General features: G+C 41.8%; 50 protein-coding genes and 1 pseudogene (2 of these 51 running past the window's edge). 31 read left to right on the top strand and 20 right to left on the bottom strand.

The window, feature by feature from the left end; genetic code table 11:
* Nucleotides 1–286 carry the 5' end (the start) of a helix-turn-helix domain-containing protein gene (locus J8M00_RS11335; RefSeq protein WP_211010345.1) on the bottom strand. The gene continues 383 nt to the left of window position 1, outside the view, so only the first 286 of its 669 coding nucleotides appear in the window; it begins with the start codon at nucleotides 284–286; its stop codon lies beyond the left edge, outside the window.
* A 513-nt stretch (nucleotides 287–799) separates the two neighbouring features.
* Between J8M00_RS11335 and J8M00_RS11330 the strand changes: the two genes are divergently transcribed.
* The 4 genes from J8M00_RS11330 (at nucleotide 800) to J8M00_RS11315 (ending at nucleotide 6900) form a co-directional block, all read left to right on the top strand.
* Nucleotides 800–1699: a sulfite exporter TauE/SafE family protein gene (locus J8M00_RS11330; RefSeq protein WP_211010344.1), complete on the top strand. Its 900-nt coding sequence runs from the start codon at nucleotides 800–802 to the stop codon at nucleotides 1697–1699.
* An 80-nt stretch (nucleotides 1700–1779) separates the two neighbouring features.
* A complete protein-coding gene (locus J8M00_RS11325; protein ID WP_211010343.1) occupies nucleotides 1780–2436 on the top strand; it encodes a TetR/AcrR family transcriptional regulator in 657 nt (218 codons plus the stop codon).
* Entirely contained in the window at nucleotides 2420–3772 is a 1353-nt protein-coding gene (locus tag J8M00_RS11320; RefSeq protein ID WP_211010342.1) for an efflux RND transporter periplasmic adaptor subunit, read from the top strand. Before J8M00_RS11325 ends, J8M00_RS11320 begins: the two co-directional genes overlap by 17 nt.
* Nucleotides 3769–6900, top strand: a complete 3132-nt coding sequence (locus J8M00_RS11315; RefSeq protein WP_211010341.1) for an efflux RND transporter permease subunit — start codon at nucleotides 3769–3771, stop codon at nucleotides 6898–6900. Before J8M00_RS11320 ends, J8M00_RS11315 begins: the two co-directional genes overlap by 4 nt.
* 307 nt (nucleotides 6901–7207) lie before the next feature.
* Here J8M00_RS11315 and J8M00_RS11310 read toward each other — a convergent pair whose 3' ends face one another.
* The 3 genes from J8M00_RS11310 to bmp8 are packed head-to-tail and all read right to left on the bottom strand — an operon-like array spanning nucleotide 7208 to nucleotide 9388.
* On the bottom strand, nucleotides 7208–8455 hold the full coding sequence (locus tag J8M00_RS11310) for an NAD(P)/FAD-dependent oxidoreductase (RefSeq protein WP_211010340.1): 1248 nt from the start codon (nucleotides 8453–8455) through the stop codon (nucleotides 7208–7210).
* An 11-nt stretch (nucleotides 8456–8466) separates the two neighbouring features.
* Nucleotides 8467–8787: a 2Fe-2S iron-sulfur cluster-binding protein gene (locus J8M00_RS11305; protein ID WP_211010339.1), complete on the bottom strand. Its 321-nt coding sequence runs from the start codon at nucleotides 8785–8787 to the stop codon at nucleotides 8467–8469.
* A gap of 10 nt (nucleotides 8788–8797) precedes the next feature.
* The gene (gene bmp8, locus J8M00_RS11300) at nucleotides 8798–9388 is read right to left on the bottom strand and encodes a carboxymuconolactone decarboxylase family protein (protein ID WP_211010338.1); all 591 of its coding nucleotides are present in this window, start codon (nucleotides 9386–9388) and stop codon (nucleotides 8798–8800) included.
* Nucleotides 9389–9673: 285 nt separating this feature from the next.
* On the opposite strand from bmp8, the gene J8M00_RS11295 reads away from it, so the two are divergent.
* The 8 genes from J8M00_RS11295 (at nucleotide 9674) to J8M00_RS11260 (ending at nucleotide 18953) form a co-directional block, all read left to right on the top strand.
* The gene (locus J8M00_RS11295) at nucleotides 9674–10750 is read left to right on the top strand and encodes an alpha/beta fold hydrolase (RefSeq protein ID WP_211010337.1); all 1077 of its coding nucleotides are present in this window, start codon (nucleotides 9674–9676) and stop codon (nucleotides 10748–10750) included.
* On the top strand, nucleotides 10747–11967 hold the full coding sequence (locus tag J8M00_RS11290) for an NAD(P)/FAD-dependent oxidoreductase (protein ID WP_211010336.1): 1221 nt from the start codon (nucleotides 10747–10749) through the stop codon (nucleotides 11965–11967). Before J8M00_RS11295 ends, J8M00_RS11290 begins: the two co-directional genes overlap by 4 nt.
* A 41-nt stretch (nucleotides 11968–12008) precedes the next feature.
* A complete protein-coding gene (locus J8M00_RS11285) occupies nucleotides 12009–13151 on the top strand; it encodes an acyl-CoA dehydrogenase family protein (RefSeq protein ID WP_211010335.1) in 1143 nt (380 codons plus the stop codon).
* Complete coding sequence (locus J8M00_RS11280; protein WP_211010334.1) at nucleotides 13148–14704, top strand: amino acid adenylation domain-containing protein; 1557 nt, start codon at nucleotides 13148–13150, stop codon at nucleotides 14702–14704. The genes J8M00_RS11285 and J8M00_RS11280 overlap by 4 nt, the downstream gene beginning before the upstream one ends.
* 111 nt (nucleotides 14705–14815) lie before the next feature.
* Nucleotides 14816–16363, top strand: coding sequence for an NAD(P)-binding domain-containing protein (locus J8M00_RS11275; protein WP_211010333.1), 1548 nt, complete (start codon nucleotides 14816–14818; stop codon nucleotides 16361–16363).
* Between the two features lie 18 nt (nucleotides 16364–16381).
* Complete coding sequence (locus tag J8M00_RS11270; protein WP_211010332.1) at nucleotides 16382–16990, top strand: chorismate--pyruvate lyase family protein; 609 nt, start codon at nucleotides 16382–16384, stop codon at nucleotides 16988–16990.
* 3 nt (nucleotides 16991–16993) lie between these two features.
* A complete protein-coding gene (locus tag J8M00_RS11265; RefSeq protein WP_211010331.1) occupies nucleotides 16994–18469 on the top strand; it encodes a cytochrome P450 in 1476 nt (491 codons plus the stop codon).
* Nucleotides 18470–18575: 106 nt separating this feature from the next.
* Nucleotides 18576–18953 (top strand): hypothetical protein, encoded by a 378-nt coding sequence (locus J8M00_RS11260; RefSeq protein ID WP_211010330.1) that lies wholly within the window; start codon nucleotides 18576–18578, stop codon nucleotides 18951–18953.
* A 553-nt stretch (nucleotides 18954–19506) separates the two neighbouring features.
* Here J8M00_RS11260 and J8M00_RS28450 read toward each other — a convergent pair.
* Nucleotides 19507–20631, bottom strand: a pseudogene (locus tag J8M00_RS28450) (methyl-accepting chemotaxis protein); the annotation flags it as partial.
* Between the two features lie 592 nt (nucleotides 20632–21223).
* Here J8M00_RS28450 and J8M00_RS11250 point away from each other — a divergent pair.
* Nucleotides 21224–23149 (top strand): alpha/beta hydrolase family protein, encoded by a 1926-nt coding sequence (locus tag J8M00_RS11250; protein WP_211010328.1) that lies wholly within the window; start codon nucleotides 21224–21226, stop codon nucleotides 23147–23149.
* 84 nt (nucleotides 23150–23233) lie between these two features.
* On the opposite strand, the gene J8M00_RS11245 is transcribed toward J8M00_RS11250, so the two are convergent.
* From J8M00_RS11245 to J8M00_RS28275, 5 genes are all read right to left on the bottom strand, one after another.
* Nucleotides 23234–23443: a hypothetical protein gene (locus tag J8M00_RS11245; RefSeq protein WP_211010327.1), complete on the bottom strand. Its 210-nt coding sequence runs from the start codon at nucleotides 23441–23443 to the stop codon at nucleotides 23234–23236.
* Nucleotides 23444–23454: 11 nt separating this feature from the next.
* Nucleotides 23455–24120: a DUF2589 domain-containing protein gene (locus J8M00_RS11240; RefSeq protein WP_211010326.1), complete on the bottom strand. Its 666-nt coding sequence runs from the start codon at nucleotides 24118–24120 to the stop codon at nucleotides 23455–23457.
* A 23-nt stretch (nucleotides 24121–24143) separates the two neighbouring features.
* Nucleotides 24144–24638: a DUF2589 domain-containing protein gene (locus tag J8M00_RS11235; protein ID WP_211010325.1), complete on the bottom strand. Its 495-nt coding sequence runs from the start codon at nucleotides 24636–24638 to the stop codon at nucleotides 24144–24146.
* Nucleotides 24639–24709: 71 nt separating this feature from the next.
* A complete protein-coding gene (locus J8M00_RS11230) occupies nucleotides 24710–25357 on the bottom strand; it encodes a DUF2589 domain-containing protein (RefSeq protein ID WP_211010324.1) in 648 nt (215 codons plus the stop codon).
* A 242-nt stretch (nucleotides 25358–25599) separates the two neighbouring features.
* Nucleotides 25600–26496, bottom strand: coding sequence for a LysR substrate-binding domain-containing protein (locus tag J8M00_RS28275; RefSeq protein ID WP_211010323.1), 897 nt, complete (start codon nucleotides 26494–26496; stop codon nucleotides 25600–25602).
* A 156-nt stretch (nucleotides 26497–26652) separates the two neighbouring features.
* Between J8M00_RS28275 and J8M00_RS11220 the strand changes: the two genes are divergently transcribed.
* Entirely contained in the window at nucleotides 26653–27414 is a 762-nt protein-coding gene (locus tag J8M00_RS11220) for an isocitrate lyase/PEP mutase family protein (protein WP_211010322.1), read from the top strand.
* Between the two features lie 164 nt (nucleotides 27415–27578).
* Nucleotides 27579–28079: a hypothetical protein gene (locus J8M00_RS11215; protein WP_211010321.1), complete on the top strand. Its 501-nt coding sequence runs from the start codon at nucleotides 27579–27581 to the stop codon at nucleotides 28077–28079.
* Nucleotides 28080–28403: 324 nt separating this feature from the next.
* Here the strand turns inward: J8M00_RS11215 and J8M00_RS11210 are convergent, their stop codons facing one another.
* Nucleotides 28404–28823 (bottom strand): hypothetical protein, encoded by a 420-nt coding sequence (locus tag J8M00_RS11210; RefSeq protein ID WP_211010320.1) that lies wholly within the window; start codon nucleotides 28821–28823, stop codon nucleotides 28404–28406.
* Between the two features lie 637 nt (nucleotides 28824–29460).
* Between J8M00_RS11210 and J8M00_RS11205 the strand changes: the two genes are divergently transcribed.
* Nucleotides 29461–31092: a DUF342 domain-containing protein gene (locus tag J8M00_RS11205; RefSeq protein WP_211010319.1), complete on the top strand. Its 1632-nt coding sequence runs from the start codon at nucleotides 29461–29463 to the stop codon at nucleotides 31090–31092.
* A 50-nt stretch (nucleotides 31093–31142) separates the two neighbouring features.
* On the opposite strand, the gene rnt is transcribed toward J8M00_RS11205, so the two are convergent.
* Nucleotides 31143–31808, bottom strand: a complete 666-nt coding sequence (rnt, locus tag J8M00_RS11200; protein WP_211010318.1) for a ribonuclease T — start codon at nucleotides 31806–31808, stop codon at nucleotides 31143–31145.
* A 243-nt stretch (nucleotides 31809–32051) separates the two neighbouring features.
* Between rnt and J8M00_RS11195 the strand changes: the two genes are divergently transcribed.
* Entirely contained in the window at nucleotides 32052–32894 is an 843-nt protein-coding gene (locus J8M00_RS11195) for a flagellar protein MotY (RefSeq protein ID WP_211010380.1), read from the top strand.
* Between the two features lie 27 nt (nucleotides 32895–32921).
* On the opposite strand, the gene mnmC is transcribed toward J8M00_RS11195, so the two are convergent.
* Nucleotides 32922–34907, bottom strand: a complete 1986-nt coding sequence (gene mnmC / locus J8M00_RS11190) for a bifunctional tRNA (5-methylaminomethyl-2-thiouridine)(34)-methyltransferase MnmD/FAD-dependent 5-carboxymethylaminomethyl-2-thiouridine(34) oxidoreductase MnmC (protein ID WP_211010317.1) — start codon at nucleotides 34905–34907, stop codon at nucleotides 32922–32924.
* Nucleotides 34908–35088: 181 nt separating this feature from the next.
* On the opposite strand from mnmC, the gene fabB reads away from it, so the two are divergent.
* The 3 genes from fabB (at nucleotide 35089) to J8M00_RS11175 (ending at nucleotide 37461) form a co-directional block, all read left to right on the top strand.
* Nucleotides 35089–36303: a beta-ketoacyl-ACP synthase I gene (fabB, locus tag J8M00_RS11185; protein WP_023401517.1), complete on the top strand. Its 1215-nt coding sequence runs from the start codon at nucleotides 35089–35091 to the stop codon at nucleotides 36301–36303.
* Between the two features lie 197 nt (nucleotides 36304–36500).
* On the top strand, nucleotides 36501–36938 hold the full coding sequence (locus tag J8M00_RS11180; RefSeq protein ID WP_211010316.1) for a hypothetical protein: 438 nt from the start codon (nucleotides 36501–36503) through the stop codon (nucleotides 36936–36938).
* 16 nt (nucleotides 36939–36954) lie between these two features.
* Nucleotides 36955–37461, top strand: a complete 507-nt coding sequence (locus J8M00_RS11175) for a hypothetical protein (RefSeq protein ID WP_211010315.1) — start codon at nucleotides 36955–36957, stop codon at nucleotides 37459–37461.
* 61 nt (nucleotides 37462–37522) lie between these two features.
* On the opposite strand, the gene smpB is transcribed toward J8M00_RS11175, so the two are convergent.
* On the bottom strand, nucleotides 37523–38002 hold the full coding sequence (gene smpB, locus J8M00_RS11170) for an SsrA-binding protein SmpB (protein WP_023401520.1): 480 nt from the start codon (nucleotides 38000–38002) through the stop codon (nucleotides 37523–37525).
* A gap of 141 nt (nucleotides 38003–38143) precedes the next feature.
* On the opposite strand from smpB, the gene J8M00_RS11165 reads away from it, so the two are divergent.
* On the top strand, nucleotides 38144–38578 hold the full coding sequence (locus J8M00_RS11165) for a type II toxin-antitoxin system RatA family toxin (protein ID WP_023401521.1): 435 nt from the start codon (nucleotides 38144–38146) through the stop codon (nucleotides 38576–38578).
* Nucleotides 38579–38893 carry an RnfH family protein gene (locus J8M00_RS11160; RefSeq protein ID WP_211010314.1) on the top strand — a complete coding sequence of 105 codons (315 nt, stop codon included), beginning with the start codon at nucleotides 38579–38581 and terminating at the stop codon, nucleotides 38891–38893.
* Between the two features lie 70 nt (nucleotides 38894–38963).
* On the opposite strand, the gene J8M00_RS11155 is transcribed toward J8M00_RS11160, so the two are convergent.
* The 5 genes from J8M00_RS11155 to J8M00_RS11135 all read right to left on the bottom strand — a co-directional run bounded on the left by J8M00_RS11155 (nucleotide 38964) and on the right by J8M00_RS11135 (nucleotide 42542).
* Nucleotides 38964–39401 (bottom strand): DUF2069 domain-containing protein, encoded by a 438-nt coding sequence (locus J8M00_RS11155; protein ID WP_211010313.1) that lies wholly within the window; start codon nucleotides 39399–39401, stop codon nucleotides 38964–38966.
* The gene (gene wrbA / locus J8M00_RS11150) at nucleotides 39398–39949 is read right to left on the bottom strand and encodes an NAD(P)H:quinone oxidoreductase (RefSeq protein ID WP_211010312.1); all 552 of its coding nucleotides are present in this window, start codon (nucleotides 39947–39949) and stop codon (nucleotides 39398–39400) included. The genes J8M00_RS11155 and wrbA overlap by 4 nt, the downstream gene beginning before the upstream one ends.
* A gap of 2 nt (nucleotides 39950–39951) precedes the next feature.
* Nucleotides 39952–40299, bottom strand: coding sequence for an arsenate reductase (glutaredoxin) (gene arsC, locus J8M00_RS11145; RefSeq protein WP_211010311.1), 348 nt, complete (start codon nucleotides 40297–40299; stop codon nucleotides 39952–39954).
* 127 nt (nucleotides 40300–40426) lie between these two features.
* Nucleotides 40427–41875, bottom strand: a complete 1449-nt coding sequence (locus tag J8M00_RS11140; protein ID WP_211010310.1) for a beta-barrel assembly-enhancing protease — start codon at nucleotides 41873–41875, stop codon at nucleotides 40427–40429.
* Nucleotide 41876: 1 nt separating this feature from the next.
* Nucleotides 41877–42542, bottom strand: a complete 666-nt coding sequence (locus tag J8M00_RS11135; RefSeq protein WP_023401527.1) for a hypothetical protein — start codon at nucleotides 42540–42542, stop codon at nucleotides 41877–41879.
* Nucleotides 42543–42809: 267 nt separating this feature from the next.
* On the opposite strand from J8M00_RS11135, the gene J8M00_RS28690 reads away from it, so the two are divergent.
* From J8M00_RS28690 to J8M00_RS11125, 3 genes are all read left to right on the top strand, one after another.
* Nucleotides 42810–43043: a sulfurtransferase TusA family protein gene (locus J8M00_RS28690; RefSeq protein WP_432652265.1), complete on the top strand. Its 234-nt coding sequence runs from the start codon at nucleotides 42810–42812 to the stop codon at nucleotides 43041–43043.
* Entirely contained in the window at nucleotides 43036–44103 is a 1068-nt protein-coding gene (locus J8M00_RS11130; protein WP_211010309.1) for an AI-2E family transporter, read from the top strand. The genes J8M00_RS28690 and J8M00_RS11130 overlap by 8 nt, the downstream gene beginning before the upstream one ends.
* A gap of 154 nt (nucleotides 44104–44257) precedes the next feature.
* Entirely contained in the window at nucleotides 44258–46309 is a 2052-nt protein-coding gene (locus J8M00_RS11125; protein ID WP_211010308.1) for an aminotransferase class V-fold PLP-dependent enzyme, read from the top strand.
* 20 nt (nucleotides 46310–46329) lie between these two features.
* On the opposite strand, the gene J8M00_RS11120 is transcribed toward J8M00_RS11125, so the two are convergent.
* A complete protein-coding gene (locus tag J8M00_RS11120) occupies nucleotides 46330–47391 on the bottom strand; it encodes a LacI family DNA-binding transcriptional regulator (protein ID WP_211010307.1) in 1062 nt (353 codons plus the stop codon).
* Between the two features lie 371 nt (nucleotides 47392–47762).
* Here J8M00_RS11120 and pgi point away from each other — a divergent pair, with 371 nt between their 5' ends.
* The 6 genes from pgi to J8M00_RS11090 all read left to right on the top strand — a co-directional run.
* On the top strand, nucleotides 47763–49409 hold the full coding sequence (pgi, locus tag J8M00_RS11115; RefSeq protein ID WP_211010306.1) for a glucose-6-phosphate isomerase: 1647 nt from the start codon (nucleotides 47763–47765) through the stop codon (nucleotides 49407–49409).
* A 321-nt stretch (nucleotides 49410–49730) separates the two neighbouring features.
* On the top strand, nucleotides 49731–51203 hold the full coding sequence (gene zwf / locus J8M00_RS11110; protein ID WP_211010305.1) for a glucose-6-phosphate dehydrogenase: 1473 nt from the start codon (nucleotides 49731–49733) through the stop codon (nucleotides 51201–51203).
* Entirely contained in the window at nucleotides 51203–51913 is a 711-nt protein-coding gene (pgl, locus tag J8M00_RS11105) for a 6-phosphogluconolactonase (RefSeq protein ID WP_211010304.1), read from the top strand. Before zwf ends, pgl begins: the two co-directional genes overlap by 1 nt.
* Before the next feature lie 896 nt (nucleotides 51914–52809).
* Nucleotides 52810–55482, top strand: coding sequence for a TonB-dependent receptor (locus tag J8M00_RS11100; protein ID WP_211010303.1), 2673 nt, complete (start codon nucleotides 52810–52812; stop codon nucleotides 55480–55482).
* A gap of 54 nt (nucleotides 55483–55536) precedes the next feature.
* On the top strand, nucleotides 55537–57057 hold the full coding sequence (locus J8M00_RS11095; protein WP_211010302.1) for a tryptophan halogenase family protein: 1521 nt from the start codon (nucleotides 55537–55539) through the stop codon (nucleotides 57055–57057).
* A gap of 338 nt (nucleotides 57058–57395) precedes the next feature.
* Nucleotides 57396–57671 carry the 5' end (the start) of a SapC family protein gene (locus J8M00_RS11090; protein ID WP_211010301.1) on the top strand. 435 nt of this gene lie beyond the right edge of the window, so 276 of the gene's 711 nt are visible here — the first part of the coding sequence; it begins with the start codon at nucleotides 57396–57398; its stop codon lies beyond the right edge, outside the window.

Below are 57671 nucleotides of genomic sequence, written 5' to 3'. Positions count from 1 at the left end.
TTCTATCCTTACATAAGCTCTTTAATAGATTAATATTTTTGAATTTTTTTACCTTAGCAACAGTGAGTAAATCCTCTTTAAAATCCAGTGGAAATGAGCGTAAAAACTCTGTTTTGACCTCTAAGCTGGATTTATCAATTAAAGCTAAATACAGCTCATCCGATTCGGCAAACGACATCGCTTCTTGAAATACTATTCCATCTAGTGAGCGTTCAACAATTGACGTTTTAAGCAACTCTATTGCTTTAAGTACGCTAGAAAGCTCTTTTGTGCAGCCCAAAAACATATGCATTCTCCTTTACAAATACGATTTCGATAGGCGTATCGACTTTTCTGATGTTCAGTAAGTACGATTGGTGACGGTACCTATTTAATTAATCGTGTGATTAATTAAACATGAACGGCTAATTGATATCAACGAAAAGTGAACGAATTGTGTGGTAAATGAGTGTTAAAGTTTAAAAAAGTGTCATTTTATGTATTTGTGACGGTTATTAATTTTTTTATATGGCTTATTTTTAAACAAAATAGCAAAGCGGTTTTATTCTTTAACTTTATGTTTTTTAAGTAAATATAGTCTTGGTACCTATTGTTGAGTGAGTTTTTAATTTGTCAAGTTGATCTATGTCAAATGTAAGTAGGTACAAAATAAGTTAATCCTCAGTGCAAGCGCAATGCTGTTTAAAACTTCCACAAACGACAAATTAGGCTCTTTCCCTAATGGTCCAATCAGACTATTCGCAGGGCTATTTTTCGTTTGTTAAACTGCGAGTCATGATTGCAGAGACATAAAAATACCATGATAGAAAAATTGAGACAGCCGGCAACCTGGCCGCTTTACTTCACTTTGCTGATTTATGCGACCTTAATTTGGATGCAAGGGTTTTCAAGCGCAATGCTACAGGTGTTGCAAGAATTCGAAATTGCGTTGACTATGGCGCTGGGTTCTTTTGTTGCGGGAGGGACTGCGCTTGGAGGTGGAGCGGTAGCTTTTCCTGTCATGACCAAGGTATTGGCTATTGAACCGAGTACTGCCAAAGTATTTTCTTTGGCCATTCAAAGTTTTGGTATGACAGCAGCGACAATTACAATTTTGTGTCGTCGCATACCGATCTATACCAATTTAGTTCTACTGGCATTGCCAATGTCAGCCTTTGGTGTTGTTTTAAGCTTAATGTTTGTGGCACCTATTGCACCTCGATTACTTGTAAAGTCAATTTTCAGCTTTTTACTGTTATGCTTCGCGGTCACTATGTTACTGCGTTGGTGGCGAAAAGCGCACCATCAGCACAGCGCACAGCGGATTGAACCAAATACTTTGCGATTCATGGTGGTGGCGTTTGTTGGCGGAATTGCCAGCGGGTTAGTTGGATCTGGCTCCGATATTGCGTTATTTGCCCTACTAGTCATTGCCTACAATGCGGATATTAAAAAAGCGACCGCAACGTCTGTCGTTGTGATGGCGTTTACATCTTTGATTGGCAGCGCCATGAATGCTTGGTATTTAGGTGCCATTACACCTCAAATAGAAAGCTATTTATTGGCCGCTATTCCTATTGTGGTCGTCGGTGCACCGCTAGGAGCATATGTCTGCTCGAAAGTTAAAGTTGGCCAACTTGTGAGTTTCTTATTGCTGCTTATCGTTTTAGAAGTGTCTTTTACAAGTTATGAATTGTGGTCTGGAAGTGTCTTGTCCTGAACAAAGTTTAAACATTTGTTTGACTGTAGAAGCGACTTTCTATTTAATTAACCATGCGATTAAAAAAATAAGAATACATAATGGAATCAAAGACCACAAAAAAAGTCACACGGGGCCGTCCTGTATGCGAAATTAAGCAAGCTGAGCAAAAAGCTAAGCTAATCTTCTCTGCTAAGCAATTACTAAATATTAAGTCTTACAGCCAAATTACGATTCGAGATATAGCCTCTGAAGCCAGCATCAACTCGGCAATGATTAAATATTATTTTGGTGGTAAAGAGAACTTATTTGTTGAATTAATACAGTCTATCGCAGATGAGCAGTTTTCCCAGTTTGAAGATTTGGGGGAGCATAAAAAGCCTGTGTATTTATTTATTCGCCGCTTTGGTGAAATTTTACAGTCTCACCCTGGTATTGTGCATTTATTAAGTGAAGAAGTTCTAAATAAAACGACTCCGTTAGCTCGAGCTTTTATGGCTGCATTTCCTGCTCGAGTATCTAAATTTTTACCACCACTTATTCAACAAGAAACAGGCATTTCAGATACCAAAAAAGCGAAGTTAGCCGCTTTTCAGCTCATTACACTTTTAGTGTCTCCCTATATTTTGAAAACCTTGCGCCAGCAAGCTTGGCAAATAGATGATACTGAGATCCAAGGTGAAGCGTGGGCAAAGGATTTATACCGGCATTTCATATATGGACTTAAGGAGAGTAACATCAATGAGGTGGAATCTTAGCGCAAAAAAAAACCTACCTATCGCCGCACTAGCGGGGGTAGTTCTGATGTTGTTAGTTGTAAAGTTAACATCATCGACCAAACATAGTGATATAGAAGAAATTGGTCAACTTGCCCAGTATCAGGTACTTGCTATGCGGGCTATCAGACCTGAAATTGTGGGGTATGGCAAGGTAACACCAAATATTCAGCTAAACAGCCTTGCTCAAGTGTCTGGGGTGGTAACTTATTTGCACCCGGCCTTAAAAAAAGGAGAAATCTTCAAAGCGGGCACTTTGTTGATAGAAATTGATGACAGTGACTATCAATTGCAGTTAGCCAAGTCAGAAGCGGGTTTAGCCAGTGCGGAAGTTGAACTGGCTGTTAAGCGAACGGCGATAAAAAACAATCAACTCGATATCAAGCTGAGCGAGCACAAATTAAGAATTGCGAGCGATGAATATAGGCGTTTAAAACGCTTATTTGACAATTCAAGCGTATCTCAAGCAGAACTGGATAAAGCGCAACAAAATATGCTGGCACAACAGCAAGGATTGCAGCGTGATTTAAACCAAAAGAATGTACTGCCATTGGAAGTTAAAGCACTGCAAGCTCAGGTAAAAAAAGCTCTGGCAGATGTTAACAAAGCGCGTATTGATATAGAGCGCACCAAAATTCATTTACCATTTACTGGCCGTATTCACCAAGTCAACGTTGAAAGGGCGCAGCTGGTCTCCAAGGGGGCGAGCTTGTTTCGTGCCAGTGACATCAAAAAAGTACTGATCAACGCTCAATATACCTATCAGTCGTTTAACCAGTTCTCGGGCTTTTTCAATCGGGCTCCGAGTATGCAAACTATTTCAGAGCAAGGTATGGCAAGTTACCTGAAAGAGCAGGGACTAGAGGCAAAAGTTGAAATACTCGCGCAACCTGGTGTCTATTGGGAGGCATCAATTGAAAGACTCAGTGATGAAATTGATCCTCAGAGCCAGACGGTGGGCGTCGTAGTGTCAATTAGTGACAGTTACAAACAAATAGAGTTAGGTGAAAAACCGCCACTACTTGCAGGGATGAGAGCAAAAGTCACCTTGTCGGCAAGTGAGCAAGATTTTGTTGTGGTACCAAGGTATTTTATTAGAGATGGTCATGCACTTATAGCGAGTGATGAAAACAAATTAACTAAGGTGTCTTTACGTGGGGCAATAAAGCAGTCTGGCAGCTTTTTGATTGATAACCCCGAACTAAGCGGCGCGAAACTCATCACCACGGATTTGTTCCCCGCAATTGAAGGCACTCGATTGAATTTAACTGCTTCCGAACAACTCACCGATGTTGCCAACAGGGAGCGTCATCAATGATCCGTTTTTTTATAGCTCACCCTACGGCGGCAAATATATTAATGATGTTGTTTTTGGCCATTGGTCTATTCAGCTTGCCACAGATTAAGCGCGAAACTTTACCGCAAATTGAGACTTATCAAATCGATATTTTGGTTCCTTACCCCGGTGCGACTGCAGAAAATGTAGAGCAGAAGATTTGTCTGAGCTTGGAAAATGCACTCGATGGTATTAGCTTCATGGAAGAGCGGCACTGTGTAGCTAAGCAAAACCTTGGCCAAATGACGGTTAAAATGTATGAGCAGGGAAACTTTGAACAGTTTACCACCGACGTGAAGAATGCCATTGATACCATTGATGATTTTCCACCTCAAGTTGAACAGTGGACAATCCAAGAGCGCGGTAGAACACAAGAGGTGGTAAGCATAGCGCTTGCGTCAAAACACAACGATCTGTCTCGTGTAGAGTTGAAGACATTGGCGGAAAAAGTCAAACAACACTTACTACGGGACCCAAATATACCCATTGTTGAAATTAATGATTTCTCAAAGCACCAATTGAGAGTTACGGCGTCACAAGAAATGCTTCGCCAACACGGTTTGAGTATGGAGGAACTTGGAAAGCGCATAACTGGGCAAAATGTTGAATTACCTCTTGGGACACTCAATACGGCTTATGCAGATACTCAGATCCGGTTAATGGACGAAAGAAAAGACACCGAAGCGCTCAGTGATATTGTTGTAGCGTCAGGGACACAAGGCAATGATGTGACCATAGCTGATCTTGGCCAAGTGCAAGACATGTTTGAAAGAGATGAAAATCGAATTTATTACAATGGCCGTCAAGCTGCCATTTTAACGATTAAAAAGAATTCTGTAGACGATAGTTTGAGAGTACTACAGGCGACAGAAGTGGCATTGGCTGACATCAGAGTGAACTTACCTGACAGCGTTTTATTGACATTAACAAGCGACAATACCAGCTTAGTTAAAGATAGGATTTCGCTACTAATTAGTAATGCGTGGCAAGGGTTGCTGCTTGTGTTTGGTGTGATGTGGCTATTTTTCTCATTCAAATATGCATTTTGGGTAGTGATGGGCCTCCCTGTATCATTCTTAGCAAGCTTTTTTTTAATGCTGCATTTTGGTATCTCAATCAACATGCTCTCAATGGTGGCTTTACTGCTGGCACTCGGTATTCTGATGGATGATGCCATTGTGATCGCTGAGTCCGTAGGCACCAAAATAGAGCAGGGTTTAGCCGTAAAAGAAGCGGTATTACAAGGCACTATGGTGGTTTTGCCTGGGGTTCTTTCTTCTTTTGTCACAACCTTGTGTATTTTTATTGGTTTAGTGTTTATCGAGGGAAATTTAGGACAAATTTTAAAGGTGATACCAATCGTGCTTATCTCGGTGATCACGGTATCGCTGATAGAGGCGTTTTTAATTTTACCAAACCATTTAACCCATGCATTGCAATCTAAAGCTAAAGACACGGCACTATCGAAAAAAGTGGCGACGATCCGCAGTCGGTTTGAGTGCAAATTTAGGCGCTGGAATGACGCTATCCTCGGCTTAAACAATCGCCTTATTAAGTACAGGTACTTGGTGATTGGAAGCGTGATCGCGGGCTTTTTGTTCTCGTTGAGTATGTTGGTATCGGGTACCTTAAAATTCACGGCGTTTCCCGATATTGATGGCGATGTGTTGCAAGGGCGGCTGTTGATGCCAAATGGAACTCCCTATGAGGTGACACGGCAATCAATGAAAAAGATTGAAGCTGCATTACAACGCACCAATAAAAAGCTGAGTGAGGACGAAGAAGCTCAATTGGTACAGGCCATGACCATCACCTACGGAGAAAATCCCGACTACCAGGATCAAGGGGCGCATTTGGCATACATATCTGTTGATTTACTGAGCGCAGAACAGAGAAATACGAGCATCCAAGCTTTTTCTGATATGTGGCGGGCGGAGTTGGGAGCTTTGCCTGAAGCGCTGGCATTGTCCTTCAAAGAGCCAAAACTTGGTCCGCAAGGCCGTGCGATTGACGTTCGATTGATGGGTGAGGACAGCACTGAACTTGCTCATGCGGCCTATGATCTAAAGATTTGGCTAAAAGGATATGAAGGGGTACAAAATATTACTGATAATTTACGACCAGGTAAGCCTGAATATACTTTAACTTTAAAACCCGGGACGCTGGAATTAGGGATTAATTCAGCTACGATTGCCAATCAACTAAGGCCTGCATTTCAAGGTACCAAATTGTTGGAGACGCATATTGGACTTGAAGACTACGAAGTAACAGTCAAGTTGAGTGAAACCAGTATGGATGAGTACAGCGACTTTGATAATTTTCCCATTATTCATCCGGCCTCTCGGGTGGCTATTCCCCTTTCTGCATTGGTTGATATTGAACAAACGCGCGGCTTTGCGGTGATAAACCGCATTGATAGCCTTAGTAGTGTTTCTGTTTATGCAGATGTTGATAGTGAACTCAATACCGCATCAGCTGTGGTTCAAGATCTGAAGAAGGAGTTTTTATCTGACTTGCAAGCACGTTATCCAAGTTTGATTTATAGCATTGAGGGTGAGGTCAAAAACGCAGGGATAACTCAAAATTCAATGCGTCGAGCAATGCTTTTGGGCATGATTGGCATATTCTTGCTACTCGCACTGCAATTCCATAGCTATGTTGAACCTCTTATTGTGATGGTTTCAATTCCACTTGCAATGATAGGGGTTATTTGGGGACATTTTATTATGGGGATCAACTTCTCTATGCCGTCGCTAATGGGGTTTATTTCACTTGCGGGCATTGTCGTAAACGACTCAATATTATTGGTTCAATTTGTGAAAAGTCGGGTGAAACAAGGTTTGAGTGTGCATGATGCCGCCGCTCAAGCAAGCCATGATAGATTTCGCGCCGTGGTACTCACATCTGTCACAACTATCGCAGGGATGACTCCATTACTGTTTGAAAGTAGTCTACAGGCTCAGATATTGATACCACTGGCGACCAGTATTGTTTTCGGCATTATGGCATCTACATGTTTGGTGCTTTTGGTACTACCTTGTCTTTACAGTATCTTAGAAGATTTTGGTGTCGCAAAGCCACACACATCCCATAAGTCAGTCCACGTCTAAACCTTCCGCGTGCATATACTGCGCACTAAGATATGCACGCAATTAATCTTCACATTAAAACCAGCATCAACGATGGCACAAGAGTGCCGTTGAGATACTCGTTGTGAAGTGAGCCCTCATTGATTTATATGGTGGGTTTTATCTATTAGTTCGTTGTAGTGGGCAAAACTCAGAGCGTATTTCAATATGTTGTGCTTCTGAGCTGGGGTTTTAAATAGTAATAAATGGATCTTTAGGCAAAGAAAGAGTCCTCTGAGGACTCTTTTGGCTTTCACGCTTGGGGTGTGCGTCGTTTTATGTGAGTAGGTTAGCTTGGCTGTGTGAGTTGAGCCAACGCTTGAAATAGGTCAATGTCGGTATTAAGCAATGTTTCTTTGGGTATGGTTAACTTCAGTGCAATGATTTTCTTTGCGGCCATAAACTCCTTAGCGCAATTAATGCAATCTGCGGCAATGACTTTACCTTGTTTGAGGTACCACAGTGACAGTGCTTGCTCGTTGCTCTGACGTAAAATAGTTTCGTCATAACCTTGGTTGAGTCCGGCAATTTGAATTTTACAATCGAATTGATCAGACCAAAACCAAGGCACTGCCGTGACGGGTTTATGTTTGCCACAAATTGTCGCAGCAGCGGTTTTTGCTTGTTCTAGTGCATTGGGCACGGACTCAATTCTAGTGGCTAGTCCACTGTGATGTTCTATCCCTATGGTGCAGTCGCCCGCAGCATAAATATTGTTATCTGTGGTTTGACACAGCTCATTAATGACAATTCCGCCATTTTCAATTAATAATCCCGCACTTTGTGCCAGTTCGACGTTGGTTTGAGCACCGATCCCCACGACCACAATATCAGCAGGGATCACTTTGTCTTCGCATAACACGGTACTAACAGTGTCCTTGCCCTGAAAAGCAACGACGTTTGTATCGGTGTATATTTTTATGCCATTGGCTTTATGTAGATTGTGATAAAAGGTTGAAATACTTTGGGCTGTCACTCTGGCTAATAATCTTGATTCCCGCTCGATAATAGAGACATCATGGCCCATTTTTTTGAGCACCGCAGCAGTCTCTAATCCGATGTAGCCGCCACCGACCATGACAACTCGCCGCTTATTCGGTCGCCCTTTCTCCGAATCTATGGAAGCGGATAGTTTTTCAATGTCTTTAAGGGTTTTTATATAAAAAATATTGTTTAGATTTGCTCCCATGCAGTCCGCTTTCCTTGCGCGGCTACCGGTGCAAATTAACAACTTGTCATAACTTAGGCGCTCACCGTTTTGTAAAACAATACTTTGTATAGCTGGTTCAATACGCTCGACACGCGTATTTAATTTTACCTCGATGTCGTCCTTTCTATACGCATTTAGCGGCCGGATCAGTAACTGCTGGGCACTGACTTGGTTTTGCAGGTAGGTTTTTGATAGTGGTGGGCGATGATAGGGCAGGCTGTCTTCATCGGTTAGCAATATGATCTGACCCGTCCATCCTTCTCTTCGTAAGCTGGTACACGCTTGGGCGCCCGCATGACCCCCACCGATAATGACACACCTTTGCATCTTTAGCTCCTTTAGTATTGCGATTGTGGTAAGTGAACTTGCAAGCCATGATGTTCATCTGACACCGTAACTTGGCAGCTCAACCTACTTAGGTCCTTTGGATCGGAAACCAATTCCAACATATCGCTTTCATTACTGTTAGGTCCGGCAATTTTTCCTTGCCAATCAGTCGTCAAGTAGCAATGACAGGTGGCACAGCTGCCAGAACCTCCACATTCAGCTTCAATGCCCTCGACCATATTTTCCATGGCAGCTTGCATCAATGATGTGCCATTTGGTACATCTACCTTGGTTTCGTTTCCTGCAAAATCTATGAATGTAATCTCAGGCATATTGTTGTCCTTATACGGTAAATTTAGTGATCTGATTTATTTCGTCGAGAATGGCTGCTGGGTCAGCTTCAAGTTGGCTATCCATAGCGGTGTTCCAGCGATTAAGGAAGCCACAAATAGCAATCACAGCCGCAATTTCAATCACAGCTTCTTCTGAGTAATGTTTACCCAATGCTTCGTAGTGTGATTTCTCAAGGTGTGCAGGTGAAGTACTGCATGCAAAAGCAAAGCGCAGTGCAGCTCGTTCCGCTTCGTCAAATAGGACGTTTGTTTCAAATTCAAATGCCGCCAAGACCTTAGCCCTATTGACGTTGACACGGCTGGCTATGTGAGAAAAGTGGCCCTGACAATATTGGCATCCCGCAGCATTACTACTGATGGTCGCGATTGCCCACTTAAGCTCGTTGCTAATGTGCTCGAATCTGCTCAAACAGCCGAATAGTTGTCCAAATGCTTGTGCAAGCATTGGATTTTTAGCCATGGTGAGAATGCCATTTGGGATAAACCCAAGGTTGTTTTCAATGGCTTGATAGATTGGTTCCAAATGTGGTGTCGCAGCTCTTTCTACTGGAGTCACCAAATGGTTATTACCCTGTTTCATATACCCTTGTTTCCTAACTTAGTGATCGTGCCAACAAAGTAAGTTTTTTACTCATAGCTGCCTATAGTCCGTTCGGACCAACGGGATAGTCCACAGGGGCTATGTTGAAAAAAACTAGATGGCGATAGAGTTTTTATAGGCGAACGAATTAAGCATAAGCACACAGTCAAGGCTGCTTGAGTTGAGTGCCAAAAGAAAACCTGCCTGATGATACGTAAAACCAAATTTTGGTTTTGAATGTTTTTTGAGGGTTAACAATATTGCCAGACTAGATAGGAAACTAGGATGATTGAAGAACTTATTGAATTTATAAATCAAGACTTACTAGAAGGGGCAGCACCCGATCTAGATCAACATACCCCATTATTGGAACTTGGAATTTTAAACTCTTTATCCATGGTCAGGCTGCTCGCTCATGTTGACCAGCGTTATGGTGCCAAGATCCCAGAGCACGATATTACGCCAGTACACTTTGAAAATATTGAGACCTTGTGCGCCTTAATAAAAGTATTAAGCACAGAGGAGCAAAATCAGATACAAGAAGCAAGTTCTGAGCTAGACCGCTTAGTTAAACTACAGCAAAGTTATGGTATCAAAAGTGAATTGGTGCAAGCGGGCAGTGGCTTTAAACAGCATACATTGCGTGTAAAAGGAGACGGCCCTTTGTGGATCTTGCTTCCCGCACTAGGCAACCCGTCGACGTCTTGGTCTTCTACACTGCGCTCAGTTCAGGGGCGTCATAATGCTGTTGCACTTGATTTAGCTGGGTTTGGCCTAAGCGAAAGTGAAAACGACTCTCCATCATATGTCGACCACGTAGAATATACTCTGCAATACCTTGAAACACTTGAAGAAAAAGACTGGGTACTGGTTGCGAACTCGGCCGGTAGCATGATTGCAACGGAAATTGCTAGGCGCCACCCTGACAAAGTTAAAGCGTTAGTCTGCACCGGGTTTGGCTTGGTTGAAGATGTAGAGAGCTGGTGGGGCGATTTGAAAAAAATGTCTGCTAACCCTGAGCAATTTTTGGCCGCAGCGTATTACCATCCGCCAAAAATGACGCCAGCATTGGAAGACTTATTAAATGATGTGTTGTCTCGCCCTGCATACCACACCTTTTTAGATGAATATGCTAAAAAGTCGATGGCTACGACATTTGACAATGTGACTGTTCCGACCTTGTTTGTTGCCGGAAATCACGACCAAATTATTCCACCAGAATGGAGCGAAAAAGCCGCCGAAAAACTTGAAAATGCCACCGTCACTCGGCTGTCTCGATGTGGTCACTTTTCGGCATCTGAACGTCCAGAAGAGTTTGTCTGGGTTGTTGAAGACTTCTTAACTAAGGTGGACATGGTATGAGCGCATTTAAGAGTTACGATGTAGTTATTATTGGCAGTGGTCCAGCAGGAAGTCTTTGCGGCATCGAGTGTCGTAAAAAAGGTCTGTCAGTTTTGTGCATTGAAAAAGATGAATTTCCGCGCTTCCATATCGGCGAGTCGCTGACTGGGAACGCAGGCCAGATCATCAGAGACCTTGGTCTGGCAGAAGAAATGGATGCGGCAGGTTTTCCTGATAAACCAGGTGTAAACGTTATTGGCTCATTGTCTAAAAATGAGTTCTTCATCCCAATCTTGGCGCCCACTTGGCAAGTTAGGCGCAGTGACTTTGATAACATGCTAAAGCGCAAGGCTTTAGAGCATGGTGTTGAGTATCAACAAGGTTTAGTTAAGGACGTGATCAAGCATGAGGGCAAAGTCGTTGGCGCGATATATAAAGCTGATGATATGGAGCACCAAGTGCGTTCAAAAGTATTGGTGGATGCCAGTGGACAAAATACCTTCTTATCGAGAAAAGGCGTTGCAGGAAAGCGTGAGATTGAGTTTTTCTCGCAACAAATAGCTTCATTTGCACACTATAAGGGAGTGGAACGTGATTTGCCGCCGTTTTCGACAAACACCACTATCTTGTATTCGAAACAATACCACTGGTCATGGATCATTCCTATATCACCAGATACTGACAGCTTAGGAATAGTGATCCCAAAAGACCTCTACTACAAAGAATGTAAAAACCCAGATGATGCTATCGAATGGGGAATGGAAAATATTAGCCCAGAGATCCGACGTCGCTTCCAAAATGCTGAGCGTCTCGGTGACTCTCAGTCCATGGCTGACTTCTCATATCGCATTGAACCGTTTGTTGGTGACGGCTGGTTGTGTATTGGTGATGCGCACCGATTCTTGGACCCAATCTTCTCTTATGGTGTGTCTTTTGCCATGAAAGAGGGGATCCGTGCTGCGGATGCTATCAAGCAGGCCATTGATGGAAATGATTGGAAAACTCCATTTTATGCATATCGAGATTGGAGTAACGGCGGGCAACAAATTGCAGCAGATTTGATCCGCTACTTCTGGATCTACCCAATTTTCTTTGGCTATCAGATGCAAAACCCTGATCTACGAGACGAAGTAATTCGACTGCTGGGTGGCTGCTGTTTTGATTGTGAGGGCTGGAAAGCACCAACAATCTTCAGAAATGCCATTGAAGAGTACGATCGCAAGCAAATGGTAGGGTAAGGAAAAGCACTGCGCTTTTCCTTCTAAGGGAAGGATTGATTATGAACTTTGAGTGGAATGAGGATCAGCTCGAGTTGTTTGAGCACGCACTGAGCTTTGCAAAGGACTTAGATTTTTCCAAGTTGCCGCAGGGGGAGTTTCCAATGGAAGCGTGGCGTGCACTTGGCGAATTTGGCTACTTTGGACTGCCAATTGACAGCAAGTATTCACCATCTGGGAGCGGCTTTGACATTTTGACAACGGTCAAAGTCTTAGAAGGCTTGGGTCAAGGCTGCGCAGATACAGGAATTTTATTTGCGGGTGCAGCACACACGTTTGCCTGTGCGATGCCGATTTATGAGCATGGCAGTGAACAATTGAAACAACAGTTGCTGCCTTTACTGGCAAGCGGAGAAAAGATTGCTGCCAATGCGATTTCTGAAGCAGAAGCAGGTTCTGACATTGCAAAGTTAACGACTAAGGCATGGCGCGAGGGTGATTATTACATTATTCAAGGCGCGAAGTCGTATGTGACAAACGGCGGTGTGGCTGACTACTTTGTACTGTATGCCACTACGAATGCGAAATTTGGTTATCTTGGCCAAACTGCTTTTGTGGTGCCAGCGGATTTACCAGGCATTGAAGTTGGTAATAGCTATAAAAAACTGGGCTTAAATTCAGCGCAACTTAATCAAGTTTTCTTCGATGAAGTTAAAGTGCACAAAGATTATGTACTTGGCAGTGAGGGACAAGGTGCGAGAATTTTTGCCGCGTCAATGGATTGGGAGCGCTGCTGCTTATTTGCGTTATTTATTGGTGTGATGCAGCGCGATTTAGAGCGCTGTATCGACTATGCAAATACGCGCAAGCAAGGTGATAAAACCATCAGTAAATTTCAAGCAGTATCTCATCGCATTGCCGATATGGAAGTACGTCTACAAAGTGCCCGTTTGCTGCTTTATTTTGCTGCTTGGCAAAAGTCGCAAAATGTTGACAACACCAAAGCCGTTGCGTCAAGCAAGCTTGCGATCAGTGAAGCTTTCGTGCAGTCCGGGATTGACTCGATCCGCGTGCATGGTGCCCTAGGCTATCTGCAAGAAAGCGGCGTGGACTCGAGTATTCGCGACGCATTGGGGTCAGTGCTGTTTTCTGGAACCTCGGACATTCAACGAGAACTTATCTGTAATCGGTTGGGCTTGCTATGAAAATACTCAGTGATGTTTTACACAAGGGCCTCTGTAAAGGAGGTGATAACGCACTGGCGGTTGCCGATAATTATGAGTCATATAGTTATGGTGATTTGTCTCTTACGGTGACGCAAATAGCCGTACTCTTGCAAAGCAAAGGCGTAAAAGCGGGTGATAGGGTTGGTATCTGGGCAGATAAATCTTGTCGCGCTTTGGCAGCGATGTTGGCAGTGAGCAAGATGGGTGGTGTTTATGTGCCCATTGATCCCATGAACCCCATGGCCCGTGTCGATATTATTCGTACCGACTGCACAATGAAGGCAATGTTTACGACGCAGGCAAAATTGGCGCAATATCGCGATAAACGTGCCGATGATTGCCTATTTGTCGTACTTGATGGCGAAGGGGAGCTTAGTGCAGCGGCAACACAAGCCAGTGACCTGAACTCAGTTTGTACTTGGCATGATATAGAAGCTTGTCAGCCTTCGAGGTTTAAAGGCGACTCTGATGTTCGCTCTCACGATTTAGCCTACATGTTGTACACCTCTGGCTCAACGGGAGTACCAAAAGGGGTTCGCATTAGTCACGCCAATGCTTTGGCATTTGTTCAATGGGTGATCGATAAGATCAAACCCATTGCGTCTGACAGGTTTTCAAATCATGCGCCATGGCATTTTGATTTATCTGTACTGGATATTTACGTGGCGCTGGCGACGGGAGCAAGTGTGCACCTTGTTTCTGAGCTGGACAGCTATGTGCCGAAAAAGCTGGTTAATTTTATCGCTGAGCGAGAAATTACTATCTGGTATTCAGTGCCAACCGCATTAACCATGATGATGAATGCAGACCCTCTATTTGGGAAAAAATGCAAGCAGCTTCATACCATTATTTTTGCGGGTGAAGCATTTGACACTAAGTCGCTCACTTTATTGAGAGAACACTTTCCGCTAAGTGATCTGTTCAATTTCTACGGCCCAACTGAAACCAATGTATGCAGCTACTTCAAAGTGCCAGATATTGTCCCTGAAGAATTACCAATTGGTTATGCCGCGAGTGGCGCTCGTATCGCTATTTGTGACCAACAGGGTAATGGCGTTGACATAGGTGAACGAGGGTTTATCACCGTCGTTGGTCCAACAGTTTTTGACGGCTATTGGGGTAAAGAATTACGCCAGCAAGCAGCTTACAACACGGGTGATATTGGTTATATCAATGAACTTGGAGAGCTGATGTATGTTGGTCGTCAAGACCATATGGTTAAGGTGAAAGGCTACCGAGTGCACTTAGGTGAAGTTGAACGAGCCCTGTATCAACATCCTGAAGTAAAGGAGTGTTTGGTAGAACTGGATGAAAAGAAAAACCTTATCGCGCACATCGCATGTGGGTCCCAGCCCCCGTCATTACTGACGTTAAAAATGCATTGTGCCAAACGATTGCCAAAATACATGCTGCCAGAACATGTTGTTTATTGGGATGCATTACCGCGCAATCGTAACGGCAAATTATCGCGTCGAAGCTTATCAGAAACACGTCCACGGCACGGGAGTAAGACTGTGCAAAGTGGTGCGTAACCAGTTTACACAAAGTAAACATTAACCTCGGAATTGTACAAATATCATATGGCTTTATGTGGAGCCGTTATGGCAGTGCTGTGCAGTTCCTTGCTATACACGGAGAGAATTATGAACAAGACCATAGCAGTGATAGGTGCTGGTTTATCTGGTATTGCCGCCGTCAAACAGCTAACAGATGGCGGCCATCAAGTAACTTGTTTTGAAAAAGCAGAAAGTTTTGGGGGAGTGTTCGCAGATAAAAAAATCTATGACGACCTACATCTGACTATTTCAAACTATTTTATGGCTTACTCAGACTATGTGCCCAACCATCAAAAGTTGAAATTTTGGTCAAAAAAAGAGTATATCAACTATTTGGGCGAATATATTGAACGTTTTGATATAGCTAAGCATATTCATTATGACCATGAAGTGTGCTGTGTTCAAAAGCAAGGTGACAAGTGGCTTGTTACCTACAAAAGTGCGGATACCGAGCAAACAAAAGAGTTTGATATGGTTGCAGTTTGCTCAGGTCATTTCCAAAAGCCTAAGTTACCAGACTTACCTGGTTTGGATATGTATCAAGGAAACATTGAGCACTCGAATGATTACCGCGACAAACATAACTATGCTGGCAAGCGAGTATTATGTGTTGGCTTAGGCGAAAGTTCGGCGGACATCACCTCAGAAATTTCGCAGGTGGCGAGAAAGTGTATTTTATCGCTGCGTCGGTACCCAGCAGTGGCGCCTCGATATATGGCTTTCCAAGAAGATCCGTACTTCACCATAGATACATCATGGCTCACATCGCGAATCGTAAATAAATTACCGCACAGATATCACGGTGGGATCACCAAAGGCATTTTCAATAAATATGTGACTAGCCGCAATGATCATGTGCGTATTCGCGGAGAGTGGTTGAAAAAGTCCGGTCCATCTCATCATCAAGCTGTGACTAAAAATGAACGATTATTTCGCCCAATTGCCGATGGTAAGGTTACGCCAAACATCGGTGGCATAGAACGGTTTGAGAAAAACGCAGTGGTATTTAAAGACGGGACGCGTGAAGAGGTTGATGCGGTTGTCTTTTGTACGGGTTACCAGCTGAGCTTCCCGTTTTTGGATGTCAGTATCGCCAACATGCGTGATCTCTATAAACAAATGTTTATACCTGAAATGGGACACTCACTGTCATTTATTGGCTTTGTAAGGCCGCAACAAGGTGGTATTCCCGTGATAGCAGAGATGCAGTGCCGTTATTTGTCCAAGCTCGCAAGTGGCGAGGCGCAGTTACCAACATTATCAGAAATGCATGATGTGATTAAACACGATACGAAACATTGGCAAACTGAGTACAAAATCACACCACATGTCGCTTCTCTTGTGAACTATTGTCATTACATGGATTCAGTGGCGAAGCTGGTTGGTTGTATGCCTCAAATTCCTAGCTTATTTAAAGACCCTTTGCTACGGGTAAAGTTGTTACACAACCCGCAATTTGCAGCCCAGTACCGTCTTGATGGGCCAAATAACATGACTCACACGGCAAGAGAGTTTTTGCTTAGCTTTCCAAACATAAGTTCGTGGCCGCGGATTCTTCATTTTGAAGTGGCACTGGCTGCACAGAAGTTATTGTCTCGTTTGCGTTTAGACGGGTTACGCGAGATCAGCAAGTAAATAGTACGAGGAAAGGACATGATTCAATTGTCAGATGAGAGCCTGTGCAATTTAGACGATAGTTTAAACACACAAGCATATAACCTGAGTAATCTCAGCTATCTACAAAAAATTATTTTAGGCACTGATGGGACTGTAACCCAGCTGCTAGAAAGCATTGTCGGGGAAAAAATTGTCGTCGACAAATTGCTAGAGGCAGAAGTTGGAGTAGCGCGACACGAAGAAGAGATGCATTGCCAGCGGCGAGTGATCACGCTTAATGGTGACCAAACTGGGTTGCCTTATTTGTATGCAGACTCTTTAGTGTACCACGGCAATATGAATGTGAACTTTTCTCGTGCATTAACTGAAACACGTATTCCCATTGGCAAAGCATGGGAAAAATTTCAAATAGAAACATATAAAACATTGCTCGCTTGGGGCTTTGAATATGCAAATGAGCTGTCTCAACATTTTGCCATAGAGCCCAAAGATCTTGTGTTGTACCGCACTTACTTAGTGTATTCACAAGGTAGAAAAATCTTTCGTATTACCGAGAAATTTCCACTTGCTTGGTACATGCGGTCAGAGCAATTCGACAATCAATTTGCAACACCAGAACTATCAACCTTAGTCAGTGGGATTTGACCAATGAAAAACACCGATACAGCAGAAGCTTTACCACAAAGCAAATTAAATTTAGACGAATTAACTCCGACAATTCCGCACATTGCATTTGACAGTGAGGACGGCCAGCAGTTTTTTTGGGGTGAAGATTTTCACCTAATTATCGAATCTCTATCGAAAAAGTATGGAGATATCTACTCTGTAGAAACAGCCAAAGGCCCAATTGTGGCACTGAATGGTTATCAATATGTACGCGAAGCTTTGGTCGCTCAAAACGATGTATTTAATGTTCGAGCGGACTATGAAATTTTGCAAATCGCGCCACAAAAGCACTTTTTAGAGTTAGAAGCCGGAGAGCAGTGGCAGGTCCACCGAAAGGTGTTTGCAAATGCAATGCGCGAGTATTTTTCAACCCGTTGGGATCAAATCGAAACTTGGATGACCACAGAAATCAACGACATTGCGGCGGTGTGGAAAGGCCAAGGAGATGTATCATTTGACCCCAATCGAGAGGTGTCATTAAAGCTCGCCAGTTTTTTACATAAAGTCATGTTTGATGATCGATTTGGTGAGTTTGAAGTGAGTATTTTCGATGAAAAGAGCTTGAGCTGGCTACCGAATGGCTTTATAAACAGCACGCGTCATGAATTAATGCCAACAGATTTACAAGAAAAATATTATCAACAATATGGAGATGCCATTGAGAAGTTTAGTTCTAACCTAAATGGTCTAGATCAATATGTTTCATTCAATGTAAATCGCCGTAAAGAAGACTATGTGCCAGGGGAGTACCGTGATTTATGTGATTATTTATTCGCAGCAAATGACAGTGTCGATGATGCGACCAAAGCTGGCTTAAATATAGGTGAAAAAGAAATAGTCGTAGGGTCTTTAACTCAAGTAGCGGGTGCTGGTGGTGGGGTTGGAGCATTCGCGATGCGCTGGGCTTTATTATATCTTGCAGCTTTCCCTGAGTATCAAGCGCGCGTGCAAAAGGAATTGGATGAAGTTGTTGGGGATGATGAGGTTCCATTGAATAAGCACAAGGGCGACTTGCCTTATACGCAGGCATTTATCGCTGAGGTGCTGCGCCACTGCTCTATTACGTCTATGCCAGCAGCGAATTATGCAACCAGTAAAGATACTTTGCTAGACGGTTATTTTATTCCTGAAGGGACACCACTTGTGATTAATAATTACAGTATTACGCGTGACGAAACATTGTGGGAAAACCCAGACGAATTTATCCCGGAGCGTTTTTTAGATGACAATGGTGAATTGAGTAAAAAGCAACAGGGCAAGGCATTTCCGTTTGGTTTAGGTCAGCGTCGTTGTTTGGGTGAGCTATTTGGTAAGTATATTATTCACACTTTATTTGCTCAGTTGGCACATAAGTTTGAGTTTTCTATACCCGAAGGTAAACAGGCAAATCTGAAAGCAATTTCTGGCGTATTTTTAGTGCCGGAAGAGGTTGAGATTAAAGTGAAAGCGAGGTTTTAGCCCGATATAAAATGCAAAGCCATCATTTTAAAGATGGTTTTGCATGTAAACTGAAAATATTTTAAAATAAAAAATCTTAATTAATATAACTGGTAGTAAAATTTTTATGGTTCGATTTTTTATTTATGCTTTATTATCTCTCTCTTTCATTGCTGCTTCTAACGCATACAGTGCTGATAAGTGGCTGGTAAATGTTAAAGTTGCTGAGTTGAGTGCGGGATATAAAGAGGGTTATTTATTGGTTTCTTTTGAAACTGAGGGGGGAAGCAGCGCTTTCTCTAACCCTAAAAATTGTGGGAGAACCAGTGGTAACTTTTTCATCGTTGACCCAAATAATACGAATGTTGATTATATATACTCGATGCTACTAGCGGCAAAAACTGCGCAGCGGACAGTGAGCGTGGCGGTTGATGCAAATCATTGTGGTACAAGTGGTTATGAGCATGGTCAAAGTCGCCCATCGATAGCCCGCGCTAAGCTGTAAGGACAGTAGGATATCCAGTACTTTCAGTTTTATTCCGATAAATAAACGCTCAATATTTTTAATTATTTTAAAATTAGTTGAATAAGTGTTTCTTGAGGAGATTTCAGAATGTCTGGATATTCTTACAATAATGAAATTAGCAATATAGTTAGTCAAGGGAGTAGATGTTTGTATATTGCTCAACGAGGACTTTGATAAAAAAGGGAAGGTGTTTTTAGCTGCGGGGATGAAGCTAGCTAATAGCCTTTGTTGCTGAATCTATATTTCTTATTTAATGGGATATCAATAGTGAAAGCTAATATCCACAATTAGTAGGTGTAAGTGCAGCAGGCATCAAAGCTGTTCGCATAGATTATACTAAAAACTCGAGATGCGCATATTAGGCAAAAGCGATTCAAAGCGAAGCATATGAGCAAATCATTGAACTGAAATTCTTGTTAGATTAGACAATGAGACTTTTTCACTTAACAGCGCACAAAGAGCACGTCTAATTTAAATTAGCGACCGTATTTACAATACTGTCAACTTGCTGATTAATTTCATTAATTTTTGTGTTGAGCTCTTCAATTAACTCGACGCCTGAAGCCACTTGTATGGCGCTTTTTCGCATCGAAGCGGATGCCTCGGTTGAATGAGTCAGGTTTTCTTTTACGACATCGGCGATTTCTGTCGTTGAACTGCTCGTCCTCGCTGCCAGTTGACGTACTTCATCGGCGACAACCGCAAACCCTCGGCCTTGCTCACCAGCTCGTGCAGCCTCTATCGCTGCATTTAGCGCCAGCAAATTCGTTTGCTCTGCAATTGCACTGATAGTTGATACAATGTTATTGATTTGGTCTGACTGCTTATTCAGCGCCTCAATTTTGGTGAGGGCAGTGCCCATATCGTCGCTAAGTAATTGCATTAGGTCTATCGCGCCTGAAACAGATTTTGAGCCATGTTGAGCGGCCTTATCAGCTAGGCTAGAGGCTTGACCAACTTTTTCTTGTGCTTGGCGAGTACCTACAATACGGTCCGTTATATCGGAGGCAAATTTAGTCACTTTTATCACTTTCCCGCTTTTATCTATGATTGGGTTGTAACTGGCCTCTAACCACAATTCGTGTCCGTGTTTATTCTTACGCTCAACTTGACCACTAAAATAGTGTCCATTAATCAACTGGCTCCACAGGGCGCTATATTCAGAAGACCGCACAATATGCTCGGGACAAAACATGCGGTGATGTTGTCCTTTAATTTCATCTAGGCGGTAGCCTGTCGCTGCCAAAAAGTTATCATTCGCGGATAAGACATTGCCTGAAATATCAAATTCAATAACAGCCATTGAGCGGTATAAGGCATCAATGAGGTTTTGTTGTGATACGGCGGTATATTCACGTTTTGTCACATCCGATGCAAATTTAATGATTTTGAACAGTTGCCCACTAGCATCAAAAACAGGGTTATAACTGGCTTCAAGCCACAGTTGTTTACCCGACTTCGTGAAACGCTCAATTGTACCGGAGAAAAACTCACCTCGGTTTAAGCTATTCCATAGCGCTTTATAATCAGCAGTGTTTGTATATTGCTTATCGCAGAAAATTCGGTGGTGTTTACCTATTAACTCGCTTAAGTCATATTCCATAACTTTGAGAAAGTTATCGTTAGCTGTAATGATCTTGCCGTCAGGAGTGAACTCAATAATAGCAGTAGAGCGGCCGACAGAAAAAAGTGTTTGCTCTAGAGCTTGTCGATTTTGTTTCTCAGTAGCAAGGGCTTGTTGAAGTGCTTTTCTCTCTTTTCCAATACTAAACATTGATGTTCGTAAACCTTTTGATGATTGTTCAGGATTGGCGAATTATTGTGATGTGGCTTTAAAAGTCAATATTTGAGGCTGAATTTCATCATTAAGTACGACTTCTAAATGGTTATTGAGTAGGGAGGTTAGTTAAAATCAATAAAAAACAAAGGTTTGCTATTTTTTGGAAGGAAGGCTGTCACTAATTCAAAGTTATTTTGGTAGTGGCTGCATTCTATATTTTTTAAACTTGCCATTAATAATTCTGTGTTTAATTTATTCTTAATGGTGCGTTTATTTGGTTGTTAGTTAGCGTTTGATGAGGAGGCGGATCCAAACGATATTAGGATTAGTGAAAGCTGGATTGGTTACAAAGATGTTTTATTTTTGTGTTTTTATTGTTGTGTTTGGTGCATTTTAAGAAAAGTTGTAGCAAGCTAATTTAATGTGTTTAATAATTCCTGTTTGAGTATAAAAAAACAATAGGAATATAATGCGTCAGCTGCTCTGGATCTTCATCGCTACAATAATTACAACGCTTCACTTCGGTGTGGTAGCTAGTATACAGCCAACCCTACCTATTGAAGCTCATGCGAGTTTACCGAACGTAAGTCAATTTAACCTTTCTCCAAATGGCTCTAAATATGCCTATGTAGTAAATCGTGGCGGAGAACTAATTTTAGTCATACAAGAAGCGACAACCGGCAAAGTTTATCCTGTGACGAAAACCGACAACCTGAATGCCAAACTTAATTGGTTCGACTGGGTTAATGAGGACATTTTATTATTGGGTGTCTCATACACCGAAAGGCAAGGGCTTATAAGGTATACGCGCACCGAGTTATTAAGCTATGACTTAACGCAAAAGAAAAAGGGCACACAAGCAGTTATTCGACCGAAAAGAGGGCAGAATAATTCTCAATTTAAAGACAATGTGATCAGTATGCTGCCTGATGACCCAGATCACGTGTTGGTTTCTATTGACCTTAAACAGCGAAACCGCCCAGGTGTTTACAAACTGAATGTAAAGAAGCGGCGTTTGAAACGGGTAATGAGCTTTAAAGCGCATGTGGTTGATTGGATAGCTGATCAACAAGGCAATGTAAGGATTTCGTATCATCTGGATGATACTCGTGTATTTTATCGTTTATTAGATACAAAAACGAATAAATGGAAAACAATATTCGATTATGAAGTATTCTCAAAAGACAAGGTCGGTGTGCTTGGGTTTGATATAGATCCAAATACGATTTATATAAAAGCCATTCATAAAGATAAAGAGTCTATTTTTAAGGTCGATATAACCGACCCTACGCTTTCTCGTGAATTGGTGTTTCACGATCCAAACTATGATGCTGACGGTTCTTTAGTTTACTCTCCAAAAACAGGGGCTGTCGCAGGGTACTCTCATTCAAACATAGACAATGTTATTCACTATTGGGATAAAGAATTACAGACGCTACAAACCGCTATTTCGCAGGTGTTACCGGATGCAACCAATATCATCACTGACATGGATAACCAAGGGAATAGTTATATAGTATATAGTGAATCCAGCAAGGATCCTGGCAGTTATTTATTAGGAAATAGAAAAAACAACTCGATTTACTATTTAGCTCAGGTATACCCGAAAATAAATGAGAATACTTATTTGGGTAAGCAGCGGGTAGAGTATGTAGCAAGAGATGGTATCAAAATAGAAGCTTATATAACCGTACCGCAAGGATACGATTCAGGGAAACGCTATCCCGCATTAGTACTACCACATGGTGGCCCAACAGCACGTGATTATCAAAGCTACGACTATTGGTCCGAATTTTTTGCTTCTCACGGCTATATTGTGTTTCAACCCAACTTCAGAGGCTCCTATGGTTATGGCTTCGAGTTTGCGCAAGCTGCGATCGGAGGTTGGGGAAAAGCCATGCAGGACGATTTAGACGACGCAGCCAAGTGGCTGATTGAAGAGGGTTATACTGATAAGAGTCAAATGTGTATTGCCGGAGGTAGCTACGGTGGCTACGCAGCAATCATGGCGCTAATTAAACATCCAGATACATTTAAGTGTGCGGCCAGTTTTGCAGGTGTCACAGATTTAGCATCTATATATTCACAGGCTAGATACTTTACTAGCAAAGAAGTGATCCGTAAGCAATTAGGACAAGACCGCGATAAATTGGAAAACGTATCTCCGATTAATTTTGCTAACTTGGTGTCCAAGCCGATACTTTTGATCCACGGTAGCGAGGATTCAGTTGTACCTGTAAAGCACAGTCAAAAAATGGCAAGGGCACTAAAGAAACACAACCAAGATGTGACTTACATAGAGCTTGAAGATGGCGATCACCATTTGAGTTATCAGCCCCACCGTGTTGCTACACTTAAAGCCATGTTGGCGTTTTTTGATAAACAGCTTAAATAGCCAATGTGTATTTAGCGATAATAGATAGCACTATGCCAAACACGTGAATGTTGTTTGGCATGTGCGCTTTGTGTGGTTGTTATATTACCCGGCTTGAGATGATGCGGTATTTCGAATTTGTTCAAATTTACTGAATGCGTCGGATACCACTTCTTTGTCTGTCGCAGTTAAGGCGATGGAAACATCACAATGACTGTTAGAACATGAAAATGACTGGCCAGTGAGTAGTAGGTTTGACTCAAAGTAAATTGGCGCGCCGCATTCAGGGCAGTCTAATTTTGATTTTATGCTCATTGTTGAATTCCTTACTGTTTGCTTGGTAATGGCATCATGTTTTTTGAGAATATTTCTAATATGGTGGTGATACCGTTTGGTAATGGCAGTTGGCCAGCTTCCAAAGTCACTTCGTAGCTAGCATGGGCTGCGCTGGATTGTTGCTCTCCTTGCGCAGACTTGGCTAGAGAGCCGTGCAATTCGGTCTCAAAGTCATGTGCTTGTTGTGGTTTTGAGCTCGGTTCACTGTTTTGTTTTTTGCCATGAGTGCTTCTTTGCCGTCGCCCCTGCATGGTTGTTCTGCGGCTTTTTGATGGCACGTCTTTTTGCTCACGATCTTCCTTTTTTTTAATTTCGCGTGAGCTTTTAACTTCCATGTTAAAAGAGACCTTTAGCTTTTCGATGGCCAGCGAATTAATCGGGATCAACGTCATTAATGGGATTGAAATGTCCATTTTTATTGGTTGTGTACTAATGCTGCCATCTTTTTCTATTACAGAACGAGACAATGTAAAATTAACCATCTTTGGCACAAGCTGATTGCCACTATCATTACTTTTTTCAAAACACGTTGTTAAAATAAACTGGGTTTGTGCATTGGCTATCATTGCGTTGGCATCAGTTGCTGCTTTTAACGGTGCACCAATGAGCGCTTTCATTGGCAGCCCTGAAAACTGGGAGGCAATGTTGGTGTTCATGCTAAATCCTTCTATGTTTTATTTTAGCCTGGGATTTGAGCTCGAAGAGCACGTTCATAACCTTCAATGAGTTTTTTTAACCCCTCTGGTGGCTCATTTCCTGTGAGTGTGATTTCAAGGTGTGCATTAGCTGTATTTTCTCCACGGCTTTGGCCTATGATTTTATCTCGAAGGCCTGCCTTGGTCGTATTTTTGGCAAATGCCACTAAAAGTTGATCTTGCTCGTTTGTGCTAATTTCCAGATCAGTAGAAAACTTAACTTCAGTTATTCTGGGGGATGAAATTGGTACTAATGCCAGCAGAGGAACCTCTGCATCAACCGTATCAATACCATTTTCGGTTCTGCTCGGAAATTGCATCGTGCAGGTTTTAGGAGAGTAACTTGGTGGCAATCCTTGTTCATTTTGGTGTTCATCAAAAAAGCGCTTTACAAAGTCAATGGTTTCACCTTCAACGGATTTAGCTGCATCCTTTACCCCTTTGTGAATGGCTTTCATCAGCGATTGAAATTCGATCATGGTGGTCTCTTCTTATTAGTATTTGCAGAGGAAGTAATGTGCTTCCTCTGATGAGTGTTTAAAGTCAGACGCTATTGTTCTTTTTCTATAATAGGGTCAATGTTTTTAGTGAACGCGTTGATAATGGTTGTAACCCCCGTAGGCAAAGGGAGCTGTCCGGCGTGCACGTCGACTTCATATTTTGCTTTGTTTGACGCTTCGTAGTGCTCTTTTTGCTTGGAGGTTGATTTACTGCTGTGCGACACTGAGCCGTGCACTTCCACAGAAAACAAGCCTGCATTATATTTTGCGGTAATATCGGCTTTTGCAGCTGTTTCTTGCTCGCTGCTTTTTTCATTGTCTTTGGACGTTGAGCTAGAGACTTCCATCTCAAAGTGAATTTTGACGTCATCCACGGCTAAGGAGTTGAGCGGAATAAGAGTCAGTAATGGCAGTTTTAAGGTGATAGTGGCATCTTTTCCATCAGTTCCATCTGCTTTGATCACCGGGCGACTAAGCGCAAATTCGACCATTATCGGCGTAAGTTTACTATTGCTGCCAGATGCAGGAGGGTTACCACCGCCACCGCCGCCGTTTTCAAAACATGTACTAAGCATAAATTGGGTTTGGGTACGTGCCATCATACCATTTGCATCTGTTGCGGCCTTAAGCGGTCCCCCAATTAAAGATTTCATTGGTAGACCACTAAACTGCTGGGCCATAGAGACGAGTCCTGCCATATATTTTCTCCTGATATTTGAGATCTCAAAACAGTGTCTGCTCAAAACATGTCTAGGACACATTAAATTGAGCTGTGCCTGCAATGCATGTTTGTTTGGCTATGATAAATAAGGCGGACTAATTGCTATTGGGGATTTAACGGGAAAAAGCGGGGGATTTTATGGGGTGTAACATTAAAGGCAAGCGACATTTACAGGTTTTGTCGATAGGAATGGGGCCATTGGCCACAAACCTAAACAGCTTAACCTTTAGTTATTTCATTTTTTACCCAGTCAGTAAAGACCTTCAGCCGCGCAAGTCTTGGGGAGTTTGAATCATAAACAAAGTATCGTTTGACGGTGTTTGGATGTGCAAGTTTATAGGGAATTACCAGCGTACCATTGTCGAGCTGTTGTTGGCATAAATAAGGGACTGCAAGTGTAACACCGTGACCGCTCGCGACAGCACTGATTGCCATATCCGTCGAGTTAACCTTAGTCCACAGCGTATGGGACTCCACGCCCGACACTCCGGCAGCCTTAAACCAAGTAGGCCAGTCGTAAGGCCCTGGGTTTTCTAAAGTCACTATATGTTGTGATAGCAAGTTTTCGGGTGAGTTCAAATTAAGCTGCTGCGCAAATTGGTTTGAACAAATGGGATAGACCGCAGATTCGCCGAAGTAGTCACAAACTAAATTGTTCGGGGTATTTTGCTCCACAGACTGACCAAACCGGATAGCTAAATCTAGGTGGTTTTGCTTTAAGTCAACAAAGCTTGCCGAAGATGAGATAGTGATTTGGATATTCGGATATTGCTCTGTAAAGGATTGAAGCCTTGGCATCAACCATAGGGCGATGAAAGCTTGAGTTGAAGTGATGGTCAATTCACCATCGACCTCTTCATTTTGTAGCTGGTTGACTCCTTGATTCAATATAGCTAACCCCTTTTGCGCGTATTCGAAAAGAGACTGGCCGGATTGGCTGAGCTGCATCTGCTTGCCTTTACGGATAAACAATCGAGTACCGAGAGTAGACTCGAGCTGACGCATTTGTTGGCTGACAGCAGCTTGAGAAATACAGAGCTCTTTTGCCGCTAGACTATAGCTGTTATGTCTGGCTGCACATTCGAAAGTGACTAGAAGATTAATGTTTTTAAACACAAGCACACAATTTATTCTTAATATCTTCTTAGTATTATAAGCAATGCTTATATTAAAAGTCGATTTTCATCGTTGGCCTTTTTACTGCCTGGTTGCAAGAATACATTTATCGCAACAAACCGTAATTACTAAACCAAATAATAAAAAGGAACGATAATGAATGAATTTTATGCGCTGCACCAACAGGCTACGCCACTTCTATTGGCAAACGTTTGGGATGCTCCCAGCGCAAAATGTGCTGAGCAAGCTGGTTATCAAGCAATGGGAACATCGAGTGCAGCATTGGCAGCTGTGCTTGGCTATGAAGATGGTGAGAACATCCCTTTTGAAGAGCTTTTGTTTGTCGTAAAGCGGATCACTGCATCGAGTCTTCTACCGCTAAGCGTAGATATCGAGTCAGGATTTAGTAAAGATCCACGAGTGATCACCGATCATATTCAGCAGCTTGCGGAGCTGGGTGTTGTGGGTATCAATATAGAAGATAGCCGTGTACAGAACACGCGCAGCTTGTGTGACAAAGATGAGTTTGCAGACTTATTAACACAAGTTTGCGCACAATTAGCAGCGCGCGATGTGCATATTTTTATTAATGTTCGCTGTGATGTATTTCTACTAGGTGTTGAAAATGCAGTAGAAGAGGCCTGTATCAGAGCTCACAGCTACCAAATGGCTGGTGCAAATGGATTGTTTTTCCCGTGTATCACTGCTGAACAAGATATAAGCAAAGTTACTCGCTCAACGTCACTGCCCATCAATGTGATGGCGATGCCGGAGTTACCAAGTGTGGCCAAACTGACAGAGTTGGGAGTTAAGCGGATCAGCACTGGTAACTTTGCACATATGGCTGTTTACGAGCGGCTAACTGCAACATTGACACAGATTAAAGCACAAGGCAGTTGCACGTCACTTTTTGAGTAAATATCAACGCTGATGTATTGTTGTCGACTTCTATATAGGGAAGGAGTCGATACCAGCTGATGTTTTAGGATGTTGAAAAGCTCGCATCATCAATGGTAAATATAGATGAACTAGGTCTAGCAATAGATCAAGTTTAAAAAACAACTATAACAAAGGAGTACGTCATGCGGTTTATGTTTATGATTTCTTTAGTCTGTTTAGCGTTTGGCAGTGTTGCGAGCAATACACCCCAGAGCGTGGTGAATTCACTATTTCAAGCCATGTCACATGAGCCACAGAAAAAACCGGATATAGACATACTGAAACAGCTCTTTCATCCCGAGGCAAAAGTATTTGGCGTGCATTTAAAAAAGGGAATGCCTAGCCTGATGAGCCTGTCAGGGCAAGAATTTATAAAGCTACTTGATAAAGCGTCTGAAAAGGGGTTTTACGAATGTGAAATTGTGCGTAAGGTTCAAACCTATGATAGGTTTTCTCATGTTTACAGTGTTGCTGAATCTCGTTTTAACAAAGGCCAGAAGCATCCTGACTTTACAGGCGTAAATAGCATTCAACTCTATAAAGCGGATCAGAAATGGCAAATAATGTCGTTGTATTATCAAGTTGAAAACCCAGATAAAGCGATTGAACTAGAAAGTGGGAAGAGCGGGGTTTGTCTAAATTAACTCAAACTAAACGGCTGTTTAAAAACGTACCTGAATTACTAGCAAAATTGCCGTAAAAGTGAGAACCAATATTTTGAATAAGCTGCCATTATTAATTCGTGAGAGGCTAGTTAAACATACTGCCTCTTCTATTGATATTATTTGGATTGCGCTCGTTGTTTTATTCCCTCTTCAATATGTCGTTACAGCCCAAAAGTGACAGGCAGCCAATTTAAATTCAGCGCCAAAGGTTACTTTATTGTGTCGCTAAATTCACTCCAATAGAGACTATTTATATTCCATATTTGAAGCTACAGGTGCTTGTTTTAACTGCGAGCAAGGTTCTCAATGAGTGATAATTCTTACCCTGCAAAAATCTTGATCACAAGGAGAAGTAGCAAACAATACATTTGATCCATGTTTGAATGTGGAGCGACTGAGGGCTTTAAATACACTACTCCCGGGTATAATTGCGCACAATGCGCCATTTAATATTTTCCATGCACAAATATTTGACGCTTCCGGGCTTTTAGAGCGCGTGATTTTGACGACCTTAGACGCGAGCGAAAAGTCCATGTAACTGCTATGAGAACCAACCAGTTTGTAATAAAACGCCTGTTCATCTCTGGCACAGGGGGTTAATTCAAATTTAGCCGCATTGTTGATATGGCCATTGCCATAAAAAACACCCGATAAATCATCGTTCACGGTTACATAGCCAAAACTTTGACCATGAGTAGCTAATTCCAATATTTGTGTTTTCATACCTGTCTCCCTGCAATTGTCTAGGTCAAGCATAGTCGTTTAGCATCAGTGGCAATTACGGAATATAGACGCGTAAGTAAGCCATGAATTTTACTTTTTTGAATGAATTTTAGTCAGCAAATATTACACCAATTATTGAAAACGCCTGTGAGGAATAGAGTTGAGTATGAGTAATTGGTGCTCATCTGAGTTTTCTAAGTAAGCGGTAGTACGCCCAATAAAGAGGTCTGTGCTCTGAGAAGTAGGAAAGTTTTTATTTTTTGGCGTAAAAAATGCATAAAATTTCACGGTTATTTTAACTAATGAATAAATGAATTGAATTGGAATTTACGTAGTTTTCAATAAAATATCGCAATAAATGGAATAAATATTTCACTTCATTGTCGATATTCAAGCCTGACTAAAGCTAATGATAAAGTCTCATATTGCGAATTTTACTAAAGAAATCACGCATTTTTCCGATAAATTTAGTAATAATAGCAACTTGTGTAATTTAAGCGCCAAGAGCGTTTACAATCATTCATAATTTGCCTAGAAAGTGGCCAATTTAAACTTAACATTGTGAGAGCGATGTGCTGAAATGGCGAGAGCTGCATAAAAAAAAGTAAAATATGCAATAGTATTTAGGAAGGAAGTGATGTCTTTGTTTCAATTTGATGAGGAGTCTGGGTATGTTTCTTTAAAGGAACATCCTGCGCACACGGGGTTTCCCGCTAGTGCTGCACAGCTAGTTGAAATGCTGGAGCAGTCTTCTTATGCCGACTTTGATGTCATTCATGCCAATATTGGTCAATTATTTTCTCCCTCTGATGATAGAGAGAAGGATTTGTTAATTGTTGCTAGGGCAGTTGACGCTTCAATTTCTATTCGTGTTGAAGAAAACAATATGCTTGCGGAAGCGCGTTTAACAACCGCGAGAGGCGGTAAGTTAATAACGATTGATGAAGCGAGAGATGCATTGACCGATGCGGGCGTGGTTAAGGGGATCAATGAAAGGGCGCTAGACACCTTTTTGGGGCAGCAGTTTGAGCAATCTCCAGGGAGTGTGTATTCAGGGATCGTAGCTCATGGTGTCCGTGCAAAAGACGGCACAGATGCCAGATTTGTAAGGTTATGCATGACAGCGCAAGACCGCATACTTAGCCCACAGGAAAAGTCTGGTGGCAAAGTAGATATGCGTGACTTAGGTGCCATTATCACCGTCAAACCGGGCAGTCCGCTAATGAAGCGAGTCCCTCCTACTCCAGGAGAGAAAGGCTTTTCAGTGTTTGGTGATGTATTAGAGCCTAAACCGGGCAAAGATTTCACATTGCAGGTTTCTGAAGGCACAAAAATTAGCCCAGAAGACCCTAATTTGTTAATCGCTGACGCTAAAGGTGTGCCTGTAGCGGTTCCTCGAGGGATGCGAGTTGATGATGTTTTATGCTACGACAACGTAGATGTCACAACCGGCCATATTGAATTCGATGGTAGTGTCGTTGTTAGCGGTGATGTTAAAGATGGCATGAAAATTAAAGCCTCAGGTGACATAACTGTCATTGGTTTTGTTGAGTCAGCGCACTTAGAAAGTGACAGTGCGGTGACTGTTATGTTAGGTGCGATTGGCAGAAAACGCCTCGATGGAGAAGATTTTTCTTGCATTATTAAAGCCAAGCGGACTATTTCTGTGGGTTACGGGCAATATTGCCATATAGAATCTGAACAAGATTTATTTATCGAGCGTCAGGCGCTGCATTGTGATTTGAAATCTAAGCGTTTGATCCGAGTTGGTAAGGGAGACACGCCGCGTGGCAAACTTATAGGCGGCAACGTTTATAATGCGATGCGTATTGAAGCAGGTGAAGTTGGCGCGCCCTCAGGCACTAGAACAAGAATTGTCCTTGCTCAAGACTGGTATGATTTAAAGAAAAAAGAAAAAGAGTTTAAAGAGCTTGATAAATTGTTGTCGGATAAAATTTTGGCAGTTAAGCGAGCCCAAGTAAAAGCGAAAAAAACGCCTGCGTCAGATAAGCGCGATAACTATTTGAAAAAGCTTGCTGTTACAGAACAGCGTTTAGATGCGCATTACAAACGCAACGTTCGAAATTGTAAACTAGTGGCACAGAAGCTACTTCGATTGGTTAAATTGAGCCGAGTTAAAGTAAATGAGCTGATGCATCCGGGTATAGAACTGACAATCGCAAAGGATAGTCGTTCTTTTTCAAGGATCTACCCACCTCATTCAGTTAAATTAGACGCTGGAAAAATAACGCAAGAGTTCCAGAATTGAAAAAAGCAGCTTAGGCTGCTTTTTTTAGCTGTGTAATTTCCAAGCTTCAACTAGCTTTGTTCTTCTTGGTCACTACCTTGGTCTATTTGAGGTAGCGGCCACCCACCAAGTGCCTGCCATTTGTTTACGATGTAACAAAATAGTTCGGCTGTGCGTTCTGTATCGTAAAGTGCTGAGTGTGCTTGGGAGTTGTCAAATTCAATACCTGCCGCGCGACATGCTTTGGCCAGCACAGTTTGCCCTAGTGCAAGGCCAGACAATGAGGTGGTATCAAAGCTAACAAACGGATGAAAAGGTGTGCGCTTGATATTGTTTCGTTCGATAGCTGCGTTTAAAAAGCCATGATCAAATGCCGCGTTATGTGCAACGATGACAGAGCGCTGACAACCAGCGTCTTTTTGCGCTTTTCTAACTGCTTTGCAAATTTCTTTGATTGCTTCGCACTCTTCAACTGCACCACGTAGCTCTGAAAATGGATCTATTCCGTTAAACTCAATTGCAGATTGCTCAATATTGGCGCCTTCAAATGGTGCAACATGGAAGTGAATTGTGTTATCAATGCTGAGCTCACCGTTATCGTCCATTTTTAACAAGCTGACCGCTATTTCCAATAGGGCATCTGTTTCTTTATTGAACCCTGCGGTCTCAACATCTATTACAACTGGGAAAAAGCCTCTGAAGCGTTTTGCGAATAGGGTTTGCTCTTGTTCTGCCATGATAAACTTGGATTTCTAAAATGAGGCGCCTATTATACTGATCATGAGATAAGATGCTAATTGGGATCGACGGATCCTTAATATATTTTTAGTGGAGTCGACTTATTGGCACAAAGATTCGGTATGTTTATTGCTTATTTGTAAGTTGAATCAGAATGAAGGCACAAAAATAAAGTCTGTTTTTGGCTTAATAGACTTGGAGTGAGAAAAGTGAAGCTATATTTCAATACGTTAGCGGTCGTCATGACGCTTGTGTTAGCTACCAGTGCAAATGGTGCGATGCGGCAGTATAGTGCCACTGTCGATGACTCTAAATGGATGGTTGATAGGACGACTCGATTATCTTGCACACTCTCTCACATGGTTCCCTACTATGGAGAAGCTGTATTTAGTGCAACGGCCAGTAAAAATAAAGATCTCACTTTCAATCTTGATATGGTGATCCGACCGGAAGATTACGATTTTGCAGGCCTTGAATCGGTGCCGCCAAGCTGGCGGGCAGGTCTACCAGCTCGCTCAATGGGGAAAATGGCATTACTTAAAAAGTTTGATGGTGAGCTATCGAACCCCGTTGCTTGGGAAATGCTGACAGAGTTGGAAAAAGGTTATCAGCCTACTTTTTATTATCAAGATTGGCACAATAAGCAAGATCAAATTTCCGTCGCTTTGTCCTCGGTCAACTTCAAGAAATCTTATTGGGACTTTTTGCAGTGCAGAGACAACCTATTACCTTATAGCTTCGAAGACATTGCTTTTGTGGTGATGAATTACCGTAAAAACTCAAGTGATTTAACCAGCTCTTCGCGCAAACGCCTCGATATGATTGGAGAGTATTTGAATAATGATCCAGATATTGACTCAATTTATATATCTGCCTATTCAGACAGCTACGGCGGAACCAATGTAAACTTAAACCTTTCGAAAAAGCGTGCCATGGCAATTAAAGAGTACATGGCGAGCAAAGGCGTGCCAGCCGAGAAAATCATGACAGAAGGCTTTGGTGAAAAGCGCCATGTTGCAGTTAATACAACTCCAATTGGCCGAGAGGCCAACCGACGTGTGATCATTCAAATCTCCAAGCCCTGATAGCGCGGGCTTGGGGACTACATGAAGCTATATTTTATTTCGGATCATATCTCTTATCGTGAGGCGAGCTGGATGCAAAGCCTCATGTACTCGCTCACTAAAAGGCAGTGGTTCTTGAAATAAACTTGCAACCAAATGCTCGGTCACAAGTGGTGCTGTACATAACCCTCTGGCGCCAAAGCCAGTGGCAATATGTAATCCTTTATGAGGCATCACTTGAGGGGTGAAGTCATAAAACTTACCGCGTTTGATGTTGTCATAAGCTTGTAATAAGTCCGATTTGTCTTGCACTTGCCCAATCATGGGAGTGTGATCGTTAAAACAACACCTTACAGCGGCCTTGGCACTGTCAATACTGCCAAGGCTTTTATCAAACTCAGTACCTTCATAGAACCCTGCTAGTTGTTGGCGGTTAGTGACATTGTCTTGTTCGGTGACCGCTCTTGATTTACTGTGTTTTTCAAACGTTGCCCCCATGCAATGCAATCCGTCCTGACTAGGGGTGAAGTAACCTTTGTGGCATAACACAGTGGAAAGTTTTGAAGAGGCGACCCCTTCATGGATATGAGAGACTTGACCTCTCACACCGTGAATACCAATATCTTTGGTTTGCTCGAATCTGTCGCTGTGCTCGCCTGCACAAACAAAAACATCAGAATACGGGCCAAATGTTTGTTTGTTTGACGTTAGATACCAACCATCGGGCTTGCGTTCTAGTTGCTCTATGTGAATAGCAAATTGGTTTTCGCCTGGCGTTAGAGATTCAGCTGCGTCAAAAACTGATTTTGTAAGTTGTACAGGGCTTACCCAGCCCCCTTGCTCAATAAATAGGCCGCCATATGGCGTGTCGATACTAGAGATAGATTGAGCCTCTACGCTATCTACTGAACGTATCAATTGTTCTGGAAAAACTTTGCTCGCAGCCAACTTTTCATGTTGTGCTTTTTTACTATCGTTAACGCTTTGGAGTAAAACGCCACACCACTGATGGTCAAATACATGGCCTGCTTTGATCAGCTGTTCATAAAAGCGTCTCGCATACAAAAAACTATGAGCATAAAATTCGGATGGAATACCATATTCGCTTTGTAAGTTTGGATAAACTGCACCTTGTAGATTGTGAGAAGCGCCCTTTGCAAGGGCATCATCTTCACAAAATAAGTGTGTTTTGATACCTCGTTTGGCAAGGTGATACTTAAGACAACTGCTCGCGATACCGCCTCCTATGACCGCAACCTGTGAAAGCGTAGCAGCGTCTTGTTGATAGTACTGTGGCGTAGTTGCATGCTCCGTAGTGGCGATAAGTGTACCGACGACCATTTCTCGTTTACGGCCATAGCCTTTCACCTTTTTGCACTCAAATCCTGCACTTTGTAAGCCCCTTCGGACAAAGCCTGCAGCGGTAAATGTGGCAAAAGTTGCATTCTCCTGGCTCAAGTGAGCCATTGAATCAAATAGAGTTTGTTGCCACATATCGGGGTTTTTACTTGGTGCGAACCCATCTAAGTACCACGCATCGACAATGCCTTTGCGCTGGTATGCAATTTGTGGCAATGAGTTTTGCACATCTCCAAACCACAAGTCGAGTACTACACGGCCCTGATCAAATTCTAGTCGATGGCATCCTTGCAATGCCATTGGGTATTGCTCACACAATTGTTTAGAGAGTGGCGCCAGTGTAGGCCAGGCTTCTAGTGCCTGTTTGAGGTCACTCAACTTGATAGGGAATTTTTCGAACGACATAAAATAAAGACGTTCAACGCTATTGTTGTGCGCGCTTTGCTTAAAACGAGCCCAAGTATTTAGAAAGTTCAAGCCTGTGCCAAAGCCTGTTTCAGCGACAACAAAGTGTTTTCTTGGGTGGCTCTTAAATCGTTCATGTAGACCATTTTGTTCAAAGAAAACATAATTTGACTCTGCTAAGCCGTCATCGTTGGAGAAATAAACGTCATCAAAATTATCGGCGACAGGTGTGCCAGAATCGTTAAAATGAATTTGTGCGTTACTTATCATAGAAATACGTTGGTATAATGCTCATTGATGACAAGTATTTTACTGGTTTTATTTGCATTAGTCCGTTGCATTTTTGCAAATATCAGTTCAGAGTACGTGTGTACGCTGGAAAGCTGACCACTTGATCAGTCTTTTGCGCGTAGAATACACCTAAATTTTTTAAGTCCTAAGGGAATTACCCATGAGAAGAGCCGTAATTACGGGGATCGGTGTTGTTTCAAGCATCGGTAACAACAAGCAAGAAGTATTAGAATCTTTGAAAGCGGGTAAAAGTGGTATTGCTTTTAACCAAGAGTTTGCTGACATGAATTTACGCAGCAATGTGTCAGGTAAAATTGATATTGATGTTAAGGCACTAGTTGACCGTAAAGCGCACCGCTTTATGGGTGACGCAGCTGCATACTCGTATATCGCGATGGCTCAGGCTATTGAAGACTCTGGTTTATCAGAAGATCAAGTTTCGAATGAACGTACTGGCCTTGTAGTTGGTTCTGGTGGTGGTTCTTCTAAATACCAGGTAGAAGCTGCTGATATTTTACGTGAGCGTGGTGTTAAGCGTGTAGGTCCTTACATGGTACCGCGTACTATGGCGAGTACAACATCTGCATGTCTAGCAACACCATTTAAAATAAAAGGCGTTAACTACTCGATTAGCTCAGCATGTGCTACATCTGCACACTGTGTTGGTCACGCGGTTGAGCAAATTCAACTAGGCAAACAAGACGTCATTTTTGCGGGTGGTGGTGAAGAACTTCACTGGACACTGGCAATGGAATTTGACGCCATGGGTGCATTATCAACTAAGTACAACGAAGAGCCAGAAAAAGCATCTCGTACTTATGATGCAAACCGAGACGGTTTCGTTATCTCTGGTGGCGGCGGTATCATGGTTATCGAAGAGCTTGAGCATGCATTGGCTCGTGGCGCGCACATTTACGGTGAAATCGTAGGCTATGGTGCGACTTCAGATGGTTACGACATGGTTGCACCATCAGGTGAGGGCGCTGTGCGCTGTATGAAACAAGCAATGGCTACTGTCGATGGTGAGATTGATTACCTAAATACTCACGGTACTTCAACACCTGTTGGTGACGTGAAAGAGCTAGGCGCGATCCAAGAGCTATTTGGTGAGAAGTCACCAGCGATCAGTGCAACAAAAGCGATGACGGGTCACGCTTTGGGTGCAGCTGGCGTACACGAAGCGATTTACTCTGTATTAATGCTTGAAAATAACTTCATCACACCTTCTATCAATATTGATGAATTAGATGAAGAAGCTAAAGGCTTAGACATTGTAACTGAGCGCCGTGATGTTGAACTAAATACTGTTATGTCAAACAGCTTTGGTTTTGGTGGAACTAACGCCACACTAGTCGTTCAAAAATACAAAAGCTAATTCACTCGTAGCTTTTATATAAAAAAGCCCTGCGGGGCTTTTTTGCGTTTTATGCCCCAAAATCTACCTTTCTATCGGTCTAATCCCTTATATATAAATATATTTATTACTATTTTTTGATCTGTTGAATAATAAATTTGACTGTGCTAGAAAATACTTGTGCATATAAAATGTACACTATCGTGAAAGGGATAATTATGGAAGATATATACGAAGTAGATGTTGATGGAGATGGTATCAGTGATGGAGTTGTCGCCGATATAGATGGTGACGGCTATATTGATACCGTAGGAATTGATCAAGATGGTGATGGCATTGTTGACACCGTGGCGATAGATACCGATGGAGACGGTTATGTTGACACCGTGATGATTGATGAAGATGGTGATAGTGTTGTTGACGCCGTGGCGATAGATTCCGATGGCGATGGATATGTAGATACCGTCGGTGTTGATACAGATGGAGATGGCATCATAGATACTGTCGCAATGGATACCGATGGAGATGGCGTCATAGACGCAGTGGCAATGGACCTTGATGGTGACGGAGATGTTGACGCCATTATTGCTGACACTGACTTTGACGGTGAAGCAGATACCATGATTATTGAAGACGACGGATTTGACGATTATTAAATTTAGGGAATAAGATATGTTCAATAAATTAAAAGAAACAGCAACAAAAAACTTTACGGATGAGGAAGGGAATAGCCAAGTGGGTGTTAATATAAAGGAAAAAGGTGAGGAGTTAACGGCTTCTATAAAACAAAAAGCAACGGATGCAAAAGACAACCTAAAAGATATTTCGGTCATGAATAAGGTAAAGGACTTTACCAAGGCATCAGTAAAAACCGTTGAAGACATTGATAACGATTTACTTGCTAGCAACTCTCAGTATGAAATTAATAACTTTAGAGTGTCGGCCACTGCTGGTGTAACGGCGGGAATGACGTTAGATATCCACTTTGTCAAAAACCAAGGTGCAAAGGAAATCGCGCAAAAAGCCTCTCGATTCCTAATCGTAGTAAATCCTGATACGGGTAGTAAAATCCAGGTGCCTCGCAGCGCACTAGTTAATAAAGAAACGGCAAAAATTAAAGATCCAAAAACAGAGGCCGTTTTAACAATAAATGCTAAAACTGGGGCAATTTTATCCTAAAACAGTGAAAGCCAAACTCACATACAGCCTAAGGTAATTAGGCTGTAAATTAGTGCGTATTTTAAACTTTGTGCTTCATTAATCGCTCTTTGTCTCGCGACCAATCTCTGTCTTTAATATCAGCACGCTTATCGTGCATCTTTTTACCTTTGGCTAAATGAAACTCGAGTTTAACCCAGCACTTTTTCCAGTACATTGCTGTTGCAACTAAAGAGAAGCCGTCTCGCTCGGTTGCACCAATCAGTCTATCAATTTCTCGTTTGTTGAGTAACAGTTTACGATAGCGAAGTGGATCACAGATCACGTGGGTCGAGGCGCTGTTTAATGGCTGTATCTGACTGCCTAGCAAAAATGCCTCACCGTCTTTTAGATGAATATAAGTCTCTGAGATATTAACCTTACCAGCGCGGATGCTTTTAACTTCCCAGCCTTGTAGTTCCATACCTGCTTCGAACTTATCGTGTAAAAAATACTCATGGCGTGCTTTTTTGTTCAGCGCTATGGTATTGCTCGTTGATTTATTTGATTTTTTCTTTGCCATAATGGCTTAGTCTACCTACAAATCGAATGGGAAAACAGTGTTATTTAATTTTTATGGCATATTTTCGCTCACAGTGGGGCTGCAAACAAGATAAATCTTTAAAAGCTTGGTAAAATTGGGCCAGTAAAGTTTGGAGAACGTATGCCACAAGTAGAAAAAAGTGCATTGGTGATGTACAGCACACAAGAGATGTTTGATCTGGTCAATGATGTAAATGCTTACCCTGATTTCTTACCTAACTGCTCTGGCGCGAAAGTGCTAAGTAGTTCACATGATGAAATGACGGCGAGTTTAGAAATATCAAAGGCTGGTCTGACTAAGTGGTTCACAACTAAAAATCAATTTGAAGGCAATCGAGTGAAAATGCAGCTTGTTGATGGTCCTTTTAAATCTTTGCAAGGCTACTGGGAGTTTGTTGAATTGGATGAACATGCCTGTAAGGTCAATTTAAAGTTAGAATTCGAATTTGCCAGCAAACTGATAGAGCTTGCTTTTGGTAAGGTTTTTAATGAAGTTGCTAAAAATATGGTGGCTGCGTTTACTAAACGCGCTAAGTCGGTTTATGGAGCTAGGTAAATGATTAAGGTTGAAGTTGTATTTGCGCTACCTGATAAAGCCACGTGCCTAACCGTAGATGTAGCCGAAGGGACCTCAGCTGAGCATGTTGTGATGCAGTCAGGGATACTGGACCAATGCCCCGAGATAGATCCAACTAATCTCAGCTTGGGGATATGGAATAGAACGGTCAAGCTACATCAGGTGGTTAGAGAGGGAGACCGCATCGAGATATACAGACCGTTAATTGCTGATCCAAAAGAAGCGAGACGCCGAAGAGCAGACAAAGCAAAAGAAGAAGGTAGGGCAAATAAAATTACTGGTGGCCGAGCTTAACCCATTTATCGTCTTACATGAAAAAGCCACGCTAATACGTGGCTTTCATATTTCTCAAATATTAAGTGCGTTATTTTTTTTCTTGTTCGTGTACTGCTTTTTCGTCGGCTAAATCGTCTTTAAGTTTGCGGATCTTCAAGCCGAGTTCTTGGCCTCTTAGTCTTGCATAATAAGTACATCCTACAAACATGGCTGAAGCGAAGGTCAATTCCAAAATAACCCACAATAGCTCATCGGTGGCAATCCATAAAAGAGTAAAGCCATGTATAAAATATATTAAAACGACAAAATTTGCCCACGCAAATGTATAGGGTTTGTCTTGTAGTATGCCTCTCAAAGGTAACAGCAGTGGAAGAATATACACAACAAATATAAATCCAACGCTGTGCCCCTCCCTTGGAGAAACTAAAAATAGCCAAATAGGCATGAGCAACAATAAACCAAAATAGCCAAATAGAGCGAGTTGGTAAAATTGTTTTGTTTTAGGTTGTTTTGGAGTCTGGTTCATAATAACTTTTTCGCAACCGTGTACAGACGAGTAGCTACAGCTCGACATATTCTAACTTCAGTTTCTGTTAATTGGGCACTGTTGTCTAATCCTGCTACATGGGTTGCACCGTATGGCGTACCTCCGCTTTCGGTAGACAATAATTCAGGCACATCGTAGGGGACACCCATTAACATCATTCCGTGATGCAACAAGGGCAGTGACAAATTCAATAATGTCGCTTCGTTACCGCCATGCATGCTACTTGAAGACGAGAATACACATGCTGGTTTATCTATAAGCTGTCCTTTTAACCAAACATCGCTGGTCGTTTCCCAAAATGTTTTTGCTTGAGCCGCCATCATGCCAAATCGTGTGGGTGTTCCAAATGCAAGTCCATCACATTCAATGAGATCTTGTTTCGTGACTACGATATCGTGAGGTTGCCTTTGTACAAAGGTACGTAAACGAACCGTTGCACCCTGGGCATTAAGTGTTTCGGCTATTTCATTAGCCATGGCTTCGACTGAGCCATGACTAGAATGGTATAAAACGAGAATTGTCGCCATATTTAAATAATGTCTAACACTGACTCAGGTGGACGACCTAGTGCTGCTTTTTCACCTTTTACAACTATTGGACGCTCAATCAATTTAGGGTTTTCAATCATGGCAGTTCTTAGCGTTTGTTCATCACTGTCCTTGCTTAAGCCCAATTCTTTATAGATGGCTTCTTTATTGCGCACCAATTGATGTGCAGATTCAAACCCTAATTTTGAAATTAATGTATCAAGCGTGCTCTCATCAATGGGAGTTTTTAAATACTCTACGATCTCTGGCTGAATGGCATTTTCTTCGAGCAATGCAAGCGTTTGACGAGACTTCGAACAACGGGGGTTGTGGTAAATAGTTACTGACATAATAGACCTTTTGAAACTGTAACTTATATTTATATTTGTTTGATTGTAACTGATTGAAAAAGGTGTGCCTATCTTTATATATGGACAAAATATTGTCCAAAGTTGAGTAGATAGGCAACGTGCTGGGTTACAATTTTGCGAGCTCTTTTTGCATGCCTCTATATTTGGTTAGCAAAGCTTTTAAGCGCAACTTTTTAATTTCGTCTTCTTTTTCAATGAAGTTAAGTGCTTTTTGTACTTCATCGGCTGCTTTCATGAATGCACCGTAGTGAGATAGTAAACTAGCGCGTGATTCATGGTAAGCCGCTTTATTTTCACTGAGTTCATAAGTTTCAGTGAGCAATTGTTTGGCGAGCACATGGTTTGGTTTTTCTAACAAAAACACTTTAAGCAGTTGCTCTGCCTTTTCGTACATTTTTGCTTTGATAGCTGTGTTAGCTAGATTTAAAGTGATGACTTGATTGTTAGGACGAAGCAGGTGCTTTTTTTCTAACAGTGACAGAGCTTGCTCATATTTTTTTTGACCGAGTTTGATATCTGTATAAACATCTATGAAAAATAAGTTATTAGGCTTTAATTTTAGTAGTTTATTTATAATTTTTTCCGCTTGGTCATATTTTTTTTGGTCAAGCAATGAAATTGCCAATCCGTACTCATAATGACTCTTATCGAGCTCAGTACTGGTTCTCAATGTGTTTTCATAATAGGCCTGCGCATCTTCTTTGCTCAGGTGGTAGCGGGCCATTACCCGGTTTTGTGCATAATGAAAATCTTCGCTGCTTGGCACATAGCGCTTTGGGTATTGTTGGGCACGCAGCCTGACATCAGATACACGAGAGTCAGGTAAGGGGTGAGTGAGCAAAAACGCTGGGGGCTTGTTTTTAAATCTAACTTGGGATGCAAGCTTCGTTAAAAATTCACTGGCAGCATATGGATCATAGCCTGCTTTTTGCAGCGTTTGCATACCAAATCTATCTGCTTCTTGTTCTGCTTTTCGGCTGTGGGTCAATTGGCTTAGGGCGGCTTGAGTACTATTGGCTGCAAGGATTGCCATGCCTGCGTCTGGTGCAACAACCGTGGCCAGAATACCCGTGATCATGCCTGCGATAGTTAAGGCACTGTTGTCTTTGGCCTGTTGGATTCTTCTTGCTAAATGCCTTTGGGTAACGTGAGCTATTTCATGGCCCAGCACTGATGCGAGTTGACTTTCATTGTCAGACTGCGCTATCAGGCCTGTATGGACTCCCACATGTCCGCCATAAAATGCGAAGGCGTTAATGGCTTTGTTGTTGAGCCAAAAGAACTTAAATGGAAATCTAACGTCGTTAGCACTGGCGACGAGTTTGTTGCCTAGTGCAGACAGATACTCATTAAGAACAGGGTCTTGAACCAAGGGCGAACTAGAGCGGATCTGCATCATCATTACTTCACCGATGGCTTGCTCTTTTTCAATTGGTAAAACTTGCACAGCCGACGTACCTAGGTCTGGGAGCTTAAACTCTGATGCATTATTGGCTGTAGAGTAACTTAGTGCGAGTGCGCATAAAGTCGTTGCAAGTGCTTTTTTAAATCGCATTCTAATCCTTCTTGTAGTCGTCACCGAGCATGATTTTAGCTAAGTTTATTTCATCTTCACAAGCTCGGGCGTCTTTTTCGCATAACAGGTAAAAATCTTTTATTGAGACACCATCAACGCTCACAACGTTCAATTCTCTTTTCAAAAGAGAGATGGTTTGATGCACAACCTTGTGTGCGTGCAAAATCAGCGCTTTATCTGCGATGTCACCGCGCTCAAAATAAAATCGAATGAATTTATGCATTTGACTAAATCTAATGAGTGTCTTCATGGTATGGGGGTCCCACACATTAAACTCAAGATATTTGTTGTCTTTTAGATATGTGTCGACTTTTACATTGCGAGCAATTGGAAAAGCCCAAAGTTCGTAACCGCGATCTGTGAATGCTTGGTGAAGAGTGATTTTTGGTGCACTATTACAATGAACGATGCCGTTGTCGTCCTCATAACCGTCCAAAAGCTGTAAATTCCAATTACGCTTGTCTAATAACCGTTTGATAGCATTATCAAATCCGTGCTGAAAAATTCCTTCACTCTCACTGACAGAAGAAGCGACAAGATGATAAAACGGCGGGAGCTCCCCCCAATTGATTTGCTTTTTGTACCAATTGATTTCTTTAAGTGTGGGGTTCGCCGGCAAACGTGCCTTGTTGTGTGCTTTTGGCATATTGTTTCCCGTAAAGCTTGTTGTTGTTATAAGAATAAACCATTGCCCTAGTTCAAGCTACAGAAAGACGCTGGAATATGAGTAAAATACAGGATTATTCGCTTGCTATTTACTATAGAGGTACCTTATAAAGCGGTATCATGATATTGAAGTAAAATTAAAAGTATATATTGCGTTTCCAATGTATTTAAAATGTTTTTATAGCGTTTTATAAGTGTTGGTTTTTAACCTAAAATTAACGGGTGGGGCTTTTTGTAGCCTACGAAGGTGCAAAACATAGAACTAACAACGATTGATTTAAGGCATTACAATTGTCCTCAATTGTTTGTCCAATTTAAATGGCAGTTGAAGAACCTGAATATTGGAAATATCAGATTTATATGCAATCGAACTCAAGATCTTTCCGATATAAAGCGCTATTTAGCTGGCCAAGCGTATCACTATGTCTTAGCAGAAGAAGGCAACTTTAACTTTATTGAGGTACACATCACGGATGTTTGAGTTAATAAAATCTTGGTATCAAGAAAAATTTTCGGACCCAGACTCGGTCACTTTATTGTTGATGCTTGTCTTCACTGCGACCATGTTGTACTTTTTTGGCTCCTTTGTCATCCCTGTTCTGGTGGCCTTGGTCATTGCGTATTTGCTCGACTGGCCTGTGACACGGTTGCAGCGTGTTATGCCTAGTCGTTTAATGGCGACAAATTTAGTTATGTTGGGTTTTGTTGGTGTCGTTTTAGCACTGCTGTTGGTGATCGTGCCTGTTTTGTGGTCGCAGGCGAGTAATCTTGTGCAGGAAGCGCCTAGTATGGTTGAAAAAGGTCGAGATTATTTGCTCCACTTACCAGAAGACTATCCCAATTTAATTTCAGTACAACAGGTACAAAACATTGTGGCTGGTGTTGAAAGCAAAGTACTTGCACTGGGCGAGTTAATCGTCTCGGTATCACTGACTTCGATTAAAGATCTAGTTGCGTGGCTCATCTATCTAATTTTGGTGCCTTTGTTAGTGTTTTTCATGCTCAAAGATAAAGGAACTTTGACGTCTGGAATTAAACAATTGATCCCCAAAGACCGAAAGCTAATAACCCAAGTTTGGGAAGAAATGGATCATCAAATAATGAACTACATTCGCGGAAAAGTGATAGAGATAGTGATTGTAGGTGGAACCAGTTTTATCGCATTTGCGGTACTTGATCTCCGCTACGCTGCTTTGCTTGGCACTTTGGTTGGACTGTCTGTACTTATTCCATTTATTGGTGCTGCGTTAGTTACCATTCCTGTAGCAGCAGTGGCGCTATTTCAATTTGGCTTAGCGCCTGAATTTTGGACCATATTAATCGTATACGGCATTATTCAAGCTTTAGATGGTAATTTATTGGTGCCGCTATTATTTTCAGAAGCGGTAGATCTCAACCCTGTTTACATCATTGTTGCAGTACTATTTTTTGGAGGGCTGTGGGGGTTTTGGGGAGTGTTTTTTGCAATTCCTTTGGCATCCTTAGTCAAAGCTTTGGGTAATGCTTGGTCATCAAGTCAACGGCACATGCAGGCCGGTTAATCTGATTTTAGAAGAATTGATAAAGGAGCGCACAGCGCTCCTTTTTAGTTTGTAACACTTCGACTTTGTATATGAATACATTATTGAACTTAACGAAGCAGAAGTTTTTGTGTAAAATGGAATAACATAGTACATATAGTTATAAGCGGTACACGTGAACACTTCTCCTTTTCCCCAGATTTATCTTGATGCCAATGCCACGACACCTGTTCTGACTTCAATATCAGATAGTGTTCTACAAAGTATGACAATAAACTTTGGTAACCCCTCAAGCTCACACATTGCAGGCTTAACAGCAAAAAACTTGCTTGAACAAACGAGGCAACTTGGTAAGCAGTTGATTGGCAGCAAAGAGGGTGAGCTGCTTTTTACTTCTGGTGCTACAGAAGGGATCCAAACTGCCATTGTTTCTGTGCTGAACCAATATCTGCAAGAGGTCCACAAAGGCATATCGAAGCCGGTCCTTTTATATGGTGCGACAGAGCACAAAGCGGTGCCAAACACGTTAAAACATTGGAATGCCATACTTGGTCTCAATGCAGATGTGTTGGAGATCCCGGTAAATAATGAAGGTATATTGGATTATCAATTTATTGCACAGCACATACCACAGGCTGTGATGATATGTACCATGGCTGTCAATAATGAGACCGGGGTTACGCAAGATTTACAGGCGCTGGAGAAGGTAATTCGAGAGCATAATCCAGAAGTGGCTTGGCTAGTCGATTGTGTTCAGGCATTGGGAAAAGTACCGCTACACATGGATTCAATTTCAATCGACTATGCTCCTTTCTCGGGTCATAAATTATACACACCAAAAGGTATTGGGTTTTTGTATATTCGCAGCGGACGACCATATATCCCCTTTATCGCAGGCGGTGGGCAGGAGTCAGGGATGCGCTCAGGCACAGAGAATTTGCCAGGAATTGCTGGTTTACATACTCTATTTTCACTATTAAATAGCCAAAATGAAGTATTTCAGCCCCACGATAAATTGCAGTTGCATCGAGATATGCTTGTATCGGCTCTACAAGATACTTTTACTAATATTCGTTTTCATCACACTTTTGAGTTGTCTGTACCAACTACGCTGAACTTTTCAATTGATTATCTCACCGGAAAAGAACTGATAGATTTATTTGACGCGGCAGGTATTCGAGTCAGTGGGGGATCTGCTTGCAGCTCTGGAGTCACCAGCAGTTTTGTTTTGGAAGCCATGGGATTGAGCGATTGGCAGTGTTCAAATGCAATTCGTATGTCGTTTGGTCCTGCGGACAGCACTGAGTTTATTGTAAAAGCGTGTAAAGCAATCCGCTCAATGAAGTCTTTATTGAGCACAGGCACTTGGGTAGACGGTAATGACTCAAACTGCTCACAGTGGAGCGGCTTTACCTGGCTAAATTACCAATCTACCGGGTGTTGGCTATTTATATCTAAAGAAAAGGAAGCGATTGTACTAAATCCAATAGACCCTTTATTGGCGAAACTGAAATATTGTTTTGATGCTATAGACACGAAACGGCTGGCTTTTCTGCTGACAAATGAAAACTGCAAAGATGAAAATATAGAAAGAAACATAAAACGTGTTTTTGGCAAAAGCGCACGCATCTTGAAACTTGAAAGCTCGAAATCAGAAGAGACTTTAGTGTCGGGTAAAGACTGGCAGGTAACATCTACATTCGAGGCCGAAAGGCAGAGCGTTATTTTCAAGTGGAACTGCGAGGGGGGTGAGAGGGTAATATACGTAGCAGACTTGCCAGATGAGCAGATTAGATCTCGTAAGTTTACCGAGGGTGAAGTATTCATCTCTCAGGGAAAGATATATTTAAGCAAGCAAGAAATAAAACGAAATCAAAGTTGCCTTAAGCGGAAAGAAGGTGAACTTGTTGCGCTAATGACGCGTAAGGAGGTAGCAAGCTGGATAGATACATATGACGCTCAGGTGCTCGATATAAGAGAAACCGGGGAACATCAAGCGTCCACGACTGAACTCGCAAAAAAGCTCAGTCAAAATGAAAGTGAGTGCATTGTTAATGTGCCGGCAGGGCGGGTAGTTAATGCCTATATTGATGGTACACTCGACCCTCAAAAATCCTATGTCATTGTTTGTCGAAGTGGCCGGCGTTCGCTGCAGGTGGCAGAGATGTTAAGCTCTTTAGGGTTTACCCGCGTAGCCAATGTTACGACAGGGTTGGCGCTACTTTGAGCGCCACTAGTTATATTGTATTAATTGGGGGCTGGCCCTGTACTTTCTCGGATCACGATACTTGGTGTGAAGGTCGTAATGATATCTTTATCTTGCTTTCTACTGCCTCGTGTTTTCGAAAACAATAACCTAGCAGCATGTTCAGATATGACACTATTTGCTTGATGAGCCGTTGTTAACTTAGGCCAAGTTTGCCTCGAGAAAGGCGAGTCCTCGAACCCTGAAATGGATAGCTGTTCAGGAATCGCAATATTCATTAATCGGGCGGCAAATAATGCACCAGCCGCAATTTCATCGTTTCCGCCCAAGATCGCGGTTATATTGGATGCATTATTATTTTTCAATAGCGCTTTTGCGCCTTCAACACCAGATTCGAAAGAATAATTACCTTCATATATAAGGTTGTCATCTACTGTAAGGTTATGATCTTTAAGAGCGCTTTGATAACCAGCTAAGCGTTCAGTTGTTGATTTGTGTTCTGCATCCCCACATGCAAAGGCAATGGTTTTGTGTCCCAGATTAATTAAGTGGACTGTGATTTCATATGCAGCTGCATAATCGTCTACATAAATGCAGTTATTACTTTTCGGACTTGCTGGTACTTCAGTTGATTTTTCTGGGGTTTTATCTTGTCCAGACAGTAAGCGCACATATGCAATGCCCAATTCGTCAAGCATATCGATAATATCTTGTTGCTCTGAAAGAGGAGGTGTTAATACTAAGCCAGCGAGCCTAGAGCGTTGAATCATGGTAGCAATCTCTTTGTGCATCTCAGGGTCTTGAGCGCAACAAGGATGAATCACAAGTTCGTAGCCTTCATCTTTACATCGAGAGAGCACACCGTTTTGCATATCAATAACGTAGTAGGCATTTGGGTTGTCGTAAACTAGGCCAATTGCGAATGAAGAGGTGCCTGCTAAGTTGCGCGCTGCGGTATTGGGCTGATAGTTAAGTTCTGTAACAGCTTGCATAACCAGATCATAAGTTTTTTTTCTTACAGAGGGCTCTTTATTGATAACCCTTGATACAGTTTTCATTGACACGCCCGCATGTTTTGCGACGTCATTGATGGTTACTTTCATTTTTTTTCTTCTATAGGAAATAGGCTTAAATTGTGGCCGAATTTTGAGTCATTTATTTGTAATCACTCTTTTTTGCTGGCTTTTGATACTAAATTACAACGCCAATTAGTAGTTATAAGGCAATATAGTATATTTCAGCTTTTCATGAAACGATCAAATTTAGACCCTGCTGCATTTTAACTGTTACTGAATAACTTTAATAAATTTAATGATACCGGTGTCAAAAATTAAAAAATCAGTTATTATATGCAAAGTAAAATGAGGAACATGCAGTTTGACAGCGTTGTCATTTTAACTTATGGTTAACGCTCGAATATGTTTATGTGTGTATTTTATGTATTTGGCACACTATCATCGCTAGGGGAAAAATTATGAATTGCCGTACAACGTTAGCAAGTTGGCAAGCATTATCAGCAGCATCAGAACAACTAAAAGAACAGCATTTGAAGACTCTTTTTGAGGCTGATAGCGGGCGCTTCGATAAATTTTCTCGCCAAATACCAGGCGTACTTTTTGATTTCTCTAAACAGCTCATCAATGACTCGGTGTTCGAACAATTAATACAGCTGGCGAAAGAGACCGATGTTACATCTTGGCGTGACAAGATGTTTTCTGGGGAAAAAATTAATTTCACAGAAGACCGAGCTGTATTGCACGTAGCACTTAGAAACAGAGAAGCGTCTCCAATTTATGTTGATGGCGTAAATGTCACAGAGCAAGTTCAAGCTGAACTTGAAAAGATGAAAGTTTTCACTGACCGAGTTCGAAGTGGTGAATGGACAGGTTATACAGGGCAAGCTGTAAAAGATATTGTTGCTATTGGTGTGGGCGGTTCAAACTTAGGCCCACAAATGGTAACGGAAGCTTTAAGTGCATATAGCGACGGTAAACTAAACGTTCATTACGTATCGAATGTGGATGGTGTGCAGCTGGCACAGGTATTGAAAAAAATTCAGCCAGAAACGACTCTATTTGTGATTTCTTCCAAGACGTTCACCACATCAGAGACCATGAATAATGCGCGCTCTGCAGTTGACTGGTTTTTAGAAAGCGCCCAAGACAAAAGCGCCGTGGCAAAACACTTTGTTGCGGTGAGCACCAACTTAGAAAAAACACGTGCGTTTGGTATTGCAGATGAAAATGTATTTACCATGTGGGATTGGGTAGGTGGACGATTCTCATTGTGGAGTGCTATTGGACTGCCAATCGCATTGTACCTTGGTTATGAAACCTTTGTTGAGGTTTTAGAAGGTGCTTTTGAGATAGATACTCACTTTAAAACAGCTGAGTTTGAGCACAATATCCCTCTTATTATGGCGCTGTTAAGTGTTTGGAATACAAGCTTTTTAGGTCATACTTCACAAGCGATTTTGCCTTACGATCAGGCTCTACATATGTTGCCTGCTTACCTTCAACAAGGCGAAATGGAAAGTAATGGCAAACATGTAACATTTAACGGTCAAACTGTACCTTATACAACTGTGCCGATTATTTGGGGAATGACAGGAATTAATGGACAGCATGCGTTTTATCAATGCTTACACCAAGGCAATGTCATTGTACCAGCAGACTTTATTGCTTCAGTAGAGCCTCAGGTAGCACTTGGAAAGCATCATGATGTTTTGCTATCTAACTTTTTCGCACAGACCGAGGCGATGATGGCTGGCGTAGATGAAAGTCAAGTTCGAGCGGAACTAACAGGAAAAGGTAAGTCTGAGAGTGAAATTGAGCAACTCGTCGCTCATAAAATTCATAAAGGCAACCGTCCTACTACGTCAATCATTTTAGATAAAGTAGATGCGAAAGCCGTTGGTCGTTTGATTGCAATGTATGAACATAAGATTTTCTGTCAAGGCATCATTTTAAGCGTTTGTTCGTTTGACCAATGGGGCGTAGAGCTCGGCAAGGGCTTGGCAAGTAACATTGAAGCCGAATTAACGAACGAAAATATCAGTCACGAACACGATAGTTCGACGTCTGGGTTAATTGCTTACTACAAGCAAAATAGAAACAAATAATAACGTTGCTTGATAGCAACAAATGTAAAGAATACCTTTGAACGGGTAGCGCTGGAGTACTTAGGGCCTGTATTTTTGTGAGAGGAATTACAGAGCCCCTAAGACTCATTTTTATTAAGACATCTAAAGCGTTTAAATATACTGAATGAGTGCTTGGTAACTTTCTTCTTCAAACCAAGCAAAATAGTGGTCTGAGAACGAATTCAATCCTATAAGTGAAGTTGTGTTTGGCATGTTTACCGAAAACACCAAACGGTTTTGATTGTAGCGCGTGTTCTCTTTAGAGTAATGACTGCGCGCCTAACCTTGTGAGAAATAATTATGCTTAATCCATTTGATATCGTAATTTTTGGTGGGGGCGGCGACTTAGCGTTGAGAAAATTGTTGCCAGCTATGTATCGTGCATATCAAGAAGGCAACTTGCCCGAAGGTAGCCGTATTCTACCGACTGTTCGAGAAGAAAATAAAAGAAACGAATATGTAGAAACCGCAGGGAAAGCACTTCAACAGCATTTAGGTCAGGGAGAATACAACCAAACTGACTGGAATGCCTTTTCTAAGTTCATCGTGCCTGTTGTTGTCAATGTCACAGAAGCCGATGACAACTGGGATGTATTAAGAAATATTCTAGAGCAAGATGACAATGATAAATCTCGAGTATTCTACCTGTCATTACCTCCAGCCGTTTACGGTACCTGCTGCGAACTTCTTTCTAAAAAATCGTTGATCAGTGAAAATTCACGCGTAGTGGTTGAGAAACCAATCGGTTATTGTGGTGAATCAGCAGAAGAAATAAACGCAAAAATTGCTGAGTTTTTTGATGAAGACCAGATCTTCCGAATTGACCATTACTTAGGTAAAGAAACGGTTCAAAACCTAATGGCCCTTAGATTTTCAAATGTACTTTTTGAAAACCTATGGGACGCAAAAACCATTGATAATATTCAAATCAGTATTTCGGAAACTGTTGGTCTAGAGAGCCGAGCTGGCTTTTACGATAAAGCTGGTGCATTAAGAGATATGGTGCAAAACCACCTACTTCAGCTGCTTTGCCTCGTTGCGATGGAGTCACCACATAAGCTAAATGCTAACCGTATTCGCAATGAAAAATTGAAAGTTTTGGAAGCGTTACGACCACTTACAGATGAGTTGGTTGATTCAAACGTAGTACGAGGTCAATACGTTCCTGGGGAGTTAAACGGTAATCTAGTTCCTGGTTATTTAGAAGAGTTAGGGGAAGGGTCAAGCACAACAGAGACATTTGTCGCAATTCGTGCTCACATTGATAACTGGCGTTGGTCTGGCGTACCTTTCTACTTAAGAACGGGCAAACGAATGAAGCAACGTTGTGCTGAAATTGTTGTCGAATATAAGCCAGTTTCTCACAATGTATATGACGACACAGTTGGGCCAATCTTACCAAACCGATTAATCATAAGACTACAACCTGAGGAAAGCATTCAGTTGACACTGATGTCGAAAAGGTTAGATAACTTAGAAATGCAGCTTGAGCCCGTTACTCTTAACATTGAATTAAGCGAAAAATACAGCAATGGATTTCATTCAGATGCATACAAACGTTTGATGTTGGATGCGGCGGCGAATAACCCATCGTTGTTTATTCACAGAGATGAAGTAAGACAGGCGTGGAAGTGGATTGACCCAATTATTGCAAGATGGCAAGAAAAAGGGACACCAGCGCTTTATCGTGCGGGTTCTTGGGGACCTGAGTCAGCCGATGAATTATTAGCTGAAAAGGACCACGCTTGGTTTAACGTTGGAGAAAATAACTAATGGCGATCATACACGAGCAGTTTTTTGACTCAAAAGATGCGATGACTGAGCATTTAGCATCCATTTTAGAAAGTACTTTGAATTCTGCACTTGAAGGTGACTCAAAGGCAAGTATGTTAGTATCTGGCGGGTCATCACCTGCACCGGCATACAAACGTCTATCAAGTCTGGATCTTGATTGGAGCAAAGTAACGGTAGCTATGGTTGATGAACGTTGGGTTTCACCAAGTCATGAAAAGTCTAATGAAGCTTTTATCAAAAATACGCTATTACAAGATAAAGCATCAAGTGCCCAATTTGTAACCATGAAAAATGGCGCAAGTACGGCTGTTGTTGGTCAAGAAGAAGTCGAAGCGCGCTATCAAACATTAAAGACGCCGTTCGATGTTACTATATTAGGCATGGGGCCTGATGGTCATACAGCTTCATTGTTTCCTCATGCTGAAGGCTTAGACGCGGCATTGAAAACAGAGCAACTTGTGTGTGCAATTAATGCTAATGAGAGTGAAGTGACAGGCAGTATCACTGAACGTATGAGCTTGACGTTGGCTGGTATTGCAAATACACAACATGCGATTTTGTTGATTAGCGGCGAAGAAAAGCGCGCGATGTATGAACAAGCTAAACAGCAGGGATCAGAATTGGATATACCACTAAGAGCTGTTTTGGGGTTGCCTGATTTAAAGCTAAGTGTTTTCTGGTGCCCTTAAGTCTTTTAATTAGGAAAATTGCACCTTGAGTGCATTTTTCCTAATTCCTTCATCTTTATTTCCTTTTAAACCTTCTTACTTTCTTCATTCACATACATTTCTATATTGAAAAAACTAACGATATCAGCACTGCTTTGACGTCAAGTTGTACTAGATACCACAGTACGACAGCCGTAATAGTCAATTAATCTAAATAGCAGGTCTTTATAAAAAATTTGTTTGATATTTGTGGAGAGTACAATCGGTATGCCTTTGGAAAACCTAAATACTCTAGATAGCATAAGGTTTATCTTTAAAAAATACATACTTTATTAGTATTCGTTATAATAAAAAGCGTGTGTTTCGTCTAGATCTTGACAGGCTTTATTGCACTTAATGATACGTCTTTCGACGAGATGAAAAATTAATTTCTTAATTTTCAAACTGATCCGTTATTTTTTGTTTGTAGTCCCGCAAGGGTAGCTGTATTTTAGCTTTTACTGGACACGCCGAGTAAAATGCCTTAAAATGACAGCGTTGTCATTGAGAATGGTTATCACCTTGAACAGCTTCTGCCCAGGCTATTATATTGATCAACTCTTCCAATATTGCATTAATATTATGCAGTCACTTATTTAGATACAGAAATTTTGTATCAATCACCTCATAAACTACAGATTTATGCATATCATGTGTTATATTAGTACGCGTTTGTAACAAAGTATAACCAAAGAACATATAATCCTATATTAAACAATGTGTTATAAATTTAAGTGAAAAATTTTAACGTTTTTGTTTAAAAAACATGTAGCGATTATGTAATTTTGGGTGTATGGTTTGTTATTAGATGACAGCGTTGTCATCATCACTGGGCAGAAGTGATTTAAAAACCAACAAAATGATTCAAGGGGAATCCTGTGTTAGCTAATAATTTTAAGAAAAGTTTACTAGCTGCAAACATTGGTCTTGCGTTTACCGCAGGTGTATCTGGTGTAGCAGTTGCTGATAGCGGTACTCAAGCCAAAGAAGACGTAGAAGTAATTGAAGTACGTGGTATCCGTCGTTCTTTAGAAGCATCTCTAAATACTAAGCGCTTCGCTGAAGGTGTAGTAGATGCAATCACTGCGGAAGATATTGGTAAGTTTCCAGATAAAAACATTGCAGAGTCACTGAAGCGTGTACCTGGTATTACAATTCAAGGCCAGTTTGGTGAAGGTGATGCGGTTTCTATCCGTGGTGCAGGTGCTGACTTCACAAAGACAACTTTAAATGGTCAGAACGTAGCTTCTACAGGTTGGTTCGTACTTGAGCCGGCAAAGCGTTCATTCAACTACACACTTTTACCATCAGAACTAGTTGGTGGCCTAGAAGTCTATAAGTCTTCTCAAGCGGATATCATCGAAGGTGGTGTAGGTGGTACAGTAATCGTAAAGACTCGTACTCCATTAGAACTAGATGCAAACACAGTATACGGTTCACTTGAGTTTTCTCACTCTGATGATTCAGGCGAAACTGATCCACAATATTCAGGCATGTATAGCTGGAAAAACAATGATGAGAACTTAGGTTTCTTATTCTCAGCTGTACAGCAAACTCGTCAATTACAGCGTCAAGGAAACGAAGCGTTTTGGGCTTGGGGTAGTGGTCCAGTTGGATTTGAGCAAGAGCGTGAGCGTAGCGCTTTCACAACTTCAATCGAGTACGCACCAACAGATTCTTTAAGCTTTGTTGTTAACTATCTTGACATGAAGATGGACGCAAACAATACGAACTATGCGATGTGGTTAACTCGTGGTGCAGATGATGCGACAACAGCATATATCCACGGTAATGGTTCAGAAGCGACTCCGGGCGTTCCTGTGGCAGGTGCAATGAACGTTGCATTTGCTCAAATGCGTCCACGTGAAGCGACGATGAACTCAGATTATCTAGATCTGAAAGTAGAATACGCAGGCGACAACTATAAGCTTGAATTTGTTATCGGTGAAACGACCTCTTCTGGTGGTACTGATTTCGAAATGGTAATGAACCCAAATTCTAATGCTGATATCTCTGCTGGTACATATGACTTTACATCAGGTCATCACAAGTGGAACTTACCAGCAGGATTTGACTTGGCAACTTACACGCCGGGTGTAACTGCAGATACTCCAAACGGTGCGTTTGCAATGGGTACAGGCAGCAACTTCAATGCAACGCCTAAGACTGATGAAGAGCAATTCATCCAAGCAGATTTTGAATATATGCTTGACCATGACTTCATCAACTCGGTTAAAGTTGGCTTCAGATACGCTGAACACGAAGCGACAAGCAGACGTTTTGAGTTTAACCAAAACCTATGTACTGAAGACGTAACGACAGGTTGTTTCAACCCAGTATACGTACTTGACGGTACAAATCATGGCACATTCGATGTAGGTGCTGACGACCTTAAGATCCGTCGCTATGACATCGATGCAATGAAGAGCTGGGCTAAGTCGAGCATCCAAGGTAGAACTGAAGACTTTGGTGCTTACAGCCACATTGAAGAAGAAAATACGTCAATCTACATAATGGCTAAGTACAGCGGCGAAAACTACCGTGGTAACTTCGGTATCCGTTATGCGCAAACTGACGCTTCATCAATTTACTATAAAGAAGGTCTAGCAAATCAACGTACAGTTGAAGCGGCAGACTACAGTGAAGTACTACCAAGTGTGAACTTTGCTTATGACTTAGCGGACGATAAGATTTTACGTATCGCTGCATCAAAAGTAATGACGCGTCCACAGTACAATGACATGTACTTCAACCCTTCACTATCGGGCGTAGCGAACGAGCAAGCCGATGACCAAAGAGTTGCTCTTGGTAACCCTGGTCTAGTTCCATTTACAGCGAACCAAGCAGAAGTAGGTGTTGAATGGTACTTTAACTCAAGCTCACTATTAGCGCTAACTGCTTTCATCAAAGACGTAGACAACTTTATCGTTATCAACCGTCGCGACGCAACTGCTGACGATATTTCTAGACTTGGCCTACCTGCGCTATCTCCAGAAGAAGCAGCAAATGGTTGGACAATTGAAGAAAACTTCAATGGTCCAGGTGGTAAAGTGCAAGGTATCGAATTCCAGTACCAGCAAGACTTCGGTAATGGTTTCGGTTCGATGGTTAACTACACTTATACCAAAGGCGAAGCTGACACTACTGAGTTTACTAATGGTAACGGTGAAGTAACTCGCGTATTCACTGATGGCAACCTTGAGCTAAGCGACAGCTCTAAGTATGCTTACAACTTAACTGGTTACTATGAAAACGACTTGTTCTATGCGCGTCTTTCATATAACTACCGTAGCAGCTATATGATCCGTGAAACTGGTGGTTATGGTAACCGTTTACACGAAGGCTTCGGTTCAGTTGATTTAAGCACTGTATATCACTTCAATGAAAACATTGACATCAAATTTGATGTTGTTAACTTAACAGGTGAGTCTGCAGAGCAGTACGGTAACAATGCATTTATCGAAGCTAACAATGGCTTCAGTGATGGCTTCCCTCTATACGAATATGAGCAAGCTACTCGTTACAGCCTAGGCGTTTCTGTACGTTACTAATAACTAGTAATTATAAGAAAATAAGGAGCTTCGGCTCCTTTTTTGGTATTTATTATGATTAAAAAAATCGTTATTGTTGGTGGTGGCACCGCAGGCTGGTTAGCAGCCAATCATCTGGGGAAGCGTTTTTTAGGTTCTGAAACCGTTGTTAAATTAATTGAGTCGGCAAATATTCCTACCATTGGCGTTGGAGAAGGCACGGTCCCAATGATGAGACAAACGCTCGAATATTTTGGTATTGATGAAGGCGAATTTGTCAAAGAGTGTAATGTTGCTTTCAAGCAGGGGATCTCATTTGAGAACTGGATGGCCCCGCAAGCTGGTAAGACTCACCGATATTATCACCCATTTGATTTTTTTAGTTCTGAATTAGGCCTCGTGACGGCATGGCTCAATGACAATTCTGGTATCCACTTTGCCGATTTTGTCGGGTTTCAATCGACACTCTGCGATCATAATTTAGCACCAAAGTTAATCACTCAACCGCAATTTGATGGTGCCGCAAGCTATGCTTATCATCTCGATGCAGGCGCATTTTCAGAATTATTAAAAAAGAATGCAATCAATAACTTGGGGGTTATTCATCACTACAATGAACTAAGTGAAGTTGCCTTGGACAATGACGGCGCGATTTCACATTTGGTGACGGACGCCGGTGTTGAAACAGCTGATTTGTATATCGACTGCACAGGATTTAGATCTCTATTGCTTGGTACAGCCATGAAAACGCCATTTGTGGCAAAAGGCGATGTGTTGTTTGCAGATAAAGCGCTCGCAGTTCAAATTCCATACGCAGACAATGAGCAAATTCCTTCTTATACGCGTTCAACAGCCCAGACCGCCGGCTGGATTTGGGATATTGGTTTATACAGCCGTAAAGGTATTGGTCATGTGTATTCATCGAATCATACAAGCGAAACGCAAGCATACGCTGAACTAGAAAACTATATAGGCACTAATTTAGACAGTCTAAATGTACGCAGTATTGATATGAAAGTAGGGTATAGAAGTAAAGCTTGGAGCAAAAACTGTGTAGCACTGGGGCTTTCTCAAGGCTTTGTAGAACCTTTGGAGGCAACTGGATTGTTGGTATTTGACGTGACGGCGAAAATGTTGGCAGATACCTTACCAACTAGCACTATGGCTTTTGATACAGTAGCAAAACACTTCAACAACACGGTGACCAATATGTGGAACAAGGTCATTGATTTTATTAAGCTTCATTATTGTATTTCTGATAGGTGTGATAGTCAGTTTTGGCTTGATAATAGATCGCCGGAATCTATCCCGGACTCACTTCAGGAAAAATTGGAACTTTGGAAATATAAAGTGCCTACAAATTATGATTTTGGTGGCAAATTTGACGTTTTTGATATAGATAACTATTTGTACGTGTTATATGGCATGTCTTATCCAACTAGTGTCGATTCAAATCTCATTTCACCAGCTGAATTGAAAAGAATGTCAGACATAATTGGTACGATCAAATATCAACAAAAGCAGGCAAGAGAGTTGGCTATTGACAATAAATCTTTGCTTGAAAAAATCCACCAGTTTGGACTAGCCAAACAATAAAGCAAATTGTCTGAGGCCCAAGTGGCCTCCAGTGACACATTATTTGATTGGGTGTTGTCGCCAATTTTATCGATGTTTGTCAGAACTCATAGTTTCCTAAACTCCTTTTTAAAAGTTGTACAACCCCAATAATAGGCTGTTAATCGATCAAAGTTAGCACGTTTTTCAATCGCTCTCATTTTTGTCTAGACACCGCTTTACACTACCTGAAATGCTGAACAAAAATTTTTTGTTAATAAATCAAAATTAAAGCTTTAATACTCTTTTCTTTTGTTTCTAAAACCTATAGCCTTAGGGCCACTAAAAGTAATAAATACGAATTTGAATGGAGTAGTATTATGGCGGAGCAACAAGTGCAGCCTTTACACAACGAGAAGCATGCCAACCTAAAAGTTAAAAATGGCATCAACGTTGAATTTTTAAAATCACAGCACCTAATCCCAGTTGTTGCGCATGAGTTTGCGCGTGTAGCGACTGAGTTCCCAATGGCGTTTGTTAAGAATACTGAATCTGGTAAGTTTCAAGCGGTTGCGCTATTTGGCTTAGAGCCAGGTGAAAACCTTTACGTGAAAGATGGTCAGTGGCAAGCAGGTTTTGCACCTCTTGCAGCGGCA

It is taken from the genome of Pseudoalteromonas luteoviolacea (assembly GCF_018100925.1).
Taxonomy (GTDB): Bacteria; Pseudomonadota; Gammaproteobacteria; order Enterobacterales; family Alteromonadaceae; genus Pseudoalteromonas; species Pseudoalteromonas obscura.
The sequence above is the reverse complement of the archived record's forward strand: the minus strand, read 5'-3'. Positions and strand labels throughout refer to the sequence as shown.

Excerpts from the sequence above, each read along its gene's own strand:
- J8M00_RS11330 (WP_211010344.1), top strand. The coding sequence starts at position 800 with ATGATAGAAAAATTGAGACAGCCGGCAACCTGGCCGCTTTACTTCACT.
- J8M00_RS11325 (WP_211010343.1), top strand. The coding sequence starts at position 1,780 with ATGGAATCAAAGACCACAAAAAAAGTCACACGGGGCCGTCCTGTATGC.
- J8M00_RS11320 (WP_211010342.1), top strand. The coding sequence starts at position 2,420 with ATGAGGTGGAATCTTAGCGCAAAAAAAAACCTACCTATCGCCGCACTA.
- J8M00_RS11315 (WP_211010341.1), top strand. The coding sequence starts at position 3,769 with ATGATCCGTTTTTTTATAGCTCACCCTACGGCGGCAAATATATTAATG.
- J8M00_RS11310 (WP_211010340.1), bottom strand. The coding sequence starts at position 8,455 with ATGCAAAGGTGTGTCATTATCGGTGGGGGTCATGCGGGCGCCCAAGCG.
- J8M00_RS11305 (WP_211010339.1), bottom strand. The coding sequence starts at position 8,787 with ATGCCTGAGATTACATTCATAGATTTTGCAGGAAACGAAACCAAGGTA.
- bmp8 (WP_211010338.1), bottom strand. The coding sequence starts at position 9,388 with ATGAAACAGGGTAATAACCATTTGGTGACTCCAGTAGAAAGAGCTGCG.
- J8M00_RS11295 (WP_211010337.1), top strand. The coding sequence starts at position 9,674 with ATGATTGAAGAACTTATTGAATTTATAAATCAAGACTTACTAGAAGGG.
- J8M00_RS11290 (WP_211010336.1), top strand. The coding sequence starts at position 10,747 with ATGAGCGCATTTAAGAGTTACGATGTAGTTATTATTGGCAGTGGTCCA.
- J8M00_RS11285 (WP_211010335.1), top strand. The coding sequence starts at position 12,009 with ATGAACTTTGAGTGGAATGAGGATCAGCTCGAGTTGTTTGAGCACGCA.
- J8M00_RS11280 (WP_211010334.1), top strand. The coding sequence starts at position 13,148 with ATGAAAATACTCAGTGATGTTTTACACAAGGGCCTCTGTAAAGGAGGT.
- J8M00_RS11275 (WP_211010333.1), top strand. The coding sequence starts at position 14,816 with ATGAACAAGACCATAGCAGTGATAGGTGCTGGTTTATCTGGTATTGCC.
- J8M00_RS11270 (WP_211010332.1), top strand. The coding sequence starts at position 16,382 with ATGATTCAATTGTCAGATGAGAGCCTGTGCAATTTAGACGATAGTTTA.
- J8M00_RS11265 (WP_211010331.1), top strand. The coding sequence starts at position 16,994 with ATGAAAAACACCGATACAGCAGAAGCTTTACCACAAAGCAAATTAAAT.
- J8M00_RS11260 (WP_211010330.1), top strand. The coding sequence starts at position 18,576 with ATGGTTCGATTTTTTATTTATGCTTTATTATCTCTCTCTTTCATTGCT.
- J8M00_RS11250 (WP_211010328.1), top strand. The coding sequence starts at position 21,224 with ATGCGTCAGCTGCTCTGGATCTTCATCGCTACAATAATTACAACGCTT.
- J8M00_RS11245 (WP_211010327.1), bottom strand. The coding sequence starts at position 23,443 with ATGAGCATAAAATCAAAATTAGACTGCCCTGAATGCGGCGCGCCAATT.
- J8M00_RS11240 (WP_211010326.1), bottom strand. The coding sequence starts at position 24,120 with ATGAACACCAACATTGCCTCCCAGTTTTCAGGGCTGCCAATGAAAGCG.
- J8M00_RS11235 (WP_211010325.1), bottom strand. The coding sequence starts at position 24,638 with ATGATCGAATTTCAATCGCTGATGAAAGCCATTCACAAAGGGGTAAAG.
- J8M00_RS11230 (WP_211010324.1), bottom strand. The coding sequence starts at position 25,357 with ATGGCAGGACTCGTCTCTATGGCCCAGCAGTTTAGTGGTCTACCAATG.
- J8M00_RS11220 (WP_211010322.1), top strand. The coding sequence starts at position 26,653 with ATGAATGAATTTTATGCGCTGCACCAACAGGCTACGCCACTTCTATTG.
- J8M00_RS11215 (WP_211010321.1), top strand. The coding sequence starts at position 27,579 with ATGCGGTTTATGTTTATGATTTCTTTAGTCTGTTTAGCGTTTGGCAGT.
- J8M00_RS11210 (WP_211010320.1), bottom strand. The coding sequence starts at position 28,823 with ATGAAAACACAAATATTGGAATTAGCTACTCATGGTCAAAGTTTTGGC.
- J8M00_RS11205 (WP_211010319.1), top strand. The coding sequence starts at position 29,461 with ATGTCTTTGTTTCAATTTGATGAGGAGTCTGGGTATGTTTCTTTAAAG.
- rnt (WP_211010318.1), bottom strand. The coding sequence starts at position 31,808 with ATGGCAGAACAAGAGCAAACCCTATTCGCAAAACGCTTCAGAGGCTTT.
- J8M00_RS11195 (WP_211010380.1), top strand. The coding sequence starts at position 32,052 with ATGACGCTTGTGTTAGCTACCAGTGCAAATGGTGCGATGCGGCAGTAT.
- mnmC (WP_211010317.1), bottom strand. The coding sequence starts at position 34,907 with ATGATAAGTAACGCACAAATTCATTTTAACGATTCTGGCACACCTGTC.
- fabB (WP_023401517.1), top strand. The coding sequence starts at position 35,089 with ATGAGAAGAGCCGTAATTACGGGGATCGGTGTTGTTTCAAGCATCGGT.
- J8M00_RS11180 (WP_211010316.1), top strand. The coding sequence starts at position 36,501 with ATGGAAGATATATACGAAGTAGATGTTGATGGAGATGGTATCAGTGAT.
- J8M00_RS11175 (WP_211010315.1), top strand. The coding sequence starts at position 36,955 with ATGTTCAATAAATTAAAAGAAACAGCAACAAAAAACTTTACGGATGAG.
- smpB (WP_023401520.1), bottom strand. The coding sequence starts at position 38,002 with ATGGCAAAGAAAAAATCAAATAAATCAACGAGCAATACCATAGCGCTG.
- J8M00_RS11165 (WP_023401521.1), top strand. The coding sequence starts at position 38,144 with ATGCCACAAGTAGAAAAAAGTGCATTGGTGATGTACAGCACACAAGAG.
- J8M00_RS11160 (WP_211010314.1), top strand. The coding sequence starts at position 38,579 with ATGATTAAGGTTGAAGTTGTATTTGCGCTACCTGATAAAGCCACGTGC.
- J8M00_RS11155 (WP_211010313.1), bottom strand. The coding sequence starts at position 39,401 with ATGAACCAGACTCCAAAACAACCTAAAACAAAACAATTTTACCAACTC.
- wrbA (WP_211010312.1), bottom strand. The coding sequence starts at position 39,949 with ATGGCGACAATTCTCGTTTTATACCATTCTAGTCATGGCTCAGTCGAA.
- arsC (WP_211010311.1), bottom strand. The coding sequence starts at position 40,299 with ATGTCAGTAACTATTTACCACAACCCCCGTTGTTCGAAGTCTCGTCAA.
- J8M00_RS11140 (WP_211010310.1), bottom strand. The coding sequence starts at position 41,875 with ATGCGATTTAAAAAAGCACTTGCAACGACTTTATGCGCACTCGCACTA.
- J8M00_RS11135 (WP_023401527.1), bottom strand. The coding sequence starts at position 42,542 with ATGCCAAAAGCACACAACAAGGCACGTTTGCCGGCGAACCCCACACTT.
- J8M00_RS11130 (WP_211010309.1), top strand. The coding sequence starts at position 43,036 with ATGTTTGAGTTAATAAAATCTTGGTATCAAGAAAAATTTTCGGACCCA.
- J8M00_RS11120 (WP_211010307.1), bottom strand. The coding sequence starts at position 47,391 with ATGAAAGTAACCATCAATGACGTCGCAAAACATGCGGGCGTGTCAATG.
- pgi (WP_211010306.1), top strand. The coding sequence starts at position 47,763 with ATGAATTGCCGTACAACGTTAGCAAGTTGGCAAGCATTATCAGCAGCA.
- zwf (WP_211010305.1), top strand. The coding sequence starts at position 49,731 with ATGCTTAATCCATTTGATATCGTAATTTTTGGTGGGGGCGGCGACTTA.
- pgl (WP_211010304.1), top strand. The coding sequence starts at position 51,203 with ATGGCGATCATACACGAGCAGTTTTTTGACTCAAAAGATGCGATGACT.
- J8M00_RS11095 (WP_211010302.1), top strand. The coding sequence starts at position 55,537 with ATGATTAAAAAAATCGTTATTGTTGGTGGTGGCACCGCAGGCTGGTTA.